The 45,769-nt window shown below is 38.4% G+C and carries 44 protein-coding genes and 12 pseudogenes (1 of these 56 only partly in view); 35 read left to right on the forward strand and 21 right to left on the reverse strand.

Annotation, left to right across the window (positions count from 1 at the left end; translation table 11 throughout):
* The 4 genes from AC52J8_RS18935 to AC52J8_RS18950 form a co-directional block, all read right to left on the reverse strand.
* A protein-coding gene (locus AC52J8_RS18935; protein ID WP_000221973.1) for a S1C family serine protease crosses the window boundary here: on the reverse strand, window positions 1–578 show its 5' portion. The gene continues 574 nt to the left of window position 1, outside the view; the window shows 578 of its 1,152 coding nt (coding positions 1–578); the start codon lies at window positions 576–578; its stop codon lies beyond the left edge, outside the window.
* A 19-nt stretch (window positions 579–597) separates the two neighbouring features.
* On the reverse strand, window positions 598–1,551 hold the full coding sequence (locus tag AC52J8_RS18940; protein ID WP_005130184.1) for a zinc metalloprotease HtpX: 954 nt from the start codon (window positions 1,549–1,551) through the stop codon (window positions 598–600).
* A complete protein-coding gene (locus AC52J8_RS18945) occupies window positions 1,538–2,026 on the reverse strand; it encodes a phosphate-starvation-inducible PsiE family protein (protein WP_005130182.1) in 489 nt (162 codons plus the stop codon). Before AC52J8_RS18945 ends, AC52J8_RS18940 begins: the two co-directional genes overlap by 14 nt.
* A gap of 123 nt (window positions 2,027–2,149) precedes the next feature.
* Window positions 2,150–2,368 (reverse strand): hypothetical protein, encoded by a 219-nt coding sequence (locus AC52J8_RS18950; RefSeq protein WP_281309337.1) that lies wholly within the window; start codon window positions 2,366–2,368, stop codon window positions 2,150–2,152.
* Between the two features lie 59 nt (window positions 2,369–2,427).
* Here AC52J8_RS18950 and AC52J8_RS18955 point away from each other — a divergent pair.
* From AC52J8_RS18955 to AC52J8_RS18970, 4 genes and pseudogenes are all read left to right on the forward strand, one after another.
* Window positions 2,428–2,776, forward strand: a pseudogene (locus tag AC52J8_RS18955) (IS630 transposase-related protein).
* A gap of 186 nt (window positions 2,777–2,962) precedes the next feature.
* Complete coding sequence (locus AC52J8_RS18960; protein WP_005130176.1) at window positions 2,963–3,895, forward strand: IS5-like element ISAba13 family transposase; 933 nt, start codon at window positions 2,963–2,965, stop codon at window positions 3,893–3,895.
* A 796-nt stretch (window positions 3,896–4,691) separates the two neighbouring features.
* The gene (locus tag AC52J8_RS18965; RefSeq protein WP_261488854.1) at window positions 4,692–5,468 is read left to right on the forward strand and encodes a ParA family protein; all 777 of its coding nucleotides are present in this window, start codon (window positions 4,692–4,694) and stop codon (window positions 5,466–5,468) included.
* 18 nt (window positions 5,469–5,486) lie between these two features.
* Complete coding sequence (locus AC52J8_RS18970; protein WP_005130172.1) at window positions 5,487–6,386, forward strand: ParB/RepB/Spo0J family partition protein; 900 nt, start codon at window positions 5,487–5,489, stop codon at window positions 6,384–6,386.
* A gap of 213 nt (window positions 6,387–6,599) precedes the next feature.
* Here AC52J8_RS18970 and AC52J8_RS18975 read toward each other — a convergent pair whose 3' ends face one another.
* On the reverse strand, window positions 6,600–7,532 hold the full coding sequence (locus AC52J8_RS18975) for an IS5 family transposase (protein WP_001040033.1): 933 nt from the start codon (window positions 7,530–7,532) through the stop codon (window positions 6,600–6,602).
* A 221-nt stretch (window positions 7,533–7,753) separates the two neighbouring features.
* On the opposite strand from AC52J8_RS18975, the pseudogene AC52J8_RS18980 reads away from it, so the two are divergent.
* Window positions 7,754–8,383, forward strand: a pseudogene (locus tag AC52J8_RS18980) (alkaline phosphatase); the annotation flags it as partial.
* 561 nt (window positions 8,384–8,944) lie between these two features.
* Here AC52J8_RS18980 and AC52J8_RS18985 read toward each other — a convergent pair.
* From AC52J8_RS18985 to AC52J8_RS19005, 5 genes and pseudogenes are all read right to left on the reverse strand, one after another.
* A pseudogene (locus AC52J8_RS18985) lies at window positions 8,945–10,210 on the reverse strand (type II toxin-antitoxin system HipA family toxin).
* Complete coding sequence (locus AC52J8_RS18990; RefSeq protein WP_005130167.1) at window positions 10,210–10,515, reverse strand: helix-turn-helix domain-containing protein; 306 nt, start codon at window positions 10,513–10,515, stop codon at window positions 10,210–10,212. The pseudogene AC52J8_RS18985 and the gene AC52J8_RS18990 overlap by 1 nt, the downstream one beginning before the upstream one ends.
* Window positions 10,516–11,431: 916 nt before the next feature.
* Window positions 11,432–11,688: pseudogene (locus tag AC52J8_RS18995) on the reverse strand (hypothetical protein).
* 337 nt (window positions 11,689–12,025) lie between these two features.
* Window positions 12,026–12,618, reverse strand: a pseudogene (locus tag AC52J8_RS19000) (putative adenosine monophosphate-protein transferase Fic).
* A 12-nt stretch (window positions 12,619–12,630) separates the two neighbouring features.
* Window positions 12,631–12,793 (reverse strand): annotated as a pseudogene (locus tag AC52J8_RS19005) (YhfG family protein); the annotation flags it as partial.
* 274 nt (window positions 12,794–13,067) lie between these two features.
* Here AC52J8_RS19005 and AC52J8_RS19010 point away from each other — a divergent pair.
* From AC52J8_RS19010 to AC52J8_RS19070, 13 genes and pseudogenes are all read left to right on the forward strand, one after another.
* A complete protein-coding gene (locus AC52J8_RS19010) occupies window positions 13,068–13,532 on the forward strand; it encodes a hypothetical protein (RefSeq protein ID WP_170318196.1) in 465 nt (154 codons plus the stop codon).
* 12 nt (window positions 13,533–13,544) lie between these two features.
* The gene (locus AC52J8_RS19015; protein ID WP_130120055.1) at window positions 13,545–15,887 is read left to right on the forward strand and encodes a hypothetical protein; all 2,343 of its coding nucleotides are present in this window, start codon (window positions 13,545–13,547) and stop codon (window positions 15,885–15,887) included.
* Between the two features lie 4 nt (window positions 15,888–15,891).
* Window positions 15,892–19,092 carry a tyrosine-type recombinase/integrase gene (locus tag AC52J8_RS19020; protein ID WP_005130151.1) on the forward strand — a complete coding sequence of 1,067 codons (3,201 nt, stop codon included), beginning with the start codon at window positions 15,892–15,894 and terminating at the stop codon, window positions 19,090–19,092.
* A gap of 191 nt (window positions 19,093–19,283) precedes the next feature.
* Window positions 19,284–19,736: a NinB/YbcN family protein gene (locus AC52J8_RS19025; RefSeq protein WP_005071567.1), complete on the forward strand. Its 453-nt coding sequence runs from the start codon at window positions 19,284–19,286 to the stop codon at window positions 19,734–19,736.
* A 66-nt stretch (window positions 19,737–19,802) separates the two neighbouring features.
* Window positions 19,803–19,985 carry a hypothetical protein gene (locus AC52J8_RS19030; protein ID WP_004795942.1) on the forward strand — a complete coding sequence of 61 codons (183 nt, stop codon included), beginning with the start codon at window positions 19,803–19,805 and terminating at the stop codon, window positions 19,983–19,985.
* A gap of 192 nt (window positions 19,986–20,177) precedes the next feature.
* Window positions 20,178–20,414, forward strand: coding sequence for a hypothetical protein (locus AC52J8_RS19035; protein ID WP_000152659.1), 237 nt, complete (start codon window positions 20,178–20,180; stop codon window positions 20,412–20,414).
* 663 nt (window positions 20,415–21,077) lie between these two features.
* The gene (locus AC52J8_RS19040; RefSeq protein WP_057076637.1) at window positions 21,078–21,533 is read left to right on the forward strand and encodes a hypothetical protein; all 456 of its coding nucleotides are present in this window, start codon (window positions 21,078–21,080) and stop codon (window positions 21,531–21,533) included.
* Window positions 21,534–21,593: 60 nt separating this feature from the next.
* A complete protein-coding gene (locus AC52J8_RS19045; protein WP_032042733.1) occupies window positions 21,594–22,061 on the forward strand; it encodes a hypothetical protein in 468 nt (155 codons plus the stop codon).
* Complete coding sequence (locus AC52J8_RS19050) at window positions 22,030–22,671, forward strand: putative metallopeptidase (protein WP_021511117.1); 642 nt, start codon at window positions 22,030–22,032, stop codon at window positions 22,669–22,671. The genes AC52J8_RS19045 and AC52J8_RS19050 overlap by 32 nt, the downstream gene beginning before the upstream one ends.
* A gap of 59 nt (window positions 22,672–22,730) precedes the next feature.
* Window positions 22,731–23,272 (forward strand): annotated as a pseudogene (locus tag AC52J8_RS19055) (DUF2280 domain-containing protein).
* The gene (locus AC52J8_RS19060; protein WP_032042750.1) at window positions 23,256–24,572 is read left to right on the forward strand and encodes a phage terminase large subunit family protein; all 1,317 of its coding nucleotides are present in this window, start codon (window positions 23,256–23,258) and stop codon (window positions 24,570–24,572) included. The pseudogene AC52J8_RS19055 and the gene AC52J8_RS19060 overlap by 17 nt, the downstream one beginning before the upstream one ends.
* 39 nt (window positions 24,573–24,611) lie before the next feature.
* Window positions 24,612–25,154: pseudogene (locus tag AC52J8_RS19065) on the forward strand (DUF4055 domain-containing protein); the annotation flags it as partial.
* A gap of 38 nt (window positions 25,155–25,192) precedes the next feature.
* Complete coding sequence (locus AC52J8_RS19070) at window positions 25,193–25,417, forward strand: hypothetical protein (protein WP_005130229.1); 225 nt, start codon at window positions 25,193–25,195, stop codon at window positions 25,415–25,417.
* 283 nt (window positions 25,418–25,700) lie between these two features.
* Here the strand turns inward: AC52J8_RS19070 and AC52J8_RS19075 are convergent, their stop codons facing one another.
* From AC52J8_RS19075 to AC52J8_RS19085, 3 genes and pseudogenes are all read right to left on the reverse strand, one after another.
* Window positions 25,701–25,988: a helix-turn-helix domain-containing protein gene (locus AC52J8_RS19075; protein WP_001258992.1), complete on the reverse strand. Its 288-nt coding sequence runs from the start codon at window positions 25,986–25,988 to the stop codon at window positions 25,701–25,703.
* Window positions 25,975–26,196, reverse strand: a pseudogene (locus AC52J8_RS19080) (type II toxin-antitoxin system RelE/ParE family toxin); the annotation flags it as partial. The pseudogene AC52J8_RS19080 and the gene AC52J8_RS19075, both read right to left, overlap by 14 nt.
* 243 nt (window positions 26,197–26,439) lie before the next feature.
* Window positions 26,440–26,760, reverse strand: coding sequence for a type II toxin-antitoxin system Phd/YefM family antitoxin (locus tag AC52J8_RS19085; protein ID WP_004704395.1), 321 nt, complete (start codon window positions 26,758–26,760; stop codon window positions 26,440–26,442).
* Window positions 26,761–26,947: 187 nt separating this feature from the next.
* On the opposite strand from AC52J8_RS19085, the gene AC52J8_RS19090 reads away from it, so the two are divergent.
* The 7 genes and pseudogenes from AC52J8_RS19090 (at window position 26,948) to AC52J8_RS19120 (ending at window position 31,070) form a co-directional block, all read left to right on the forward strand.
* Window positions 26,948–27,076 (forward strand): AAA family ATPase, encoded by a 129-nt coding sequence (locus tag AC52J8_RS19090; RefSeq protein WP_002123981.1) that lies wholly within the window; start codon window positions 26,948–26,950, stop codon window positions 27,074–27,076.
* Between the two features lie 53 nt (window positions 27,077–27,129).
* Window positions 27,130–27,336 (forward strand): AAA family ATPase, encoded by a 207-nt coding sequence (locus AC52J8_RS19095; protein WP_235824376.1) that lies wholly within the window; start codon window positions 27,130–27,132, stop codon window positions 27,334–27,336.
* Window positions 27,264–27,809, forward strand: a pseudogene (locus AC52J8_RS19100) (IS5 family transposase); the annotation flags it as partial. The gene AC52J8_RS19095 and the pseudogene AC52J8_RS19100, both read left to right, overlap by 73 nt.
* 206 nt (window positions 27,810–28,015) lie before the next feature.
* On the forward strand, window positions 28,016–28,399 hold the full coding sequence (gene tnpA / locus AC52J8_RS19105) for an IS66-like element accessory protein TnpA (RefSeq protein WP_004762545.1): 384 nt from the start codon (window positions 28,016–28,018) through the stop codon (window positions 28,397–28,399).
* Complete coding sequence (tnpB, locus tag AC52J8_RS19110) at window positions 28,396–28,731, forward strand: IS66 family insertion sequence element accessory protein TnpB (protein WP_004691519.1); 336 nt, start codon at window positions 28,396–28,398, stop codon at window positions 28,729–28,731. Before tnpA (AC52J8_RS19105) ends, tnpB (AC52J8_RS19110) begins: the two co-directional genes overlap by 4 nt.
* Before the next feature lie 69 nt (window positions 28,732–28,800).
* Window positions 28,801–30,405 carry an IS66 family transposase gene (tnpC, locus tag AC52J8_RS19115; RefSeq protein WP_130120076.1) on the forward strand — a complete coding sequence of 535 codons (1,605 nt, stop codon included), beginning with the start codon at window positions 28,801–28,803 and terminating at the stop codon, window positions 30,403–30,405.
* Window positions 30,406–30,857: 452 nt separating this feature from the next.
* The gene (locus AC52J8_RS19120; RefSeq protein ID WP_016653394.1) at window positions 30,858–31,070 is read left to right on the forward strand and encodes a hypothetical protein; all 213 of its coding nucleotides are present in this window, start codon (window positions 30,858–30,860) and stop codon (window positions 31,068–31,070) included.
* Window positions 31,071–31,194: 124 nt separating this feature from the next.
* On the opposite strand, the gene AC52J8_RS19125 is transcribed toward AC52J8_RS19120, so the two are convergent.
* The 3 genes from AC52J8_RS19125 to AC52J8_RS19135 are packed head-to-tail and all read right to left on the reverse strand — an operon-like array spanning window position 31,195 to window position 32,048.
* Window positions 31,195–31,404, reverse strand: coding sequence for a hypothetical protein (locus AC52J8_RS19125; RefSeq protein ID WP_000069471.1), 210 nt, complete (start codon window positions 31,402–31,404; stop codon window positions 31,195–31,197).
* Window positions 31,397–31,699, reverse strand: a complete 303-nt coding sequence (locus AC52J8_RS19130; RefSeq protein ID WP_001140619.1) for a helix-turn-helix domain-containing protein — start codon at window positions 31,697–31,699, stop codon at window positions 31,397–31,399. The genes AC52J8_RS19125 and AC52J8_RS19130 overlap by 8 nt, the downstream gene beginning before the upstream one ends.
* Window positions 31,692–32,048, reverse strand: a complete 357-nt coding sequence (locus AC52J8_RS19135) for a type II toxin-antitoxin system RelE/ParE family toxin (protein ID WP_000269903.1) — start codon at window positions 32,046–32,048, stop codon at window positions 31,692–31,694. Before AC52J8_RS19135 ends, AC52J8_RS19130 begins: the two co-directional genes overlap by 8 nt.
* 707 nt (window positions 32,049–32,755) lie before the next feature.
* Between AC52J8_RS19135 and AC52J8_RS19140 the strand changes: the two genes are divergently transcribed.
* Window positions 32,756–33,292 (forward strand): porin family protein, encoded by a 537-nt coding sequence (locus AC52J8_RS19140; protein ID WP_009501148.1) that lies wholly within the window; start codon window positions 32,756–32,758, stop codon window positions 33,290–33,292.
* A 169-nt stretch (window positions 33,293–33,461) separates the two neighbouring features.
* Here the strand turns inward: AC52J8_RS19140 and AC52J8_RS19145 are convergent, their stop codons facing one another.
* Window positions 33,462–33,692, reverse strand: a complete 231-nt coding sequence (locus AC52J8_RS19145) for a hypothetical protein (protein ID WP_009501150.1) — start codon at window positions 33,690–33,692, stop codon at window positions 33,462–33,464.
* 336 nt (window positions 33,693–34,028) lie between these two features.
* On the opposite strand from AC52J8_RS19145, the gene AC52J8_RS19150 reads away from it, so the two are divergent.
* Entirely contained in the window at window positions 34,029–34,400 is a 372-nt protein-coding gene (locus AC52J8_RS19150; RefSeq protein WP_009501156.1) for an RcnB family protein, read from the forward strand.
* Window positions 34,401–34,463: 63 nt separating this feature from the next.
* Here the strand turns inward: AC52J8_RS19150 and AC52J8_RS19155 are convergent.
* From AC52J8_RS19155 to AC52J8_RS19165, 3 genes and pseudogenes are all read right to left on the reverse strand, one after another.
* Window positions 34,464–35,397 (reverse strand): annotated as a pseudogene (locus AC52J8_RS19155) (IS5-like element ISAba13 family transposase).
* A gap of 227 nt (window positions 35,398–35,624) precedes the next feature.
* On the reverse strand, window positions 35,625–35,906 hold the full coding sequence (locus AC52J8_RS19160) for an addiction module antidote protein (protein WP_000985610.1): 282 nt from the start codon (window positions 35,904–35,906) through the stop codon (window positions 35,625–35,627).
* Window positions 35,907–36,209, reverse strand: coding sequence for a type II toxin-antitoxin system RelE/ParE family toxin (locus AC52J8_RS19165; protein ID WP_000286963.1), 303 nt, complete (start codon window positions 36,207–36,209; stop codon window positions 35,907–35,909).
* 199 nt (window positions 36,210–36,408) lie between these two features.
* Here AC52J8_RS19165 and AC52J8_RS19170 point away from each other — a divergent pair, with 199 nt between their 5' ends.
* From AC52J8_RS19170 to AC52J8_RS19195, 6 genes are all read left to right on the forward strand, one after another.
* Entirely contained in the window at window positions 36,409–37,071 is a 663-nt protein-coding gene (locus AC52J8_RS19170) for a hypothetical protein (RefSeq protein WP_049069388.1), read from the forward strand.
* A 7-nt stretch (window positions 37,072–37,078) separates the two neighbouring features.
* A complete protein-coding gene (locus AC52J8_RS19175; protein WP_006582115.1) occupies window positions 37,079–37,861 on the forward strand; it encodes a hypothetical protein in 783 nt (260 codons plus the stop codon).
* A 735-nt stretch (window positions 37,862–38,596) separates the two neighbouring features.
* Complete coding sequence (gene tnpA, locus AC52J8_RS19180; RefSeq protein WP_004762545.1) at window positions 38,597–38,980, forward strand: IS66-like element accessory protein TnpA; 384 nt, start codon at window positions 38,597–38,599, stop codon at window positions 38,978–38,980.
* Window positions 38,977–39,312 (forward strand): IS66 family insertion sequence element accessory protein TnpB, encoded by a 336-nt coding sequence (gene tnpB / locus AC52J8_RS19185; protein WP_004691519.1) that lies wholly within the window; start codon window positions 38,977–38,979, stop codon window positions 39,310–39,312. The genes tnpA (AC52J8_RS19180) and tnpB (AC52J8_RS19185) overlap by 4 nt, the downstream gene beginning before the upstream one ends.
* 69 nt (window positions 39,313–39,381) lie before the next feature.
* Window positions 39,382–40,986 carry an IS66 family transposase gene (tnpC, locus tag AC52J8_RS19190; RefSeq protein ID WP_130120076.1) on the forward strand — a complete coding sequence of 535 codons (1,605 nt, stop codon included), beginning with the start codon at window positions 39,382–39,384 and terminating at the stop codon, window positions 40,984–40,986.
* A 197-nt stretch (window positions 40,987–41,183) separates the two neighbouring features.
* On the forward strand, window positions 41,184–41,435 hold the full coding sequence (locus AC52J8_RS19195; protein WP_270893743.1) for a hypothetical protein: 252 nt from the start codon (window positions 41,184–41,186) through the stop codon (window positions 41,433–41,435).
* Between the two features lie 6 nt (window positions 41,436–41,441).
* On the opposite strand, the gene AC52J8_RS19200 is transcribed toward AC52J8_RS19195, so the two are convergent.
* Window positions 41,442–41,807: a hypothetical protein gene (locus AC52J8_RS19200; protein WP_228138463.1), complete on the reverse strand. Its 366-nt coding sequence runs from the start codon at window positions 41,805–41,807 to the stop codon at window positions 41,442–41,444.
* Between the two features lie 3 nt (window positions 41,808–41,810).
* On the opposite strand from AC52J8_RS19200, the pseudogene AC52J8_RS19205 reads away from it, so the two are divergent.
* Window positions 41,811–42,898: pseudogene (locus AC52J8_RS19205) on the forward strand (IS256 family transposase); the annotation flags it as partial.
* A 42-nt stretch (window positions 42,899–42,940) separates the two neighbouring features.
* Complete coding sequence (locus AC52J8_RS19210; RefSeq protein WP_002055446.1) at window positions 42,941–45,607, forward strand: excinuclease ABC subunit UvrA; 2,667 nt, start codon at window positions 42,941–42,943, stop codon at window positions 45,605–45,607.
* The last annotated feature ends 162 nt before the right edge of the window (window positions 45,608–45,769 follow it).

Genomic DNA, 45,769 nt, shown 5'->3' on the forward strand with positions numbered 1-45,769 from the left:
GTGGTGAGCGTCCAGTCCAATCCGAAGGGATTGCCGATAGCGAACACTTTCTGCCCGACCTTGAGGTCGGCACTGGTGCCCACCGGCACAGCTGGCGGGCGCTTGAAGCCGACGCCGATCTTGAGCACGGCGATGTCGTGCTCGGGGCTGGCGCCCACCAGCGCAGCCTGATAATCGCGACCGTCGGCCAGTTTGACCGTGGCAGACGATGCCCCCTGGATGACGTGGAAGTTGGTCACCACGTGGCCGGCATCGTCCCAGATGAAGCCGGAGCCGGTGCCGCGCGGCACGGAAAAGACATTGCGCGACCAGACGTCACGCACCAGTTGCGCCGTGGTGATGTAAACCACCGACCCGCGCGATTTCTCGAACAGTTGGATGGTGGTCTGCTCGTCTGCCGCCAGATCACCACGCGGTGTCACCGTGCGCTCGGCCGCTTCGCGCGGACTGAACCAGGCTTCGATGGCAGGCAAGAACTGCCACAGCAGCATGAGTGCGGCGATGCAGCCAGTGATGACGAGCCAGCGCCGGATGAATCGGTCCGGCGCCGGGCGGCTGTTGAGATCGGGGTAGGTCATGCCATTCTCCTTGTTGAAATCAGCGCCAGACACCGCTGGCGCGCCAACGCGGTGGGCGTGGCGCCAAGGGGATGTCTGGCAGAAATGGGCTGGAATGAAGCGGTTGCGGTGCCATCGAATCAGCCAATTCCCGCAAGCGTTGGATGCGCTCTGGCGTCGCCGGATGCGTGCGCAACCAGGAGGGTTCCGGGTTGCCCCATCCGGGCAGCAGCCAGGCGCGACTCTCCCGCTCGATCTTGGCGAGCGCCAAAGCCAATCCCTGTGGGTCGCCGGTCAATTCGGCGGTGAGCCGGTCGGCGTCGAATTCGCGCACCCGCGACAAACCCAGTTGCGCCAGCAGCGCGAGCTGCGGCGAAACGGCCAGCAACAGCAGCGCCGGCCACTGGATAGCGACTGTGCCCCACAGTAAGGCCGGCAGGCTGAAGAGGAGCATGATTTGCCCCAACAAGGCCAGAAGATGGGTGAGCCGGCTGATGGAATCGGCCAGCCCCATGACACGCAAATCCTCGTTCGCAATATGCGCGATTTCGTGGCCGAGCACGCCGGTCAACTCGCGGAGCGTGAGGCTACGCAGCAGACCGTCGGTCAGCGCGATGGCCGCGTGATGCTTCGTACCGGTGGCGAAGGCGTTGACGACCCCGCTGGGCACGTAGTGCGGTACCGGCACGGCAGGCAACCCGGCCCGCGCCGCCAGTTCGCGCAACACAGCCCAAAGATCGGGCGCTTCATTCGGGTGCAGAGGGCGTGCGCCATACAGCCGCAGGGTCAGCCCGGAAGCCGCCGCCGGTTCGAGCAGCAGGGTGAACCCCGCGGCCGCCAGCGCCAGCCACAGAGCGCTGTCACCCAACAGCAGGCTGCCGGCGACGGCGGCAATCCCGAGCAGGGTCAGCACCAACAGCGCGGTTTGCAGGCGATTGAGCCAGCGATGCCGCGCGCCGGCAGCCTGCGCGTGGCGCCGATCACGATGGCTCATTTGGGCTTTCCCCAGCGGCCCGGTCATCGCGCTCGCGCAGCAGCCAGTAAGTCGCCCCGAGGGCCAGCATCGCGCCTGCGAGCGCCGCGATCTTGGCGGGGCTGGTCTCCGGGTCGAGGATCACGAACTTGCGCGCCAGGGCGATCAGCCCGATCAGGATCACCGTCTTGACTTGGATGATGCTATCGCGGCGCAAGGCCACCCGCACGATGGAATGCTTAAACTCCATGGCGATGAGCAGCGTCATGATCATGCCGAACACGGTCTGGAAGACCTTGTGATCGAGCGGATTGAACGCATCGATGACCAGCAGGCTGAAGACGATCGAGATCAGCTGCAGCAGCGAGACCACGATGATCACGGCAATGATTGCGGACAGCGCGAGCGCGATCACCTGTTCGAAGCGCTCGTAGAACGTCATCACTGCCCATTGGGCACGAAATGTTTTGATCGGGTCCAGTTGCTTTTCCTTCATCGCCATTCCTCTCAATTCTGAAATACTTGTGCGCCCACAACTTGGTTGCGCCCTTGTCTTTTTGCCTGGTAGAGCGCGCTGTCCGCCTGCTGCATCACCTGCTCGGAAGAGTTTAAGCAGACGTCAAGGGGGCCACCCCCATGCTGGCGCTATAGCTGATCGACACCTCTCCACACACCACCGCTGTCGTCGCAACGTCTTGACGAAATCGCTCCGCCCATACTTGGGCGTCTTCAATCGATGCCGCTTCCAACAACACAGCGAATTCCTCCCCCCAATCCGGGCAGCCATGTCGGTTGCGCGAATGTGTTCCCTCAACCGTGCAGCAAAGTGCTTGAGCACCTCATCGCCGCACCCGTGTCCATATAGTAAGCACGCAAAAAAACCAATACAATACCGATATGAGTTATCCAATACATTTTAGAAAGAAAATATTAGCCAAGCTTGAAGAAGGCCAATCTATTCGAGCGGTTGCTCAGCACTTCGAAATTGATAAAAATACAATTGTCGAATGGAAAAAAGCGAATCGAAATAAAAAGAACTCGACCAAGAAAACCATCTAAAGTTGATGATGATGCCTTACGTGCAGATGTTGAGCAATATCCTGATGATTATCAATATGAACGCGCTGCTCGTTTTGGTTGTGGTATTTCTACAATTGGAGATGCGCTCAAGGATCTAAATATCACAGTTAAAAAAAGACCTTACTGCACCCGAAAGCAAAAACAGAACTCAGAGAGCAGTATTTAAAAGATTTAAACCGATTAAGGTATCAACACCCAATCATCTATCTTGATGAAAGTGGATTTAAATCTCATGAACATAGACCTCATGGTTATTCAAAACAGGGAAATCCTTGTTATGGAACATATAATTGGCAATGGCTTTGTTGCACAAACCTATCTCTAAAGGCTTATTCCACAATATAATTTTCAAATGAATAAGTCGACACCTAAAATTTATCGCACAACCAATTGGTCTTCATATAACCGAGCTCTCATTAATCGTGGAAATATTGCCATTTGGTTTGATCCTGCTACGCAATGGTATGCCCCATCAAAAGGCAAACAAGGACGAAATCAAACTTACTCCGACGCAGCTATCCAATGCTGCCTAATGATTAAATCTCTCTTCCGATTGTCTTTACGCATGGTCACTGGCTTTGTTCAAAGTCTCATCCATCTTTGTGGGTTAAATTGGATAGCGCCAGACTACACTACAATTTGTAGACGACAACAGCATATTGATATTGTGATTAGCTATCAAAAAAGTTGTGATGGACTGTATCTAATCGTTGACTCTACAGGTCTGAAATTCTTAGGTGAGGGTGAATGGAAGCGTAAAAAACATCAGTCTGAATATCGTCGCCAATGGCGTAAATTACATATGGGTATAGATGCTAAAACCTTACAAATACGCGCTGTTCAGCTCACAACCAACAATGTGAGTGATTCACAGGTACTTGGTGATTTACTCGATCAGATTCCACAAGATGAGAGAGTTGACTCCGTCTATACCGATGGAGCTTATGATACCAAACAGTGCCGACAGGTCATTGCGGATCGGCAAGCACATGCAGTGATTCCACCAAGAAAAAATGCGAAGCCATGGAAAGATAAAAAGATGAGCTCGCTAGAACGCAATGAGTTGCTTCGAACAGTTAAACGTTTAGGAAGAACTATTTGGAAGAAATGGTCAGGCTATCATCGGCGAAGTTTGGTTGAAACCAAGATGCATTGCATCAAATTATTGGGGGATAAACTCAGTGCGAGAAATTTTCAAAGCCAAGTCAATGAGATTCATGCACGTATGGCAGTATTAAATAAATTTACGGACTTAGGCAGACCACATACCCGAGTTGTCACTTAAATTTGGCTCAATTAGGATCGCTTCTATCTTTCAAACCTTTATGCAACAAAGCCCTATTAAAGTGCAATTTTGGTACTATTCAGCCTTATGGTGGAATAAATATAAAAATAAACACTTTTAAGTGACAGTTCTTCCACCTTTGATAATTCATCTGTGTCGCTCAAGCAATCAATTTGAAAGTAGGAATAGCCTACAGCACCACTAAAGTGGAATTACTCAACATATACTCCACCATTAAAGTGACAAGCCTTCCACCATTCCGATATTCTTGACTATCAAACATCATGTTATCAATTAAATTTTATACAAATATTTTATCCACAGAATAAAAAACATCTAATGACAAGTCTTCCACCTTTATTTCAATAAAAACAAACTTATCAACATCACAAGCAGTTGAATTGTATTGTTTTAAATTAAAAAATACACATTAAAATAAATCACAATGACAAGTCTTCCACCATAGTGACAAACCTTCCACTTATCAGTGACAAACCTTCCACTTATTAGTGACAAACCTTCCACTTATCAGTGACAGGCCTTCCACTTATTAGTGACAAACCTTCCACTTTAAAAAATCTATCTAATTGTTTTTTAAACAAATAAAACTTGTTTAATTATAATTAACTAATTAATACTAATTAAAATTAGCTAGCTATATTTTTTAAAAAAGTTAAGAAATGTTTTTCCCACATCTTTTGAATTCAAAAGATAAAAATATGACAAAGGAACTGTAGCAAGTTGCTACAAATATCTTTATATTAAATGAAATCAAAGTAAATTCCTTAAGACAAATATGTCAACTAAAATCATTGCTGTAGCTAATCATAAAGGTGGTTGCGGGAAAACAACTACTGTAGTACATCTTGCTTCAGAGCTTGCTGAATTAGGAAATAAGGTCTTAGTAATTGATCTGGATCCACAAGCAAATGCAAGTTTACATATAGGATTAAGACACCCTAGCGAAGTTGAAACTACATCAGCTGAATTACTTATTGGTGATATAAGTCTATTATCGGAAGCATTAGAAGAAGAAACAAAATTTAAAAATGTTTCCTTAATATATGGCTCATTAACTCTTGGTAAAACTGAAGATCAATTGAAAGATGATGCACCAAGACCATCCGAGGAACTTTCAAATAAATTGGAAATTCTAGAAGGATTATATGACTACATTCTTATTGATTGCCCTCCTAGCTTAAAATTACTAACCAGCAATGCTTTAGCCGCTTCGACACATGTTATTGTTCCAATTGAATCTGGTTCACAATACGGTCTCTATGGTGTTACTGATTTAATTAATCATTTAAGTAAAATTAGAAGAGTTAACCCTGAATTAGAACTCTTAGGTGCTTTATTAATTAAACATGATGAGCGTCAGAATGTATGTAAATTAATAAAAGATGAAGCATTTAATCAAGTTGGAGAATTATTGCATACCACAATTCCAATGAGCACTAAGGTTAATCAAGCTGCAATTTTGCAACGACCTTTATTATCTGTTGATAAAAACTCAAAAGTTCGAAAAGCTTTTGAAACTTTAGCACAAGAAATTGTTCAGCGTGTCGGATAATATAATTCTGGAAATACTATGGTAAGTAATAAAGAGCTATTGGCTAAACGTCTTCAGCAAAATACTCAAAAGCATCAACATGCCCAAAAGGAGCATATTAACGATGTCAAAGAGCTAAGACGTAATGTACAAATTACAGATATTCAGGCTAGCCCTAACCAGCCTCGAAAACTCTTTAATCAACAAGATATTGAAGATTTAGCAGCATCAATTGAAGAAATTGGGCTATTACAACCAATTGCAGTTCGTAGAATAAATGATAAATATGAGTTGATTGCTGGTGAAAGACGATTGAAAGCCCACCAATTTCTCAATAAGAATACCATTGAAGTAATCATTATTGATGCATCGGATGAAGAAGCTGCTTTATTAACATTAGCTGAAAATTTAAAGCGAGAAGATCTGACAGATTATGAAATATATGTTGGATTAACTTCTTTGGATGAAAAATTAAAAAAAAATAAGCAGAAGTTAGCAAAGTCATTAGGTTTGAATCGTGAAGATATGTATAAATATTTATCTTATGAAAAATTACCTGGAGAGTTGATTGAAGATTTGGAGAAACAGCCGTCATTATTAGCACGGACCGCTGCTACAGCAGTGAAAAAGTTTCTATCAGATCATGATGAAAACCATGAAAAAGCTAAAGAAGCATTATTCGAAGCATGGTCAAAATTGCTTAAAAAAGAAGTTGAACAGACAAAACTGGCATCACTAGCTGAAAAAATCTTTAAGTCAAGAGAAACGAAAGAAGTAATTCAAACTTCAATTGTACATAAAATTGAATATGATGGGAAAGTTGCTGGTAATATCAAATTTGACCATAATACATTAAAGGTATCTTTAAAAATGGGCCAATTTGATGATCAAAATTTACAAGAATTAAAAGCTTTCCTAAAACGAATGTTAGAAAAATAAAGTAAAAAAATAGTGTAGCAAGTTGCTACACTATTTTTTGCAATTAGGAAAATTTATATAAGTAGTCATAATAATATTTTCATAAATTTGTCATGTAAATTGAATGTTTAAAGCGTATTTTTCGACCATCCTAAGATGAGTTGATGCAATGCTTTGGCATAGGCTTTGTTGCATAAAGCCTTTGAAGGTAAAGTTTTCCTAAGTTGCTAAAATTTAGGTTACAACTTGGGTATGAGGTCTGCCTAATTCTGTAAATTTATTTAATACGGCTACACGTGCATGGATCTCATTCACTTGGCTGTCAAAATTCCTTGAGTAGAGTTTATCGCCTAATAATTTGATGCAATGCATCTTGGTTTCGACCAAACTTCGCCGATGATAACCAGACCACTTTTTCCAAAGGGCTCTTCCTAGACGCTTAACTGTTTTTAGTAATTCATTTCTCTCTTGCGAATGAACTTTTGTATCTTTCCACGGTTTCGCATTTTTTCTTGGCGGAATCACCGCATATGCTTGACGATCTGAGATCACTCGTCTGCAGCATTTAGTGTCATAGGCTCCATCGGTATAGACAGAATCTACTCGCTCATCAAGTGGTATTTGACCAAGTAAATCACCGAGCACCTGTGAATCACTGATATTGTTCGTTGTGAGCTGAACTGCACGTATTTGCAGCGTTTCAGCATCTATACCAATGTGAAGCTTACGCCATTGTCGACGATATTCAGGCTGATGTTTCTTCCGTTTCCATTCACCTTCGCCCAAAAACTTTAAACCAGTTGAATCTACGAGTAGATGTAGACCATTGCTACTTTTTTGGTAGCTAATCGCAATATCAATATGTTTTTGTCTTCTGCAAAGCGTCGTATAGTCTGGCGCTGTCCAATCTAATCCGCAAAGTTTAATCAGGCTTTGTACAAAGCCAGTGACCATGCGTAGAGAAAGACGAAATATGGATTTAATCATTAAGCAGCATTGGATGGCTGTATCGGAATAAGTTTGATTTCGACCATGTTGGCTTTTTGGTTGAGCATACCATTGTGTTTTGGGATCAAACCAAATGGCAATATTCCCACGATTAATGAGAGCTCGGTTGTATGTGGGCCAATTGGTTGTACGGTAGATTTTAGGTGTAGGCTTATTCATCTCAAAATTATATTGTGGAATAAGCCTTTAGAGATAGGTTTGTGCAACAAAGCCTTTGGCATAAGAAAAAATTTAATAAAAAATTAATAAGTTTGGCATGGTGTAGTTTGGGCACAGTTATTTTGACGGGCTGTCAAAGTCCTGCTTTAGTTCAATCAACTTCTACTTCAGTACAACCATCAAAACAGCCTCAACGTGTGGTTTTTTTCTTGGGAGATGGAATGGGTATCACGACACTAACAGCTGTACGAATTTATGCTGTTGGTGAAGATTGCCAACTGCCAATAGATCAACTGCCAGAGTCAGCATTTGTTCGTACTTTCTCAGAAGTTGCACAGGTTACAGATAGCGCACCATCGATGGGTGCCTATATGACAGGTGTAAAAATGAAAAATGAAGTGATATCCATGCAGACTGGAACAATTGCAGTAGAACCAAATCAGACCGGAAATCATCAATGTGGAACCAATCCTCAGATCCAAAATAAGCAAGACACCCAAACTTTACTCGAATTGGCCAAAGCACGAGGTTGGGGTACAGGGGTAGTCACAACAACTCGCATTACGCATGCTACACCAGCATCGACTTATGCTCATATTTGTCATCGTGATGCTGAAAATGACATAGCATCCCAATTAGTACCAAGTTCGCAAGGTGATATCTATCAGCGTTATAACGTCAAATTAAAAGATGGGGTTGATGTGATTCTAGGCGGGGGTAAGCGTCAATTTCTGCCGAAAGATCAAGGGGGAGAACGGATAGACCAACGGAATTTGATCGCAGAAATGCAACAAGCAGGCTATCGAATGGTCTATGATCAAACTCAACTCTCCCAGATGAAGTTAGGAAAGATAACACTAAATATAAAAAAAATGGAATAAATAATTTACAAAGTTATTATTTTTAATCTGATGTTTGTTTTATATGGGGATGATAATAACTTCTGATTACTAGTTTTTACCTTAAATATAACGATTGAAAGATTCATTTAAAGGCTATGAATACATGAGTTTTACAGTTTGGCTAGGTCAGCATGAGTACTTTTCGCAAGATTTAAGATCGACCATGAACGTGATTAAGTTATAGGGGATTGATGAAATAGTTTTTATGAATTTCTGGCTTTCTGGGCTGATTTTATCAAATTCATGTCTATGCAAAATTGCGACATATTTCTCGTGCTGGTAGTTATCCAGAGTTTGGTCTGTATCTATCCATAGTGCAGACCTTTTTTTTGGTGATAGTTTTTTCTTAGCGATTTTCGATCTGGATGTAGTGATTTCACGCTTGCAGAACGTATCTTGGCGGTGATCCATCTAATATTCGTGATTATAAAGCGAGCTAATTCACAGGTTCTACAGATTATGTAGCGACTAACTATAAGTTGATGGTTGGCGCTTAGTTTATATTTACGCTTAGGTTTCAGTTAAAAAATCAATATTTTGTTGAATTCGTGATTGAATCATCTCTAGGGTAGATTCTCGAATTTGATGAGGATACAGGCGTTGCGCAATTTGACTAAATTGAAGTGCAATTTCATGCATGGCCAAGATGATCTCATCGACTTCTAGAGTAGTCAGATTCGCTTCTGAAGTACCGAGTTTATGTATGTCATTTCGAGAAATATTGAGCGCTTCTCCCATAATGTCCATTTGATGATAACCACCTGGACCTTCACAGAAGGTCACATCATAGGCTGGAGCCAATTTCCATTGACCATTTTTTGCCATGAGAAAAGAAAAATTCTTGGTATGGTCATCCCGATTATTGAAAAGTACATTAAACACAGCACGTTTAAAAGTATGCAGCCTTTCCGCACATCTTGCGTACACATCAAGGTTGCCCGAAGAAAATTGCGATAGTCTAGGCTACCTGGAACTTTATAGTCTGCTCCGGTATATGCAGCCAAACTCTGCATTGGAATCCGCATGCCATTTTGACGGTCGAATCGTTTAGAAGCAAAAGCCATTAAACCATTGGGCAAATTAAAAAAATGGGTGTCTGGAGTCTCGATTGCACAAAGTCGCAAACATTTTGCATAGACGGCTTCAATGGCGCAGACTTCAGGATACTCTTGCTGAGCAGGAAACTTAATCAGCCAGGCTTCATTTTGATCAGAAGCTTGCGTCGAAAACTCAAAATTGACAGGATTTCGGTAAACCAATGCTTTGGATCTGGCACCTTGGGGGGAGCCACCCATGACCAGCAAATGTTGTAAAAAATTCGCCACCTTCTCCTTTGAGGACTTCTTGGACTTCCTGTGCCAATTGCGGCAGGGGAATATTCTCTGAAGTTTGCATCTCTGCGACACAGGGTTCAAAGGAGAGAGCACCCATTGCATGGGTGCTAATATAAGTTAGACGTTCCAAAGGGCTGATTCGTGCCGGATGCAGTCCAATTTTTCGAAAATATCGATCCATTAATAACATGCCCCAACCATCCGGCAAAGCATCATAGACTGGACCAGGTAATCCCATTTGATAAGTAGGAAAACCCTGTCTCAGTGGTAGACCTTTTAAAGGGAGTAAATAAGAAGAGAGCTGAACACCTCGCTGTATTGCTTCTGGACTATATTCAAAAGCAATAGTGGGTCTACCTGTGGTGGCTGTTGAACTAATCAGCGTTCCCCATAACCATGATTCGCCCCAACCATTGTAATAAACATTAAGACTGTTGAGCATTATCCCTTCCTCTTAATACGCTGGTGCTTACTTTGACTTTCATAGCGTAGAATATCTTTTACACTGTTAAGCTGAGGTTGAAACAGCTCCTGAAGTTTGTTTAATCGACCCAAGACCATTGCAATACGGACTAAATTTTCAACAGATACATTTCGTGCCGCTTCAAGATTCGAAACCGTATTCACGCCGACACCAGCGCGTGCTGCAACCTCAGCTTGAGACATCTCCAAAAAGAGTCGTTGCTTACGTAAACGCTCACCTAAAAGCGTCACGACTTCTTCGGGTTTAGTGAAATATAAATCCATTAAATTGGGTCTTAAACTTTAATAATTTAATTAAACCACAAAATAATGGAATTAATTTATAGCTATAGTGTGGTTGAGGAGGGCTTTGTTGCACAGCACTTCGGAAGGTAGGTTTGGTCCTTGGGTATCGGTTACAGAAATTCATCAGGATGTACTTTGACTGATTGTTGATAAGGAAATCACAGTATTTTCATTTTTCCTTTTTGGTCACATTACTTAGAAAGGGTTCTTCGAAAAGTAGTTCATATTTTAAAAATCTTATAAATATTGAGGATTTTTTCTTAAATGCTTTCAACATAGCATGCGGCGATATGTAACTCGTACGGGCTTAATCTGCCTTTTAGTGTAAATTTTTTGGGCATGAGAGGGGCAGAGGTGTGGGGGCAAGCAATTTATATCGTGGATACTTCTAAATCATTTATGTAATAGAATGAGCTAAGCATGGATTTAGGGTAATAACACTAAATCTAAAAAAATTGGAAGAATAATTTATTAAATTATTGTTTTTATGTGGTTGTTAGTGAAGTTATGAATAATAATAACTTTTTTCTTGATGAGTTTTATCTAAAAAATTGATCGGATAATTTCTTTAAATGTCATGTATCCATAAATTTGACAGTTTGAAGATATCGGTATGTGCATTTTTCACAAGGTTAAAGATTGACCATAAATGTGATAAACGGTAGGGGATCATTGAAAAATGAATGGATTTAAACACTACATGTATGCAGGAAAAAATATCGCTGCGGTTCTGCTGACAGGCTGTATTGAGCATTGAATGCAAATGATGTAGTGATTGTCTACATGCTATAAGACCAGCATGATGAAGAATGAAATGTAGTTGCCAATATCTAACCTGGGTTGAAAAGTATAGCGTTGTTATTTGGAGAAGTGAGGTGAGCCATCCTTCTCTTATTCACTTAAAATGATACTTACTCAACTGATCTCCACTCATGGGCTGGTTCCAATTAGACGGATAATAACTTCCATCCCCTATTTTTACTTACCACATTTCTTGCATTTAATCCCTTCTTTGGAGATGTGATTCAGCATCACCGTTGCCAATTGAATCAAATCAATGGCATTGTTCGTTGGTTCAAGAAAAGCAGAAGAGGCTGCTTTATTGCAAAAGAGAACATTCGGATCAAATGGATTGGATTACACAAAAGCCATAAAATAGCCATAGATCAATTCACTTGCATGTAATCTGTAACATCCATTCAGGTCATCAGACATTGATTAATCACTAAACACCATAAATTTATGTATAGGCGAACTTTTTTGAGACATATGTTGATAAAAATGCGGCAAGTTACATTGCTTAAAGGTCTATCTAAGTTAACGATCTATTCAATTCTGGATAAGTAATCTGCATATTACGATCCTAAATTACCCGAAGAGTATTAAGATTTTTAAGAATCGTGTTTGTTGGTTTATTTGGGAAATTAATCAGTGGATTGAAGCAAAGATGATGGCTCATTAAGGATTGTGGGCTCTGACTACTTAAATTTTAGGTATTTTGAATAAAGCATATTTCAAAAATCTGAATTAATGGATTTAAATTACCATAAAAACCTTCAATATTGGCTTGAATCCATTGTTGTTGAGAGTCAATGCGAGACCAATCAATACCATAACCACAATGAGCAATCAGATGCTCAAAGAAAATCCGTTGTGTACGTCCATTACCTTCACGGAATGGGTGTATGACATTAAGCTCACAATACAAGTCGGCAAGTTGAGGAATTAGTTGTTGCGGTGCTAAGCCTTGAAAGTACTTTTTTTTCTTGAATTGATTTAAGTAATTTATTGGTTTCAATTTCAATACGGGAAAAAATTACAAAAACGGGTGTCACCTTTGGAAATACGATTTGTCTTAACTTTCCTGCCCAGTCGTATAAGTCGCCAGAGAGCTGCGCATGAATTAATTTTTAAGTATTGTAAGTCGTAAGGTGGTTCAGCATATTCAATTAAGTTACTTGCCAATCCAGACAGTGCTAGTTCAGCTTGTTCTAAAATTTGTTCATCACGAATATTGAGTTTGTTCTTTAGGATATTTGTGCCAGGGTAACAATACAGGCTGTCACCCATTTCCCCATACATGTACCTGACTAACGTTTCGGGTTGCGAATACTTCTTATATTTTTGCAAGATTTCAGCTTTACTTTGTTGAGTTGTTTGAGCTGTCGTTGTAATGCCTTCAAGCTTTAGGCTGGCTTGATAGTTTTGCACACGTGTCGCTTGAATATATTTTTTTCTGTTCAGTGGTTCTGAGCAATTCGAAACTCCATTGATGCTACACGTGAAGTAAGTATAGCAGAGAATCTTTTTGATCAATGCTGCATACAAAGCATTTCAAAATGTAATACAACGGTATTGTTTCATGTAATAACAGAAAACTAAAAAAAAGTGGAAGAATTTTTAAAATTTAGGCGACCCATGATAAGTAAACCATATGTATTTGTTGATAATTGTAATTTTGAGAAAATTTAGTTGATAGATTAAATGTATTTTCATATAAAAAGATATGCTCATTTTTTATATCGATAAAAATGTTAAAATTTGACTACTTAGTAAAAAATATAGAGATATTTATGGGGCAATTTATCATGCCCTTTTGCTTTGAGCGACAAAATGTTCAATTTAAGATAGTAAAAATTAACTCAGAACTACTGAAAATCAAAAAGATTAAACAGAGTCAGAAAGTAGTAGTACAAGCAAAGTTCAAAATAATCTATGTGAAAATTTGGCAAAAAATATTGCTATTAATGCAAACGGAGCCATGCTTACGTGTACATTCTAATTATGTTGCAATCTTACAGTTGATACATAATCTTGATGATTTTATCGAAAAATCACAGCAACACTTATGCTTTGAGAGAAAAGCTCAGAAAGAGCTAGATGCTAAATTTTTTGCTAGATTTTTTAAGCTGACAAAAAGTCCAATCAAAGATCAACTTTTACAAAATTGTTCAGATCGTAATGAATTTAACCAATGCAATTTGATAAAAAATTAAGCGAAAGCGAATATGCCAAAGATTAAAACAGAAGAGCAATTCTTAGATTTAGCAGAAAAATTTAAACAAGATTATTGTCTATTACATGATGATGTTGTGAATACACAATTTGTCGATCTATCAGATGATTTACGTGAAAAAGCCCACGCTCTATATAAGGAAGCGCAACAGATATATGGCTATATATCTAGCTCTAGACAATTAGGTAAATATTATTTTCTAGCTTCTTTAAGTTATTTTGCATGTCCAGATACTAGTAATACACAAGAGCTGTCATCGCAACGTTATTTGATTCTACAAGCGAGTTTTTTAACATATCGGCAGTATCAAGAATTTGCAAAAATTGCTAAAGCTGAGAATAAGCAAAAACATGTTTGTGACCTCCTACGCTATGTCTCACGATATGTGCTGGATTCTAATAATGCTGAATTATTTCATGAATGTAGTAAGCTGCTAAATTGTTATGTCACGTACGAACGTAATTTGAAAAAAGAGGATCGTAATCAACTTTTTAATATTAAAAATTTCAAAAAAGTACAAGTCATAGAGTATTTATCGGCTCTATTAATAATTTTTAAAAGACTTGATGATCGTCGTGTTGTTCATCGTCAGCGTAAGTCAAAAAAAAGCAAAGTTTTGAAATGGCCAACTAAAATTGAACTCAAAAAATTTCGTGAAATAAAATCTGGTAAGTATGAAGATATCGGACATAACGCAAAGATCAGTTTTTATGATGCCTCTCTTCACAAAGATGAAGATGGTGAAATTGAGTTATTGGACATTGAAGTAGAATTATACTCAGAAGATGAAAAAACTAAAAATTTTAATCATTTAATTAGTGATTATACTGCGTATTACACGCGGCATCGCCAACGCCGTCATGTGCCATTTATTACAAATCCTCATTATTTAGCACCAGATGTACTGAAGCAAATTGTTTATGTGTTGAGAACTGAGTTAAATGCGGACTGGGATAATGCTGCAATCGCTGCCGCATGTTTATTGTCACTTTTGACTGGATTATCTCCCATAGCACTGATGGATTTTAACGAGCTCATACAAGATGGTGTTTTGATCCAGAATGGTTCAAGAAAACGACGGGAATATTTACTTAATTTAAATTTGAAAGTTACCGAGCAGAAAATTAAGAGTTTAAAGCCTGTGCGTTGGAATGAAGAGATGACTCACCAACTACATCTACCGGCGGCATGGTTTGACTACATAGAACAAGCATCGAATCCAAAGATCTCTTCAGGAGATATTAATTCCGAACTTAAGAAGTGGTTTGCTAATCAGTTTGTGGGTACTATCACCGTTGAAAAACTTCAGGCCCAATTATATTTTCATATATATTATGAAACCTATAATGAATATCTTACTCATGTGATTGCGAGGCGGGATATCAAGCATAATGTGCCAGGTATTTATTACGGAGGACTTCCCAAAGCTCAGCTTGATAGCAGCTATTTAGCTTTTTTAGAATCAGCACTTACACCACATTCTAAGGAACTTACAGAAGACACGGCTGAACTCAAAATATTACAACAACAATTCAAAGTGCAATCTGCATCTAAAGGGAGGGTAGGGAGTCAACTGGCACTTGAACCCAGTTTTGTGAAAGAGCAATTTGCTTTTTTACATAGACATTGCCAAGAAAATATTCAAAAAGATCAACATATCATTAATCAATTGAATGCATACGCGTGTTGGATGTGGCATGTTAGCTTGCTAAGCATGGCCAGACGGCCTAATAAAAATCTGTTGGGGAATTTGGAAGATTATTGTTTTGAGCTTAAAATTCTATATGTAAACGATAAAAAGAATAGCAAGGTAAGAAAGGATGGACGATTTATCCCGCTATCCGATTTCTTCTTAAAAGCACTGCAAAATTACACTGTATTTTTAAAACAAATAATTGAACTGTATAGCCCACTTTTAAAACAAGTATTTGCAAAGAAAAAAATTGCGCTCAATGACTTATTCGGAAAGGTCATTGATAGTAAAGATATCTTGCCGATAACTGTCAAAGAGTGGCAGAGCAGGAAAGTTAAGTTAATCCCTTTATCTCGAAACTGGGTAAATTTATATATGGAAGGAATCTTTCCAAAGAATATGTATTCGAATTGGTTACGTCATTTTGATATGAATTTTTTGATGTATGCAGAAGAAAAAGAAGAAAAAAAAACTGCTTTAGCATTCCATTTAATTCAGGCTCTTTATGGTCATGACCAACGTGACCGAGAGGCTTTTCATCCGTATTCTTCACTTATTCCGAATGTCTATGTACAGCAAGCCCGCCAGCAATTGCAAGATAATGTCAAATCTTTATCGATTAAACACTTAGAGCGAAAATAGTTGTATGCAAAAAATCAAAGAACTAATAAAACCACAACTAGACGGTCTATTTGTTGATATTCAGAAATTGGTGAAAAAGTCGCAAGAAAGACAGCCTTCTTTACCTGAAGTATTGACGCAAGACATGCAGCAAAAACTTGATCAGCAGATCGCCGAAAAATGGCATGACATTAAAGATAGTATTGATTGTTTGAGTCAAAAATTGAGCCGAGATGAACAATCTAAACTGATGCAATTTACTGAAGATGAATTTAATAAAAGAAGAAGGCAATTCAACCAGAATGTAGATAAAAAATCATACAGAATTAGGCTAAATCCACATACTAAACGGATCGTACTGCCTAGAAAAATTGAGAGTACGGAGTCACGGTTAAAACAAGGGCAGTTACATGCCCAGGTACTCAACGCTTTGAAAGCATATTGGAAAGATTCACTTGGATATTGGGATGACCCTAAATATTTGTGGGGGGATTTATGCTTAAGTTTTATATATATTTCAGGCTGTGCAGATGAACAGCATCTGGTTGCTATTCAGCAGCAATTGCAGGAGGCCGTTGAGCTTGGTACAGATCTGAATTGTTTTCGGTTATACCATTCGGACTACAAAAAAATCACTAATCCATTGTTACTACATTATCGTGTTGAAAACTCTCAATATGGCAACGATGTAGAACAGAGAAAGTTGTACCAATGGAAGCATGTTTTTTTTAACTCATATGCTCAGTTCATCTTGCAATATTTAAAAAAGTTGAAAGCTACTCATAAAGAATATCGTCTGCAACAATCAATTGAAGATTGTATTCTGGAAAGCTTGAGTCGCATGGGACGAAACAAAAGTTTGGGCTATCTGCAATATCAAATTAAACGCCGTGGATTTCGTGCATTTAATGATGTGCAAATGGTACTTGAATTTAATCCAAACCTTAGCCTAGATATATTTTTAAGTAATGTACTTCAGCAAGAGATTAATACTGTCGCCTTACGGCCATCCGAATTTAGATTGCTATGGAGTAATGAACGTAATCAAGTCATGGAACTAGAGAATAGCCCTATTCATTTTGAACAAGAGCAGTTACATCCTGAAGTTCTGACAGCTCAAAGCAAATTACAAACGATTCCGTATGAGTTGATGTTGTTTGATCAAAAGAAACGTAAAGGTCAAAAAGTTGAGCGCTTAGATAAAAAGAGGAATAAAGAAGAACGCACGCTACGTTTTTGGCAAGAAATCAGAAGGGTGTTAGAGGAGAAGATGCGTGATGCAAATACGGAAGAAAAGTCTTTAATTGAAGCCCAATTACGCTTAATTCACTGGTTAGTGCATTTAAAAAAAAGAGGGCTTCAATTATCAACTATTGAAAGCTACTTAGGATCATTTGCTAAAGAATTTATATTTGAAATTTGGCTTAATAAATTGGATTTAAAGCAACAATCCATTGATGATTATGAAGATTTATATCGACAGTTGTTGAAATATAGCAGTGAACGAGATGCACAAGCAACTCAACGTGAAGCTGTTAAAGGAAAAACCTCTCGTAAGATGCACCAAACAGCAGAATACCGTTTTGGTCGCCTAAAAGATTTTCATCAATTTTGTATAGATAATTTTAATGCACCAGAGGTATTGGTGTTACAGAATTCAAGTTTTAAACATTTACAAATTTGCAATGCACGCCTAGTAAGCCCTTTGTTATTTGGCAAGCTATTGGAAAAACTAGAACATTTAAGTCAAGAGCCAACGGCATCAGAGTGGGTCGATCATCTGAGTTGTTTAAAGCTGATGTATTTACTGAGTTATAGAACTGGACTCCGATTAAATGAAGTTCGTTGTCTTAAAATACAAGATATTATTTGCCCAGAGTTACTTTATAAAGAAAAAGAAAATACAGCTTTTAATAATATCACGCTTCATATTCAGAACAATTCATATCGCCGTCTGAAAACGCAAAGTGCAAATCGTCAAATACCATTGAAAATTGCCTTGTCAGAACATGAGTTTTTAGTAGTACAACATTACATACAACATCGTTATGAACAATATTTGTTTAATCAGCAGGATGATCTACTTTTTAGTGTTAATCATCGTGTATTAACTGATCAATGTATCAGCAAAATTACAGTAGAGTTGTTTAACCAAATATTAGGTATGCATCATGGCTTTAGTTTTCATACGTTGCGCCACAGTGCTGCTAACTATCTAGCAATAACTTTGCTGGGCTCAAAAGAAATGATTAAAACATATACAGATTGTCCTTGGGTAAAAGCAAAAAAGATGCGTGATTTATTGTTTGGTGTTAAAGCACGTGCTCATGAAGAGATTATTCAACATAAATGGCAGGTGCTTGCCTCTTGGATGGGGCATAGCAGTATTGAACAAACGGCTTCAAATTATCTTCATGTTTTGGATTTATTAGCAGTCGATCGAATTTACAATTCGCCGTGTATCATTTCAAAAAAAGTCCTAGAACAGTGTTTTGGTCCAGTGAATTCAAGTACAGAGTACATAAACTTAAATCGTTATACTCAGCAGCAGAAATGGTTTAACTCTTATCAGCAAACACAGCCAGTTATGATTGCTGGTCGACAAGAAAAGAAGTTTAGTATCGAGAAGAGTACTCTGACGCCTTTTCAACGTTTGATAAGTTTAAGAGATGGCCGTTCAAGCGAAGATATTCAAGCACAAGAATGGATGCAGCGATGTCAATTTATGAGCACTAAATGGATGGACCCCAAAAATTTTAATTTAAAAACGAAATATGTTAGTAATAAAAATTTAGATGGGGGTTGGTTTGATGAGCTTTACGACAAAGCTAAGAAACTGAAACGTTCTGATGAAATAATTCCTCTCCTTGATTTGCATAACCAACATGATAAGGGGAAAGATATACCTAAAGAGTTGAACGTGGTCAATGCACTTAAGGTATTATTATTATTTGGAAAATTACGTAAAAACTTTCTACATTTTCAATGCATAAAGAAAGATGATGAGCAACAAATTGCTAATTTTATTGCTGGTATAGAGCCAATTATTGGAGATCACCTAAATTTAGACAAACAGAATTATCCAGTCAATCTGGAAGTGCTTGAGAGAACAGTTAAATTTAGTTTTCAAAGAGTTGTTGGCCATAATAAAAAAAATGTTACTCTACTGGTTATATTTAATTTAATGTTAAAAATCATGCAAGAAGATGAACTTTGGTTAAAATAGCCTAAGCAGCTTAAAAAGGGGAATTTAAAAGTTTTAGCATCACAGTTTGATTACTGGATTTTAAACAATAGTGTGAAGATTAGCGCTTTGGTAAATCGATGAGCTAAAGTGTTGTAGTCCAAACTCGATCTGACAGTTACCCATTTTTGAGCTGTTGATTAATTTATCAAAAAAAATCAAGCCACCCACGGGTGGTTTTTTATTGCGACATTTCACCAGTAACTAACTTTCTTAATGTGAATCATGCTAAGGCAGCGAATGAAGGGAAGCCGTTAGTTGTATTGATCGCACCACAAGAGAAAGATCGTTCGAAGGCTCAAAACCGTTTGTACTGGATGTGGCTTAATCAATGGGCTAAACGTCAAGGTAAAGATAAAGATTACGAGCATCTGTTCTTTAAGAAAAACTTCTTAGCAAAAATCTATGATTGCGATGACGTTGGCCAATACAAGAAAACATTCAAGGCTGTAAGAGAGTTGAAAGATTCTAAGCATCCTCTCTACCAAGATGTAGCAAGTGGCCTATGTGAGCTAATGAGCACTACAGACGCAAGTACAGTTCAATTAACCGAATACTTAAACGACATTCATGCTTTCTGTAATAAAAACGGGTGTTATTTGGAAACGCCTGATGATCTTAAGTAGGTGCTTGAATAGTTGCTGATTTCATATTATTAATGTCTCTCACTTTATAAAATGAGAAACTAACAAATGGTAATGAATAATATTGAATATGATGCGGTGGTTGAAAGTGCGAAAATCAAAGCGAAAAGCGATATAACAGTAGCGGTTTTAAATAATGCAGCAAGTACTGGTTTAGTTGCAATTAATGATGCAAGTAAAGAAAAGCTTATAGAGTTTATCAAAAAACTGCATGATCAGATTGATGAATAATATGAACCGCCCTTAAAGCGGTTTTTTATTGCTAGTAGAATATTTAAGGTACCTTTTCTAATAGGCACATACTATTAAAGTGTTTTTTATTTATTTTTTAGATTGAAAAGATTGCTATTTGAGTAATTTAAATATAAAAATCTTTATTGATTGAGCGTAGTTGTTATACAGGATATTTATAAGGATTTTAAAATGACAATTATCACATTGCTTGATGTTGAGACGAAGAAGAAGGTGATAGTTCGTTCCGTAATAGACCCAATAGCAAGAATAGACAAAAAAGGGAATATACAAATTATTCAAATTCATAAATGGCTATATGATGAATCTGGAGATTTCGTTGATGAAGACTTATATGAGGCACTCAACAATGGAGAAGTTGGAATATACATAACTTTGCAGTATATGATCATTAATATTGAAAATTAATTATTTTTTATTTTTAGTCAGTTTGAGTTCTTACTCTCTAGAGCCTAATGGTTACTGCACATAAGACCTCATTAAGTATTACCTATTGATGGGCACATATTCTTTATAAGTCTTGATAAGTAAAAAAATTATGTAGGCTAAAAATAAAACCATTTAAAAAAAAGAAATCTTTATCTATTTAAATATGAATATTTAATATTTTTAATTCAATCCCTATTGCTAGTGCTTAAATATTATGCCAATATGAAGTTGGAGATATTTCCGAATAGATATTTCCTATTTCAGGTCTAAGCGTTTTTTTTCGCTAAGCCCATTTCTGAATAAAAATAGGAAGTGGGCTTTTTTATTTTTAAATATTTCTGTATTATCAGTGTGTTGCTGTAGGTAACACTAAACCTTGTTGATCAGCGCAAATATCAAAAAGGGGGAGCTTGCCTACTAGGCAAGCTTTTTAAATTGATGATTTAAACACAATAATCCATTTTAAAGCTCAATAGAAAAATCAAACTTCCATAGCTTTTATTCGTACTAATTTATTGAATATAATCGTTTTTATAATTTTTAAAATTTCCTTAAACTAAAAATGGAAAATTTCTTGTTGCAACATTGTTATAATAGGACTACCTTAAGAAAAATACTTTATAAAAATGAGGAGCTGCTGAAATGCCACAGTGTCTCATGTTTGCGGAAAATATTTATAACAAAATTAAAGATGAGGAATTGTTTTCACATGACTGTATTGAAAATATGAACTTACTTATGACATGTATACGCAGAGAAATTGAGGGAACAGAATTTAAATTAAAATATAATTTTATTGATTTTGTTGAATTGTTCAGTAGACCATTAGATGAATGTAAAGTAAAAATAGATGTGAGTTTGATTCCTCCTCATAATTCAGAAGGTGAGTATATTTTATGGTTAGCTGGATTTATCGAAAAAATTACAGAAGGTGGACCTAAACCACCTCCGCCTATAAAGAAATTTATTCCAGAGTATATGAGCTTGAAATATGAATTAGATTTTTTACCCTTAAATGAGGAAAAAATTCAAACCGAAGGTAAAGAAATTACGGATTACTTTAATTCAAAGCTTTATAAGGCAACTTTTAAGAAGTAATACTATATTGCCTGTGAGTTTAGCCACCGCCTAAGGGCGGTTTTTTTATGGGTAAGAATTATGGATTCTACAGAATACTTTTGGCTTACTCGGAAAAAAGAACCTAAAACCAAGCCTAAATCCAGACCGCTACCTAAAGCTACTCAAAAGTACTTAGAGGCAGAGGAAGAATTTACTGAAGCTTTAGACAATCTGGAAATTAAATACGAAAAGAAATTCCAGTTTAAATCAACAAAGCATTGGCGTTTTGATTTTCATTTAATTGAACATCGTATTTTAGTTGAAATTGCTGGCGGTCCCTGGTCAGGTGGACGAAAGGGCAAACTTAAAAATAAAGCTTGTAGTCTTGATCGTTACGATGTGGCTGAAGAGATGGGCTACACCGTAGTTCGCATAGAGACAGCTTCAAGATGCTGCATTGATGAGTCTGGACCTTTGCAGTTACGGACTGAATACGCTAGTGAATGGCTAAAAAATTTAAAGAGGCAAATATTTAATGGATCAGATCACACCATTTCCTCCAACTGATTTTATTGACCAAGCAGATGAAGAGGAAGCGATTCGCATAGTACCTGCGTCTGATTTAAAAAATTGGGTAGTTGCTAATTTTCTTACACTTGGTGGACCTTTACATAATCCAGATCATGACCATATCGCTGAGATGCTTCATGACAATGAGGGGTTTTTGGCTTCTGCATGGGCTTCTACTGCTTATACGAGAACTAAGCGCATGGTGCTCGGCCAATGTGAAAAGGTTATGTTTCAACAAGGCGGCTGGAAGAAAGCCCGTCAAGAGCAGCAAATGCGTGATTGGTTCGGTTTTGTTCCAATTTACTTAATCACTATCGATGCAAGCTTTTGTGAAAAGGCAAACGATAACGAGTTTTGTGCTTTGTTTGAACATGAGCTCTATCACATTGGTGTAGAGCGAGATTCGGACGGTGAGATTATTTACAGCGATCATACTGGCTTACCAAAGCACTATTTAGCTGGCCACGATGTGGAAGAGTTCATCGGTGTTGTTAAGCGCTGGGGAGCTAATGACAGTGTTAAGCGGCTTGTTGAAGTCGCTAAAAACCCGCCGTTTGTTTCTGATTTAGATATTTCTAAATGCTGTGGAAACTGTGTAATTACCTGAGCCTTTTGGCTCATTTTTTTTGCCATGTTTCCTTGACGTACCTTGACGGATAGAGAGAAATGGCGACATTAAACAAAAAGCAGAAACTCTTTATTGTACAATCGCTTGCTGTGTTTAACACCCCTCAAGAAACAGTAAGTCTCGTCAAGGAGGAATTTGACATTGATGTTTCGAGACAGCAGGTAGAGTCATATAACCCTACAAAGTTTGCTGGGAGAGATTTAAGTAAGGAACTCAAAGAAATTTTCGAAAATACACGGGAAGAGTATTTGAGTCAGCCACTAAATAAAATCAGTGGAGCAAATGACATTGTTCAGTTGAAGATTTTAAGTGATTTGCTTTGGACTAAAAAAACAATGTGACCATGACAATTAAGATCGTGGACCAAATACAAAAGATCATGAAAGGGTTTTATGAGAAGAAGGGGGAACAAAATAATAAAGGTGGTAATTCTGAAGCGAACCAAACTAAAGCTGAAGTAGAACTTGAGATTAAAAAACTTGAACTTCTGAAGTTACAACGTGAGGTAAATCCACCTGAAGAGGATTACAAGCTTGTGCTGAATCCTGATGAGGAGATACCAAATGAGCCAATGCTTTAATCCTCCAGAAGGTTCAGTTCAATTAACGCCTAAGCAAGCCAATATTTATTTGTGGGGCTGGCAAAAAGAAGCCCGATTACGTGATGCTGTTTGTGGCCGACGTTTCGGTAAAACATTCTTGGCCAAAGCGGAAATGCGAAGAGCCGCAAGACTAGCGGCTAAATGGAATGTTTCGGTAGAGGATGAAATCTGGTATGCAGCGCCTACCTTTAAGCAAGCAAAACGGGTTTTCTGGAAGCGACTAAAACAAGCTATTCCAGCATCTTGGCGAGCTGGTAAGCCTAATGAAACTGAATGTTCAATTACTTTAAGAAGTGGCCATATTATCCGTGTCGTTGGTCTAGATAACTATGATGACCTTCGTGGATCTGGTTTATTTTTCTTAATTATTGATGAATGGGCCGACTGTAAATGGGCTGCATGGGAAGAAGTGCTTCGCCCGATGCTTTCTACCTGTAAGTATATGGTGAACGGCGAACAGCGAGTTGGTGGCCATGTTTTAAGAATTGGTATGCCTAAAGGCTTTAACCATTGTTATGACACATTCATGGATGGTCAGCCAGGGCATGAACCAGACTGTAAAAGCTTTTCTTACACTTCATTACAAGGTGGAAATATTCCTGAGTTTGAAATCATTGTTGCTAAACGCAAAATGGATCCTAAGACATTTAGTCAGGAACATGAAGCAAGCTTTGAGAGCTATCAAGGTGTCATCTACTATTGTTTTAACCGGTTGCTAAGTGCATCAAGTGAAACAGTTAAGGTTAATGATGTTCTTCATGTGGGAATGGACTTCAACGTAACTAAAATGGCTGCTGTGGTATATGTTCGCCGTGGTGAGCATATGCATGCGGTAGATGAGTTCTTTAATCTATTCGATACTCCAGCAATGATTGAGGCTATCCAAGAGCGATATCCTAATCACGAGGTTGCAGTTTATCCCGATGCTTCAGGTGAGAATCGAAAGTCGAGTAATGCTAGTGAGACAGATCTGGCTTTATTAAGAAAGGCAGGTTTTAAAGTTCATGTGAATAGTCGAAATCCAGCAGTAAAAGATCGTATTAACTCAATGAACGGTATGCTCTGCAATACATTATCTGAGCGCAGATTATTCGTAAATGTAGATAAATGTCCTCACTTTGCTAAATGCCTAGAGCGACGAATCTATGATGATTATGGACAGCCGGATAAGAGTGCCGGTTTTGACCATATGAATGATGCAGGTACATATCCAATCGCTTATTTATTCCCGATCGACAAGAAATCTGTTGGAGTTCGAAGAATTCGCGGGATGTCTTAAACAATGCACCTTTACAGGTGATTTTTTATTGGTGTTTTTATGGCAGTTACTGATAAACATCCGCAGTATATTGCTGCACAAAAAAGCTGGTTGGTTATGCGTGACGCCGTAGCAGGTGAAGAGCAAATTAAACATGCACAAACTAAATACCTAGCTAAATCGGCCGGAATGATTGAGGCTGAAAAGCAAGGAGATACGACTGGAGAGATTTATAAAGCCTATCTAAGTCGCGCTCAGTATCCATTATGGGTTCAGGATTCATTACGCACGATGATTGGTTTATTTTCAAAGCTGGAACCTAACATCGTAATTGAGAGTTCTCTGTTAAAGGGTTTAATAGAGAATGCAACCAATGATGGATTTGGCCTTAAACAGCTCTTCATTAGAATTTGTCTTGAACTTCTAGTATTTGGTCGTTGTGGTTTGCTAGTGGATGTTGATTCCAATGGGGTTCCTTACTTTGCGCTTTATGAGGCGCTTTCAATCATTAACTGGAAGGAAAACAGCATTGGTGGGCGAAAAGATTTAAAGCTTTTGGTGCTCGTGGAGCAATTTGATAATAGTGAAGATGAATTTGGCCATAACAGGATTATTAGCTAATTTTAAGGTGTTGATATTATATGAAAAAGATTATTTTTTTAAGCTTAGTTCTTGGTTTGGTAGGGATTAATGGTTGCTCAAAGGTGGAAAAAGAGTCAAAAGAAGCTATCTTAAGCACCTTAAAAGATTCTGATTCAGCCCAATTCCAAAATATAAAAGGATATTGCGGAGAGGTAAATTCTAAGAATAGCTACGGTGGTTATTCAATTTGCAATAATTTGGGAAGCACACTGCACTCCAAATAAATTATCTTTAAAATAGCGCAATGAGTGTGTAAAGGATGCATATAATCAGTCTCTTATAATGGATGCAAGGCTTAAAGGGGTTTCCAAGGAAAGCTTAAGGAATGAAATACTAACAGACAAAAATGCATCAAAGGCAGAAATTCAAGAAGGCTTAAGAGATATTGATCGTGCGTATAACAGTAATTTCAAAGATAAGGGTCTATAGGCACAGGATGTTGTTGCTAAATGTGTAAAGTTGATTGATTAGTGAATTGGTAAAAAGCACCCTAGGGTGCTTTTTTATTTAGACAAAACGCACTTCAACATGTTTACCAATTGCCGCAGCATATTTTTGCAATGTGGCAATAGATGGTGATGGTTTGCCTGTGATCAATGCTTTTTCTAGCCGTGAAACGGCAGGTACATTTGTTCCCATGCGTTCCGCGATTTGCGCTTGGGATAGACCTGCCTCTCGAAGTGCAGTAAGTACCATATCGAGCAAGGGCATTTCTTCACGTTCAATTCGTTCGTATTCGGTACGCACTGCTGAACGAGATAATGCAAGTGCTTTCATTTCTTCATGTGTTCGCATTTTTCACCTCTTTCATGCGGTCAAGTGCTAGGTTTAGATCTTGCTTAGGTGTTTTTTGGGTTTTCTTAACAAAACTATGGAGCATTACAATGCGTTTACCGACTAGTGTGCAATACATAACACGAGCAATACCTTCTTGAGATTTTAAGCGCAACTCAAATAGTCCTTTACTCATTGGTAATGTGTGAGATTCTCCTAAGTTTGCGCCGGGGGTGAGTCTATTACTTTACCCAGTGCATTATTTAATATAGTTCTATAGACATCCAAGCGTTCTTTGTAATTTTCAATAAACTTAGTCAACTCTATGTCATCAGGGCTAGTTAACTTACGAAAATGTTTTCACTTCCTATTATTTCACGAAAATCAAAGCTCATTGTGCAACGAATATAAATATAAGATGACTTTTAAATCAGCTTGTCTCTAATCTCGAATCCGCTAATATCCTCAAAAGCTATTTTTCTTGTCCATTTACTTCTTCAAATACACCTTTGTGGTTCAAAAGCATGTGTTTGATCGGTTGACCAGTGAGCTGATTAATATCCAAAAGATCATAAACCATTTGTTGTCCTAGCTGTTCACGCCGGACGGCTTCAACAATTTCCTGCATGTTTTGAAATTCTTCAAAACTCAGAACAACAGCTTCGGGCGTATTCTTCGTATAAACAAAAACAGGTTTATGACTTTCTTTGACACATTGAACAATTTTGCTCCAAGATTTGCGAACATCAGACGCAGAAACAATCGCACCGTTTATAAAAGTTAATCGACTCATATCTAAGACCTTATACTGGATGGCAAAAATTAAATCACTTTAGAATATTGTTCCGAATGTAAGAAAACGACCGTTATTTATTATGGGGCTATTATATATTTCTAAAATTAGTAGATGATATTTGTATGTAACTATATAATCTAAAAAAATAAATTTTAAATCGTGCAAATTAAAAATAGGGAAAGCTATGCTTACTGGAGTCTATATAAATAATGTTGCTACTTATAGTGTACCAACACAATTAGATGGTTTAAAGCAGATAAATTTTATATTTGGGGCAAATGGGTCTGGAAAAACTACAATTGTAGAATTATAGATCAACCATTAGGCTACACACATTGTTTACTTCAATGGCTTGGTGAAGAACCAATAAAAACTCTAGTCTATAATAAAGATTTTATTGATCGTAATTTCAATCAAGAAAATACCGTTAAAGGAGTTTTTACTCTAGGTGACGATCAAGTTGAGGCAGAAGGTCAAATTGCTTTATTGCGTCCACAAATGAGGGTGAATGGAAGCGTAAAAAACATCAGCCTGAATATCGTCGCCAATGGCGTAAATTACATATGGGTATAGATGCTAAAACCTTACAAATACGCGCTGTTCAGCTCACAACCAACAATGTGAGTGATTCACAGGTACTTGGTGATTTACTCGATCAGATTCCACAAGATGAGAGAGTTGACTCCGTCTATACCGATGGAGCTTATGATACCAAACAGTGCCGACAGGTCATTGCGGATCGGCAAGCACATGCAGTGATTCCACCAAGAAAAAATGCGAAGCCATGGAAAGATAAAAAGATGAGCTCGCTAGAACGCAATGAGTTGCTTCGAACAGTTAAACGTTTAGGAAGAACTATTTGGAAGAAATGGTCAGGCTATCATCGGCGAAGTTTGGTTGAAACCAAGATGCATTGCATCAAATTATTGGGGGATAAACTCAGTGCGAGAAATTTTCAAAGCCAAGTCAATGAGATTCATGCACGCGTAGCCGTTTTGAACAAATTCACAGAATTGGGGCGCCCTCACACCCAAGTTGTCACTTGAATTTGGCTCAATTAGGATCGCTTCTATCTTTCAAACCTTTATGCAACAAAGCCAATTAAAAGTAAATTTTTCTCAACTAGTATAAAGTTTAAGAGTATAGGTTATTGAATTGTTTCTTATGTAAGCGTCCGCTGAACACACCTTATGAATTCATCCTATAAGCCTTAATTTAGTCCCCACTTAAAAACAAGTGGGGACTAAAATTTATGACTACAAATCACCAGACATCCATCGCATCTCTTGCGAAAAAACGAAGAACATACAGTGCTGAATTTAAACAGCAGATCGTTCAGGCTTGTAAAGCACCGGACGTTTCAATTGCTTCGGTCGCTTTGCAACATGGATTGAATACAAATCTTGTATCCAAATGGATTCGCTTAATTGATGGTAAGCCAGGGAATGATCGCTCACCACTACCGAATAAACCTGCATTTATTGCCTTATCTTGCTCTGCACCATTAGATCCTACTCCTACTGACATGTTAACGGTTCAAATTACTTTACCCCACTCAAAAGCAGAAATTGGCTTGAAATGGCAAGTATCAGAAATATCTGCTTTAGCAGAATTACTCAAGGCACTTGCAACATGATCCGCATTGATGAAATCTGGCTTTCTACCCAACCTCTGGATATGCGAGCAGGGATGGATACTATCATGGCTCAGGTGGTGAGAGCCTTTGGCTACATTAAACCGCATTGTGCTTACCTGTTCTGTAATAAACGTGGCCATCGCATGAAAGTGCTGGTACATGATGGACTGGGCATCTGGCTGTGTGCCCGGCGGCTGGAACAGGGAAAATTCCACTGGGCGCAGGTTCACCAGGGTGAAAGCATGGCGATCAGTCCGGAACAGTTACAGGCACTGATCCAGGGTTTACCTTGGCAGCGCATTGGACGACAGCAGGTGGTGACGATGCTCTAAACTGGTCCATTCTGCTATTCTCCAAACGTTCTATTTCCTCTGCGTCATGACCTCAGGCATACTGCGGTCATGAATACGCTGCCAGACTTAAGCCAACTGACCCATGAACAACTGCTGGAATTTACCAGACAGTTGGCAATGCAGCATCAGTCTCTGGCACAATCAAATCAAGAATTAGAAAAATCAAACCAGCAATTGGATGCCAAAGTTCAACATCTTTCCATTCTCACGCAAAAATACGAGCATGAGCTCGCACTATTTAAACAGCACAAATTTGGCAGTAAAAACGAACATCTCACCGCAAAACAAATCCATCTGTGGGACGAAGCGGTTGAAGAGGATATCGCAGCAGTTGATTTGGAACTGGAGCGGCTGAATGCAGATAAAACCGATGCAGCGACAGAGAAAGCCACAGTCAACAAACCTAAACGTCGACTGCTGCCGGATCATTTACACACCATCCGTATTGAGCATGAACCTGCATCAACCCAATGCAGTTGTGGCTGCCAGTTACGTCGTATCGGCGAAGATATCAGTGAAAAACTGCATTTCAGACCGGCACAGTTCTATAAGGAACAGCATGTGCGTGGCAAATGGGTCTGTGATCAGTGTGACACCCTGACTCAGCAAGCGATGCCCGCCTATGTGATTGATAAAGGCATTGCTTCACCTGAACTGCTCAGCCATGTGCTGGTATCGAAGTATGCCGATCATTTGCCGCTGTACCGTCAGCGCCTGATCTATCAGCGGGCGGGCATTGATCTGTCCAGATCTACTTTATCTGACTGGATTGGTCGCTGCGGTGTGGAACTGGAACCTCTGGCCAATGCCTTAAAACAGGTGGTGCTGCAACAGCGGGTGATCCATGCCGATGAAACGCCGGTCACCATCATGCGGATGGGTGATGATGAGAAAAAACCGAAGAAAGGTTATGTCTGGGCCTATGCCACTACACAGTACAATCCAGTTCAAGCGGTGATCTATGACTTTCAGGATAGCCGTTCAGGTCAGCATGCAGAAGAGTTCCTGAATGGCTGGCAGGGCCATCTGGTCTGTGATGATTACAGTGGTTATAAAGCACGCTTTAAATCAGGCGATGTCATTGAGGTGGGCTGCATGGCGCATGCACGTCGTAAATTCCATGAGCTACATGTGACTGGGAAAAGTCAGATCGCTGAACAGGCATTACTGATGATTCAGAAACTGTATGCGATAGAAGCCGAACTCAGGAAAAAGACCGATAGTACAGCAGAACACCGCCGCGAATACCGACAACAGCACAGCCAACCGGTGATGCAACAACTGTATGAATGGCTCAACCAACATTATCTGACGGTGCCATCGAGTTCTCCAACCGCCAAGGCCATCAATTACAGTCTGAAGCGTTGGCCAGCCTTAAGCCGCTATCTGGATGATGGCAATCTACCCATTGACAATAACTGGGCAGAGAACTCAATGCGCCCCTGGGCCTTGGGACGAAAGAACTGGCTATTTGCAGGTTCGCTGCGCAGTGGCCAACGAGCAGCCAATATCATGACTTTAATCCAGTCAGCAAAGCTGAATGGGCTGGATCCGTATGCCTATTTAAGTGATGTGCTGAAAAGGCTGCCGACGCATAAAGCGACCCAAATAGAAGAATTACTGCCACATCGCTGGAAATCCAACTCAAATTAAAAAATAGGCATGGGGTTCAGCGGACGCTTACTTTCTTATGCAAAAAAAAGTCAAGAATCTTTATTTAAGAAAAGGTGAACACTCATTTGTTCTGCAATCACAGTTCATTTTTAAAGCTAAGCAGCAAAAATGGACTAGTGAAGATATCCAAAAAATTATAGAAAAGACCTTATATCAAGATAAATATAGGGTATATGCAATTTTGAGAGAGTATTCTAGCCAGAATTACGGGTAAATTTGACTTGAAAAAGAGAAGGACTAAAGTCTTTTAGAAGGATATATCTTGGATCCTGAATAAGATTTTTACTATTAAAGGAGTAAAGTTTAGCCTCGATATAAGTTTAATCTATTATTTTTACAATAATATTCCATATATCAATACCTAATTTAACTTTAGTTCCTATCGCCAACCCTGTATGGTGCCCGTTCAGAAACACTCTATCGAGGCTAATATGTATAGTTTTTCTGTAAAAGATTTAGATCAATTAATTGAAACGAATCTCAAAGATGGGAATAAATACAGTAAATTATTGATTGGATATAAATTATTTTCTGATTTGATGAATGATCCTATATTTTATACAGAAGTGTCTAATTCAGCTCTGAGCGCTACGAAAAGAAAATATAAGCAACTAAAAATTAAAATCACCACACATCAATATTAGCTTCATTTGGAATAAATCAATAAAACGAAAGTTCTCAGCTCTCTCTTCGTATATGAGAAAGTCACAATTTATGGCCTTTCTCATATCTATTTAGCATAAAATCTCTTATGCGAATCTGGAAAGATTAAGTTATTTCGTAATATTTTATCCAATAAGCATTGTCGAAAATATCAGTGTAATAGCTTGACTTCTTACAATGTGAAAAATAGTCACAGCATAAATCTCTAATAATTTCAATTTCCTCTAGGCTATCAGCAGCATTGACTAAAAATATAAACTTGTCCAAGTTAACAAGTAATTTACTACTATTTTTCAAAGGTTTATTATTAGACATTGAATCCTATGTGTTTTCCTGTTGGAAGCTCTACATCAATACGAAGTTTTCCGCCCATTGCTTCGACATACTTTTTCATCGTTGAAATTTTAAGATCATGACCACGATTTTCGATTGCTGACAATGAAGGCTGTTTGATTCCAAGGGTTGCAGCCAGTTCTTTTTGAGAAATCTCTAACTCTTCACGAATAAGGTGAAGCTGAGTTTCCAACAATAATTCATCCGCCATTTGTTGAATACGAGCTTGACTCTCTGGAGAGCGATTAGCCAATAATTCTTGTAGGGTCTTAGCCATTAGATTGATCTCCTAAAGTTGAAAGATGAATTTCGTATTGCTGATCGGCAATATCTAACATCTCTTTATAAAAACGCTTTTTACCGCCTTTATCACCGATACACAGCACAATAGCTTGTCGTAAAGGATCAAACGCGAAAAAGGCTCTCAGTGGTTTACCTCGATGCTGAACACGTAGCTCTTTCATATTGGTAAATTTGGAGTCATAGACGGTATCTACTAAAGGACGACCTAAACTTGGTCCCTGTTGCTGTAGAACGACCAACGCTGCGAGTACTTTCTCTTGTGTAGATTGATCTTGCTGTGCAAGCCATTCGTTAAACAGATCCGTTGTAATGACTGTCCACATATTACAACAATAATATAGATTACAATCTATATTTTATGCTTAATTGAATTATTATTCAAATGACAATAAAAAATCCCGACGTCATGTCGGGATTTTTCGGTGTGGAGCGCATAGGTAGGGCTGACTACCTAATGGTCATGGTGTCTGACTGATTATTCTTGTTTTAAGTCATTGAACATCCTGTTCATATAGATTAATCATAGGGACTTCACTGGTGCTTGGATACAAACAATTTCGTAAAATGCTGTAAGCCAAAGCGTACAAAAAATCATCAAAATTATCCCAAAGCTTATCCGCAAGAAATGGGGATAAATTCAGAAATGGAAGCCTTAAGGAATCGGAAGGAAATTACGATTTGATCGTTTTTAACCAATTTTATTGGCAAAATATATAAAAACTGCTCATAAAAAAGCCGACTTGTTCCCAAGTCGGCTTTTCGACATCGTCGAGCAAATTATTTATAGCATAAGTTTTTGATTTTTATATGTTTCAATTTGTTCATTTCGTATAACGCCCACTATGTTAAATAGAAAATTTCTAGAAGAAATAAAAAAAGATTATTTATTAACCAATAAATCAAAAACTATCTCACTAATTAGTATAACTTTATTGCAAAACTTTATTTATATTTCCAATATATGCAAATCCTTTAAATCAATGATTTATGGGTTTTTATATAATTTCAATATTTATTCATGAGATATACAATGAAAAAACTGCTTTTGGTATCACTTCTTGGGACTGTTGCAGCAACTACAGCAAATGCTGGTAGTACAACAATTCAGCCATATGTAGGCGCTGGCTATACATTTTTAAATAACGATAATGTTGATGTACATTTTCTAGGTCTGAATGGTGGTTTGCAATTTAATGAATATGTTGGTGCTGAAGTATTCTGGAATAAATCTGTGAATGACATCGAGTTCGATGGCGATTTAGAAGAACTTGGTGTAAGAACTGATGCCGATGTTCAATACTATGGTATTGGCTTAACAGCTAAATATCCTTTAGCAAATAACTTCTATGCTAAAGGTATGGCAGGTTATGCACGTGTTGACCTCGATGTAGATGCTACTTATCAAGGTTATACAGTTTCAGCTAGCGAAGATGATTCCGGTTTAATCATTCAGGCTGGGGCTGGCTATAACTTCACTCCAAACTTGGCTGCAGAAGTAGCTTACACACACGTTAATGCGTTTGATGGCTTTAATGGTGTAAATGCTCAATTAAAATATAACTTCTAATTTGTTGAGTAAAAGAGCGAGGAGAAAATCCTCGCTTTTTTTGGAAATTTGTACAACAGCCATTATGTTAAATGAAAGAAGTAGTGAATTTATTCTGTCTTATCAGTAGGAAGGCATAAAAAAAGACCAATAAGTTTTTACACTTATTGGCCTTTTCCTTTATTCGTAATTAGTGTTTAGGTGGCAATTTATGCTCTGGATGATGCTTCTTCATGTCATGTTTTGAAGGGGCTTTATGATCGGGATCTCTTTTCATATCATGTTTTGGTGGCTGTGGTTTTTTATCAATATGGTGCTGAGCTGGTGGCTGTTTATGATCCTGTACTGGAGCAGCCATCGTAGTCATTGTGAATGAGGTTGCCATTAAACCAACGAGTAAACCAGAGATAATCTTTTTCATTTCTAAACTCTAAACCTGAGAACTTATTTGATAAGAGGATATTAGGACTGCTTTATGGAGATTAGATGGATAATAATGTGAGATTTAAGTAAATTATTTTCCTCATTAAAACATGATGATTCAACTATATGTTTTTATTATATTTGAGTGAAATCACAGCCTATTTAAAGACCAAATAAATGGTTATTTTGCATTCTAAGTGTTTGTTTTATATTCTAAATTAATCCTTATTTCCTTCTTAATTTTAACAAAAGAATTACATTAAATAATTATTTAAACTTGGTTTCTCATGTTTAATGAAATTATCAATTAAAAGACAAAATGATTAGGTGTGGTATGAATACATTAATTAAAGCAATTGTTTTATCAGTATCAGCTTCTGTTATGGGAGCTTCTGCTTTTGCTGCTCCACAAGAAAATCATAATCAGCCTAAACACGTTAATCAGCATAAAAAACAAGTTGACCAACATAAGAAACAGCCTTTAGTTCAAAAAGCTCAAACTCAGAAGCATACTGTAAAACCTTCACGTGATTGGAAGGCTGGACAAGTTATTCCTTCTCAATACCGCAAAGGTCACTCAGTAGACCATAAAAAGTATAGCAACCTGACTAAACCAGCTAAGAACCAGCAATGGGTGAAAGTAAATAATGATTATGTGCTGATCAATACAGTGAATCACAAAATCATTAAAACTATCAAAGGTTAATATCTCTGATAGGCTTTGTTGCACAAAGATTTAAAAGTTAAGACTTCTCATATCTACTCAAATTTAAGTGACAACTCGGGTATGTGGTCTGCCTAAGTCCGTAAATTTATTTAATACTGCCATACGTGCATGAATCTCATTGACTTGGCTTTGAAAAATTTCTCGCACTGAGTTTATCCCCCAATAATTTGATGCAATGCATCTTGGTTTCAACCAAACTTCGCCGATGATAGCCTGACCATTTCTTCCAAATAGTTCTTCCTAAACGTTTAACTGTTCGAAGCAACTCATTGCGTTCTAGCGAGCTCATCTTTTTATCTTTCCATGGCTTCGCATTTTTTCTTGGTGGAATCACTGCATGTGCTTGCCGATCCGCAATGACCTGTCGGCACTGTTTGGTATCATAAACTCCATCGGTATAGACGGAGTCAACTCTCTCATCTTGTGGAATCTGATCGAGTAAATCACCAAGTACCTGTGAATCACTCACATTGTTGGTTGTGAGCTGAACAGCGCGTATTTGTAAGGTTTTAGCATCTATACCCATATGTAATTTACGCCATTGGCGACGATATTCAGACTGATGTTTTTTACGCTTCCATTCACCCTCACCTAAGAATTTCAGACCTGTAGAGTCAACGATTAGATACAGTCCATCACAACTTTTTTGATAGCTAATCACAATATCAATATGCTGTTGTCGTCTACAAATTGTAGTGTAGTCTGGCGCTATCCAATTTAACCCACAAAGATGGATGAGACTTTGAACAAAGCCAGTGACCATGCGTAAAGACAATCGGAAGAGAGATTTAATCATTAGGCAGCATTGGATAGCTGCGTCGGAGTAAGTTTGATTTCGTCCTTGTTTGCCTTTTGATGGGGCATACCATTGCGTAGCAGGATCAAACCAAATGGCAATATTTCCACGATTAATGAGAGCTCGGTTATATGAAGACCAATTGGTTGTGCGATAAATTTTAGGTGTCGACTTATTCATTTGAAAATTATATTGTGGAATAAGCCTTTAGAGATAGGTTTGTGCAACAAAGCCTCTCTGATAGAGAAAAATTCTCTAGAAGGCTTTAAATACTTTCTTGAAAAAAACGCAGATCTTGAGATCTGCATTTTTCTTTTCTAATTATTAATATTTTCTAAAATTAACATAATACACCTTATATGAAATTTAAAAATGGAGCTTAAAGCTCCATTTTTAAATAACTTTTTTTAAATTGCTAAGCGTAAATTCAGTGCTTTTACAACTTTAATCACAGTATCAAAACTAGGGTTAACATCACCAGAAAGTGCTTTGTAAAGACTTTCTCGGCCTAGACCTGTATCTCGTGATAATTGAGCCATTCCTTTAGCTTTAGCAATGTTACCTAAAGCTTTAGCAATGAATGCAGCATCACCATTAGATTCATCGATACAGGCTTGTAGGTAAGCTTGCATATCTTCTTCTGTTTTAAGATGCTCAGCACTATCCCATTTACGAAGTTTGATAGCCATTTACAGCTCCTCCTCTAAATCTTGTGCTAATTGTAGGGCAAGTTTTATATCTTTACTTTGCGTAGACTTATCTCCGCCTGCTAAGAGAATAACGACCCTTTGCCCTTGCTTGCAGTAATAAATCCTATAGCCAGGTCCAAAGAAGAAACGTAACTCAGAAACACCTTCACCGACTGGTTCAGTATCTCCAAAGTTCCCATCTTCAACCCGATCAATTCGGACTTGTATGCGTCTTTTTGCCTGTTGATCTTTTAACTTGGTAAACCAATCATCAAAGGCTTCTGTGGTATATATTGAGTACATAAGCAAAATGTATCCTATAGGATACGTTTTTGCAAGACATAAACTTGGTTCTTTAGGCCTGAGGCACTGAATTTCATATAACAGCCATTATGTTAAATGGAGAAAATTAGTGGAAGTTTCTATTTTTCTTTTATAAAGATATTCAGGATCTGTTAGTCTTCTTTAAAATTTATTTACACCATAATTTACAGAGAAATTAATGCAAACTAAATTCGTAGATCCATCAACTTATGCTGTTAGCAATCAACCTTATCCATCTTTTAGTTATGGTGTACAGCATATTAGTAATGAAAATGGGCAACCTATTAATGGTTTTAACTTTTCAGAGTACGAAATTCCTGTCAGAAAAATACTAAGAAAGGATTCATCTCCAGTTATTGGTAACTTTAGAAGCTGGCCAACTCCTAGTGCTGACAAATTTATTAACGCAGTAGTAATGACTCGTTTATTTGTTTTATGTAAGGATAAACAAAAATTTCTTGTTGAAAAAATGGGGTTTCGTGAAACAGGAAATATTTTTAATGAAGACAAGTTGTTTATTTATTCTTTTTGTACAGAGAATTCTCAACTTGAAGTTTATATAGATGATAATGGAATGATCTCAGAAATTAATAGATTTAACCAGAATCTAAATTATAAAGCTAAAATTCCACTAAACATTTTAGGTCTTAACTATTTGATGACACAGGTTTTCTATGATCTTTGCCGGTTAAATCTTAGTAATGTCCAGTTAAATTCTGATCATCAACTACTAATTGGTAAGATACTTAACATAAGCTCTCCATTTAAGGAGTTAGACTCTTTAACTTATGATGATCTACCAAGTTTTAATATGTTAAATAACATAAGCTTGTTGGAATAATTAAGACATGAGCTATATCATTGCCTTTGTTAGTTATACTGATTTTACCGATAAAAAATATCCTGTGCAGTGTTTTCGTACAGATCTTAAGGTGAATGACATTGTGCTAGTTCGTCGAACAGATGGACAATTAAGATTTGCTACAGTTTTAAAATTAGAATATTTAAATTGGGATTGTAAAGGCTTCATCCTTTGTAAAAAATCAGAATGTTCTATTGATGATCATGGTAATTTATGCCCTCCGTCTAACTCAGCTATTATATTTGGAGTTGCGACTCCTGAAGTTTTCACAAAAAAATTAATAGATTCAGGATGGATATTACTGAGACCTCATAGTGCAACTTATAGAAAAATCTTAACAAAAACTAATGGATCACAGATTGCATATATTTTTATTAGAAAAAATGGAATTGATCTTCAGATTCTTCCTATTTCAGAAGAAAAGCTTCCAATAAAATCTGGTAGCTTATATAGACAATCTCTTACTCAAGGTAAAGTAGTCAGGCATACACTTGCTCATACAACTTTTAATCTTTATGAAGGAGTTCTTCGCTTTTCTGACAGCTTTATTAATAATGAACTTAATCTAGAGCGTTATTTTATTCCGCAAGGTGAAACAGATAAGAGAACGGATGCTCTCAAAAAAGATGCTCGTTTAAGAAAAAATTTAGGAGAGTACGGTATCTCAGATTTATATGAGGCTTGCTCTGATGGGAATGGAGGTGCGGCATATCTTGGTGATGGAATATGGATCACTTCTGGGGGAGGAGTATATGATTGGGGAAGATAAGTTAATTTATATAAACAGTTGAAGACATTTCTTCAGCTAATTTATTTAGTTTATCTAAAATTAACATAATAGAGCTTATACGAAATGCTTTTTAAAATATCCTTGTTTTTCATATAGTTAAAAATTTTTCATACCCCTGGAAAACAATAAAAAACCGACTTGGAAACAAATAGGTTTCTTTTTAAGCAATTTTGATACTTCTTGCCAATAAATTTGGTTAAAAAATAATCAAAATCGCAACTTTTCCCGATTTCTTAAGGCTTCCGTTTCTGAAATTATCCCCAATTTCTGCGGACAACTCTTGGGATAAAATAGACCAACGTTGTAAGTTAAAACTTACATGGATTTAAGGTTTTTGCGGATTGGTAATCCAAGGCATTAGCCCTATGATAAACACATAAGATATTAGATGTTTCTAGAAAACAAAAATAAGAGAATAGTGCAAGAAAGGGGCAGCAAGAGATCAGTAAAACAAGCAGCACCCCAATATAAAAAAGCCTAACAGGATGTTGGGCTTTTTTGTGTCTTGAATCTGGATTTCGCATAAGAGATTTTATGTTAAGTAGGATGAAACTAGGTTTATTTTTATAAGCTTTAGATTAGAATGATAATAAAATATTTAAGATAATGAATTTTATGAAATATTATTGTAAGCGTCCGCTGAACACACCTTATGAATTCATCCTATAAGCCTTAATTTAGTCCCCACTTAAAAACAAGTGGGGACTAAAATTTATGACTACAAATCACCAGACATCCATCGCATCTCTTGCGAAAAAACGAAGAACATACAGTGCTGAATTTAAACAGCAGATCGTTCAGGCTTGTAAAGCACCGGACGTTTCAATTGCTTCGGTCGCTTTGCAACATGGATTGAATACAAATCTTGTATCCAAATGGATTCGCTTAATTGATGGTAAGCCAGGGAATGATCGCTCACCACTACCGAATAAACCTGCATTTATTGCCTTATCTTGCTCTGCACCATTAGATCCTACTCCTACTGACATGTTAACGGTTCAAATTACTTTACCCCACTCAAAAGCAGAAATTGGCTTGAAATGGCAAGTATCAGAAATATCTGCTTTAGCAGAATTACTCAAGGCACTTGCAACATGATCCGCATTGATGAAATCTGGCTTTCTACCCAACCTCTGGATATGCGAGCAGGGATGGATACTATCATGGCTCAGGTGGTGAGAGCCTTTGGCTACATTAAACCGCATTGTGCTTACCTGTTCTGTAATAAACGTGGCCATCGCATGAAAGTGCTGGTACATGATGGACTGGGCATCTGGCTGTGTGCCCGGCGGCTGGAACAGGGAAAATTCCACTGGGCGCAGGTTCACCAGGGTGAAAGCATGGCGATCAGTCCGGAACAGTTACAGGCACTGATCCAGGGTTTACCTTGGCAGCGCATTGGACGACAGCAGGTGGTGACGATGCTCTAAACTGGTCCATTCTGCTATTCTCCAAACGTTCTATTTCCTCTGCGTCATGACCTCAGGCATACTGCGGTCATGAATACGCTGCCAGACTTAAGCCAACTGACCCATGAACAACTGCTGGAATTTACCAGACAGTTGGCAATGCAGCATCAGTCTCTGGCACAATCAAATCAAGAATTAGAAAAATCAAACCAGCAATTGGATGCCAAAGTTCAACATCTTTCCATTCTCACGCAAAAATACGAGCATGAGCTCGCACTATTTAAACAGCACAAATTTGGCAGTAAAAACGAACATCTCACCGCAAAACAAATCCATCTGTGGGACGAAGCGGTTGAAGAGGATATCGCAGCAGTTGATTTGGAACTGGAGCGGCTGAATGCAGATAAAACCGATGCAGCGACAGAGAAAGCCACAGTCAACAAACCTAAACGTCGACTGCTGCCGGATCATTTACACACCATCCGTATTGAGCATGAACCTGCATCAACCCAATGCAGTTGTGGCTGCCAGTTACGTCGTATCGGCGAAGATATCAGTGAAAAACTGCATTTCAGACCGGCACAGTTCTATAAGGAACAGCATGTGCGTGGCAAATGGGTCTGTGATCAGTGTGACACCCTGACTCAGCAAGCGATGCCCGCCTATGTGATTGATAAAGGCATTGCTTCACCTGAACTGCTCAGCCATGTGCTGGTATCGAAGTATGCCGATCATTTGCCGCTGTACCGTCAGCGCCTGATCTATCAGCGGGCGGGCATTGATCTGTCCAGATCTACTTTATCTGACTGGATTGGTCGCTGCGGTGTGGAACTGGAACCTCTGGCCAATGCCTTAAAACAGGTGGTGCTGCAACAGCGGGTGATCCATGCCGATGAAACGCCGGTCACCATCATGCGGATGGGTGATGATGAGAAAAAACCGAAGAAAGGTTATGTCTGGGCCTATGCCACTACACAGTACAATCCAGTTCAAGCGGTGATCTATGACTTTCAGGATAGCCGTTCAGGTCAGCATGCAGAAGAGTTCCTGAATGGCTGGCAGGGCCATCTGGTCTGTGATGATTACAGTGGTTATAAAGCACGCTTTAAATCAGGCGATGTCATTGAGGTGGGCTGCATGGCGCATGCACGTCGTAAATTCCATGAGCTACATGTGACTGGGAAAAGTCAGATCGCTGAACAGGCATTACTGATGATTCAGAAACTGTATGCGATAGAAGCCGAACTCAGGAAAAAGACCGATAGTACAGCAGAACACCGCCGCGAATACCGACAACAGCACAGCCAACCGGTGATGCAACAACTGTATGAATGGCTCAACCAACATTATCTGACGGTGCCATCGAGTTCTCCAACCGCCAAGGCCATCAATTACAGTCTGAAGCGTTGGCCAGCCTTAAGCCGCTATCTGGATGATGGCAATCTACCCATTGACAATAACTGGGCAGAGAACTCAATGCGCCCCTGGGCCTTGGGACGAAAGAACTGGCTATTTGCAGGTTCGCTGCGCAGTGGCCAACGAGCAGCCAATATCATGACTTTAATCCAGTCAGCAAAGCTGAATGGGCTGGATCCGTATGCCTATTTAAGTGATGTGCTGAAAAGGCTGCCGACGCATAAAGCGACCCAAATAGAAGAATTACTGCCACATCGCTGGAAATCCAACTCAAATTAAAAAATAGGCATGGGGTTCAGCGGACGCTTACATATTATTTAATTTTCGCAGTGATTTTTTGCTCACAATTTAGCTTTGCTAAAGCATCTGATATTTCATTTTATGACTATGGAGGTGTCCACTTATTTACGTCAAAAGATCAGTTAAAATTAAGATCAATTGAGTTTTATAAAGATAATTCTGTTACGGATTGGTCTATGTGTACTCCAATACTTACTAATAAATTAAAAGTAACGAATGTAAAATATTCTTGGGAAAAAGAAATTTCAGGATTTACTGTGAATGATCCTAAATGGGGTGAGGAATTCTATTCTGTTGATTTGAGCGAAATTCCACAAGCACATAAATGGTTATTATCGACTTTAGTGCAAAAAGGAAGAATAGTTAAAATTACATCTAGGGCGTGTGGTTCTAGTTTGACACCTTACCTTATAAGAGTAGAGAAATAAAAAATATCAACTAATATCTTTGATTTTATTATTTATAATATCTTTAATGCTTTTATTCTCATCTTGAGATATTTTCTGAAGTTGAGAATAAAGTTCACTATTTATTGTAACTATAAATGTCTTCTTGATGAATTTTTCATATAAATAATATGAGTTTATAACTAAAAAAAGTGAACCAATTACAATAAGAACGAAATTCATCCCTTTATCAAAGTAAGCTGCTAGCAGAATACCAGCTGGAGCAATAATAAAAGCAAGATGAAATATAAGGAATAAACTAGCCCATAGCAGTCCATCATTTAAGGCAGTTTTTTTCGTTTTTTTCAAACATATGATTGATATAACTGTAAAAGGAATGAGTAAAATTCCCACTCCTATTGCGGCTATGAAAAGCATCAACCTAAGAAAGGATCTAATGCACGTAATGGTTTTAGCTCCAAAACAGTTCTAACACAAGATGGGCAGCTTGCTTTAGATATCCCTCGTGATCGTGACGGCTCTTTTGAACCACAGATTATCAAGAAGCATCAAACATGCATTACTAGCATGGATGATCAAATTCTTTCGCTATATGCGAAAGGAATGACAAATAGAGAAATTGTTGCTTTTTTAAAGAAATGTACGATGCCGATGTATCTGCCTCCCTTATTAGTAAGGTGACGGATGCTGTCATTGAACAAGTGACAGAATGGCAAAATAGAACACTCGATAGTCTTTATCCTGTTGTCTATTTAGATTGCATTGTTGTTAAGGTTCGTCAGCATTCAACAGTAATCAATAAATCAGTTTATTTAGCATTAGGCATTAACCTGGATGGCCAAAAAGAACTTCTTGGCAGGTGGCTTGCTCAAACAGAAGGTTCCAAATTCTGGCTGTCAATCATGACAGAGCTTAAAAATCGAGGAGTGCAAGATATTCTTGTAGCCTGCCTTGCGAAGCAGCGCTTCTCAGGACTAAGAGGCTTTCCTGATGCGATAGCCTCTGTCTACCCTCATACTGATATCCAGCTGTGTATCGTACATGTTGTACGCAATAGCCTGAGATTTGTGAGCTGGAAGGACTACAAAGCTGTAACAGCAGGATTGAAGGCGATCTATCAGGCAAGTACAGAGGAAAATGCTTTAAAGTCCCTAGATATCTTGTGCGATCAATGGAATCACCAGTATCCAAAAATTGGAGAATCCTGGCGGGCAAATTGGGAAAATATCCGAACGATCTTTAGCTATCCTGCTGAAATACGTCATGCGATTTATACAACAAATGCAATTGAATCATCGAATAGCGTGATCCGCCATTCAACTAAAAAGAGAAAGATCTTCTCTTCTGATGATTCAGTGAAAAAGGTCATTTATTTAGCAACTTCAAATGCTGCTAAAAAATGGACCATGCCAATTCAAAATTGGCGTTTAGCAATGAATTGGTTTACGATTCAGTTCGATGATCGATTAAAAGATCATTTATAAAAAATGGGACTAACACAAAATAATTTACAGGCTCGTAGAAACATGAAAATACATTCTTTTGGTGAACACAATAACATTACTTTATCTAATAATTGTATTGAAGTTCGAGGTGCACGTGAGCATAACCTTAAGGATGTAGATGTTTCTATCCCAAGAAATGCACTTGTTGTTTTCTCAGGTGTATCGGGTTCAGGAAAATCATCACTTGCTTTTGGAACTATTTTTGCTGAAGCACAAAGAAGATATTTCGAATCTGTTGCACCTTATGCAAGACGCTTAATAGATCAGGCCGGAGTACCAGATGTTGATGCTATTGATGGTCTACCACCAGCAGTAGCATTGCAACAACAACGTGGTGCAAGTAATACCCGTTCTTCTGTTGGAAGTGTAACAACTTTATCAAGTCTCGTGCGAATGATTTATTCGCGTGCTGGTGCATATCCTGCCGATCAGCCAATGTTATATGCCGAGGACTTTTCACCGAACACTCCTCAAGGTGCTTGTCCTACCTGTCATGGTTTAGGTCACATTTATGAAGTTACAGAATCGACAATGGTTCCTGACCCAACACTCAGTATTCGTGAGAGAGCTATCGCATCATGGCCACCTGCTTGGCACGGGCAAAACTTACGCGATATCCTAGTAACCCTAGGGTATGATGTTGATCGACCATGGAAAGATTTACCGCAATCGGATAGAGACTGGATTTTATTTACTGAAGAAACCCCAACAGTTCCTGTCTATGCTGGTTTAAGCCCCGCTGAGACTCAATCTGCACTTAAACGTAAACTAGAACCCAGCTATATGGGCACTTTCACTGGTGCTCGTCGCTATGTCCTTCATACTTTTGCTAATACCCAAAGTACGTTGATGAAAAAACGTGTTTCACGTTTTATGGAAGGAAAAATATGCCCTTCCTGTCATGGTAAACGCCTTAAACCAGAAGCCTTATCTATTACCTTTGCTGGAGTAGATATTGGTGAGTTTATGCAACTTTCTTTGGATAAGTTAACTTGCCTGCTTGAGCCCATTGTTCTAGGCAATTTCGACGCTCATGATGCTGGAGAAAAGACTAATAATAAAGTAACCCAACTTGATAGATCTGAACGAGCAACAACAGGTAGAGCAGTGCATTCTGTATCTCCAGATGTAAGACGTACGTCAGCACTTTCAGATGAAAAGAAAATTGCTGCGCAGCGTTTAGCAAATGGTGTGGTGGGGCGTTTAAATCAATTACGCCAGTTAGGTCTTAGTTATCTAACATTAGATAGAGCCACACCGACTCTTTCAGCGGGAGAGTTACAACGTTTGCGTTTAGCAACACAATTAAGTTCTATGCTATTTGGTGTAGTTTATGTACTGGATGAACCGTCTGCTGGATTACATCCTTCAGATAGTCAGTCATTATATGATTCTCTCGATAAATTAAGAGACGCTGGAAACTCCGTATTTGTTGTAGAGCATGATTTAGAGCTCATGCGTCGTGCTCAATGGTTAGTGGATGTTGGACCAGATGCAGGAGAGCAAGGTGGTAATATTTTATATAGTGGAGTACCTCAGGGTTTAAGTGAGATTTCAGCTTCACGTACTGCAAGTTATTTATTTAATAAAATCCCAGTTACTCAAAGTTATGGACGTACACCCTCTGGTTGGCTTGAACTTAACAATATTTACCGACATAACCTGCATAATATTGATGCTCGTATACCTCTTGGTGTACTTACAGCAGTTACAGGTATTTCAGGTTCAGGTAAATCTAGTCTCGTTTCTCAAGCTTTACCCGAGTTAGTACTTTCATATTTAGGCAATGAATCTGAAACTGAAAACAATAATGAAAATAATCCTTTAAATGAAGGAATGTTGGTTACCGAGGTTACACAGGGTTCTCTGGCTGGTGATGTGGAGGCTATACAGCGTCTGGTACAGGTTGATCAAAAACCAATTGGCCGTACTCCACGTTCTAATCTGGCAACTTATACGGGTTTATTTGATCATGTTAGAAAGTTATTTGCTGGGACTCCTGAAGCTCGCCAAGCTCATTATGATGCTGGACGTTTTTCGTTTAATGTGGCTAAAGGGCGATGTGAAACTTGTGAAGGTGAAGGCTTTGTCAGTGTAGAATTATTGTTTATGCCAAGTGTATATGCCCCTTGTACGACATGTCATGGTGCTCGATATAATGATGACACTCTGAAAATTCGCTGGAATGGACGTAATATTGCTGAAATATTAGGAATGACCGTCAATGAAGCACGTGATTTTTTTGATGGAGAGGTCTCGATTGCTCGTTCACTACAATTATTAAAGGAAATTGGCCTTGGTTATTTACGTTTAGGGCAACCAGCGACTGAACTATCTGGTGGAGAAGCGCAACGTATTAAATTGGCGACCGAGCTGCAACGCAATCAGCGTGGAAATACACTGTATATACTTGATGAGCCAACTACAGGTTTGCATCCATCAGATGTAGATCGATTGTTAGTTCAATTGCAGCGATTAGTCGATGCGGGTAATACCGTGGTTATGATTGAGCATGATATGCGTGCCGTTGCACAAGCAGATTGGGTGATTGATGTGGGACCAGGTGCTGGAAATGCTGGTGGGAATATTGTTGTGGCAGGAACACCAAAACAAATAACAGAAAATCAAGATAGCCGTACTGCTCCATATTTAGTTAATGAGTTAGTGAGTCGTGATACTAAACATTGATATTGCGAGTGGGTAGAATAAAACCTTAAATTAAAAGCCTGTAAAATCAATCAGATATTTTTTTTAGGTGGTGTGTGAGCATGAAATCTAAAATTTTTTTCAACTAAGGGCTTTGTTGCACAAACCTATTTCTAAAGGCTTATTCCACAATATAATTTTCAA

This window comes from Acinetobacter sp. S-1 (assembly GCF_059579785.1).

Excerpts from the sequence above, each read along its gene's own strand:
- AC52J8_RS19145 (WP_009501150.1), bottom strand. The coding sequence starts at position 33,692 with ATGAAAAAGATTATCTCTGGTTTACTCGTTGGTTTAATGGCAACCTCA.
- AC52J8_RS19175 (WP_006582115.1), top strand. The coding sequence starts at position 37,079 with ATGAGCTATATCATTGCCTTTGTTAGTTATACTGATTTTACCGATAAA.
- AC52J8_RS19140 (WP_009501148.1), top strand. The coding sequence starts at position 32,756 with ATGAAAAAACTGCTTTTGGTATCACTTCTTGGGACTGTTGCAGCAACT.
- AC52J8_RS19010 (WP_170318196.1), top strand. The coding sequence starts at position 13,068 with ATGTTAAAATTTGACTACTTAGTAAAAAATATAGAGATATTTATGGGG.
- AC52J8_RS19035 (WP_000152659.1), top strand. The coding sequence starts at position 20,178 with ATGACAATTATCACATTGCTTGATGTTGAGACGAAGAAGAAGGTGATA.
- AC52J8_RS19150 (WP_009501156.1), top strand. The coding sequence starts at position 34,029 with ATGAATACATTAATTAAAGCAATTGTTTTATCAGTATCAGCTTCTGTT.
- AC52J8_RS19160 (WP_000985610.1), bottom strand. The coding sequence starts at position 35,906 with ATGGCTATCAAACTTCGTAAATGGGATAGTGCTGAGCATCTTAAAACA.
- tnpC (WP_130120076.1), top strand. The coding sequence starts at position 28,801 with ATGAATACGCTGCCAGACTTAAGCCAACTGACCCATGAACAACTGCTG.
- tnpA (WP_004762545.1), top strand. The coding sequence starts at position 38,597 with ATGACTACAAATCACCAGACATCCATCGCATCTCTTGCGAAAAAACGA.
- AC52J8_RS19120 (WP_016653394.1), top strand. The coding sequence starts at position 30,858 with ATGTATAGTTTTTCTGTAAAAGATTTAGATCAATTAATTGAAACGAAT.
- AC52J8_RS19015 (WP_130120055.1), top strand. The coding sequence starts at position 13,545 with ATGCCAAAGATTAAAACAGAAGAGCAATTCTTAGATTTAGCAGAAAAA.
- tnpC (WP_130120076.1), top strand. The coding sequence starts at position 39,382 with ATGAATACGCTGCCAGACTTAAGCCAACTGACCCATGAACAACTGCTG.
- AC52J8_RS18965 (WP_261488854.1), top strand. The coding sequence starts at position 4,692 with ATGTCAACTAAAATCATTGCTGTAGCTAATCATAAAGGTGGTTGCGGG.
- AC52J8_RS19170 (WP_049069388.1), top strand. The coding sequence starts at position 36,409 with ATGCAAACTAAATTCGTAGATCCATCAACTTATGCTGTTAGCAATCAA.
- AC52J8_RS19165 (WP_000286963.1), bottom strand. The coding sequence starts at position 36,209 with ATGTACTCAATATATACCACAGAAGCCTTTGATGATTGGTTTACCAAG.
- AC52J8_RS18975 (WP_001040033.1), bottom strand. The coding sequence starts at position 7,532 with ATGAATAAGCCTACACCTAAAATCTACCGTACAACCAATTGGCCCACA.
- AC52J8_RS19070 (WP_005130229.1), top strand. The coding sequence starts at position 25,193 with ATGAAAAAGATTATTTTTTTAAGCTTAGTTCTTGGTTTGGTAGGGATT.
- tnpA (WP_004762545.1), top strand. The coding sequence starts at position 28,016 with ATGACTACAAATCACCAGACATCCATCGCATCTCTTGCGAAAAAACGA.
- tnpB (WP_004691519.1), top strand. The coding sequence starts at position 28,396 with ATGATCCGCATTGATGAAATCTGGCTTTCTACCCAACCTCTGGATATG.
- AC52J8_RS19060 (WP_032042750.1), top strand. The coding sequence starts at position 23,256 with ATGAGCCAATGCTTTAATCCTCCAGAAGGTTCAGTTCAATTAACGCCT.
- AC52J8_RS19085 (WP_004704395.1), bottom strand. The coding sequence starts at position 26,760 with ATGAGTCGATTAACTTTTATAAACGGTGCGATTGTTTCTGCGTCTGAT.
- AC52J8_RS19075 (WP_001258992.1), bottom strand. The coding sequence starts at position 25,988 with ATGCGAACACATGAAGAAATGAAAGCACTTGCATTATCTCGTTCAGCA.
- AC52J8_RS19050 (WP_021511117.1), top strand. The coding sequence starts at position 22,030 with ATGGATCAGATCACACCATTTCCTCCAACTGATTTTATTGACCAAGCA.
- AC52J8_RS19030 (WP_004795942.1), top strand. The coding sequence starts at position 19,803 with ATGGTAATGAATAATATTGAATATGATGCGGTGGTTGAAAGTGCGAAA.
- AC52J8_RS18960 (WP_005130176.1), top strand. The coding sequence starts at position 2,963 with ATGAATAAGTCGACACCTAAAATTTATCGCACAACCAATTGGTCTTCA.
- tnpB (WP_004691519.1), top strand. The coding sequence starts at position 38,977 with ATGATCCGCATTGATGAAATCTGGCTTTCTACCCAACCTCTGGATATG.
- AC52J8_RS19045 (WP_032042733.1), top strand. The coding sequence starts at position 21,594 with ATGGATTCTACAGAATACTTTTGGCTTACTCGGAAAAAAGAACCTAAA.
- AC52J8_RS18990 (WP_005130167.1), bottom strand. The coding sequence starts at position 10,515 with ATGGATTTATATTTCACTAAACCCGAAGAAGTCGTGACGCTTTTAGGT.
- AC52J8_RS19135 (WP_000269903.1), bottom strand. The coding sequence starts at position 32,048 with ATGTGGACAGTCATTACAACGGATCTGTTTAACGAATGGCTTGCACAG.
- AC52J8_RS19125 (WP_000069471.1), bottom strand. The coding sequence starts at position 31,404 with ATGTCTAATAATAAACCTTTGAAAAATAGTAGTAAATTACTTGTTAAC.
- AC52J8_RS19130 (WP_001140619.1), bottom strand. The coding sequence starts at position 31,699 with ATGGCTAAGACCCTACAAGAATTATTGGCTAATCGCTCTCCAGAGAGT.
- AC52J8_RS19210 (WP_002055446.1), top strand. The coding sequence starts at position 42,941 with ATGAAAATACATTCTTTTGGTGAACACAATAACATTACTTTATCTAAT.
- AC52J8_RS18970 (WP_005130172.1), top strand. The coding sequence starts at position 5,487 with ATGGTAAGTAATAAAGAGCTATTGGCTAAACGTCTTCAGCAAAATACT.
- AC52J8_RS19020 (WP_005130151.1), top strand. The coding sequence starts at position 15,892 with ATGCAAAAAATCAAAGAACTAATAAAACCACAACTAGACGGTCTATTT.
- AC52J8_RS19090 (WP_002123981.1), top strand. The coding sequence starts at position 26,948 with ATGCTTACTGGAGTCTATATAAATAATGTTGCTACTTATAGTGTACCA.
- AC52J8_RS19040 (WP_057076637.1), top strand. The coding sequence starts at position 21,078 with ATGCCACAGTGTCTCATGTTTGCGGAAAATATTTATAACAAAATTAAA.
- AC52J8_RS18945 (WP_005130182.1), bottom strand. The coding sequence starts at position 2,026 with ATGAAGGAAAAGCAACTGGACCCGATCAAAACATTTCGTGCCCAATGG.
- AC52J8_RS18940 (WP_005130184.1), bottom strand. The coding sequence starts at position 1,551 with ATGAGCCATCGTGATCGGCGCCACGCGCAGGCTGCCGGCGCGCGGCAT.
- AC52J8_RS19195 (WP_270893743.1), top strand. The coding sequence starts at position 41,184 with ATGTGTACTCCAATACTTACTAATAAATTAAAAGTAACGAATGTAAAA.